The sequence below is a fragment of the Ensifer sp. 38_S197 genome (genome assembly GCF_056924495.1).
The window spans coordinates 2,847,911-2,903,293 of the sequence record NZ_JBXOVZ010000001.1 but is presented as its reverse complement, the minus strand read 5'-3'; the positions used below and the strand labels follow the sequence as shown (position 1 = coordinate 2,903,293).

General features: G+C 60.7%; 53 protein-coding genes and 4 pseudogenes (1 of these 57 running past the window's edge). 24 read left to right on the top strand and 33 right to left on the bottom strand.

Going from position 1 to position 55,383, the window contains the following annotated elements:
- Positions 1-65 precede the first annotated feature (65 nt).
- The gene (locus AC1Z3V_RS13320; protein ID WP_483499476.1) at positions 66-1,097 is read left to right on the top strand and encodes an ABC transporter substrate-binding protein; all 1,032 of its coding nucleotides are present in this window, start codon (positions 66-68) and stop codon (positions 1,095-1,097) included.
- A gap of 361 nt (positions 1,098-1,458) precedes the next feature.
- Here the strand turns inward: AC1Z3V_RS13320 and AC1Z3V_RS13315 are convergent, their stop codons facing one another.
- Genes AC1Z3V_RS13315 through AC1Z3V_RS13305 form a run of 3 tightly spaced genes read right to left on the bottom strand, consistent with a single transcriptional unit; the run spans position 1,459 to position 3,475 of the window.
- The gene (locus AC1Z3V_RS13315) at positions 1,459-2,175 is read right to left on the bottom strand and encodes a Bax inhibitor-1/YccA family protein (protein ID WP_483499475.1); all 717 of its coding nucleotides are present in this window, start codon (positions 2,173-2,175) and stop codon (positions 1,459-1,461) included.
- A 15-nt stretch (positions 2,176-2,190) separates the two neighbouring features.
- A complete protein-coding gene (locus AC1Z3V_RS13310) occupies positions 2,191-2,952 on the bottom strand; it encodes an anti-sigma factor family protein (protein WP_483499473.1) in 762 nt (253 codons plus the stop codon).
- Positions 2,945-3,475 (bottom strand): sigma-70 family RNA polymerase sigma factor, encoded by a 531-nt coding sequence (locus AC1Z3V_RS13305; protein ID WP_483499471.1) that lies wholly within the window; start codon positions 3,473-3,475, stop codon positions 2,945-2,947. The genes AC1Z3V_RS13310 and AC1Z3V_RS13305 overlap by 8 nt, the downstream gene beginning before the upstream one ends.
- Positions 3,476-3,661: 186 nt before the next feature.
- On the opposite strand from AC1Z3V_RS13305, the gene AC1Z3V_RS13300 reads away from it, so the two are divergent.
- Positions 3,662-3,868 carry a hypothetical protein gene (locus AC1Z3V_RS13300; RefSeq protein ID WP_483499469.1) on the top strand — a complete coding sequence of 69 codons (207 nt, stop codon included), beginning with the start codon at positions 3,662-3,664 and terminating at the stop codon, positions 3,866-3,868.
- 53 nt (positions 3,869-3,921) lie between these two features.
- On the opposite strand, the gene AC1Z3V_RS13295 is transcribed toward AC1Z3V_RS13300, so the two are convergent.
- Positions 3,922-4,974 (bottom strand): LacI family DNA-binding transcriptional regulator, encoded by a 1,053-nt coding sequence (locus tag AC1Z3V_RS13295; protein ID WP_483499668.1) that lies wholly within the window; start codon positions 4,972-4,974, stop codon positions 3,922-3,924.
- 133 nt (positions 4,975-5,107) lie between these two features.
- Between AC1Z3V_RS13295 and AC1Z3V_RS13290 the strand changes: the two genes are divergently transcribed.
- The 4 genes and pseudogenes from AC1Z3V_RS13290 (at position 5,108) to AC1Z3V_RS13275 (ending at position 9,999) form a co-directional block, all read left to right on the top strand.
- Complete coding sequence (locus AC1Z3V_RS13290; protein ID WP_483499468.1) at positions 5,108-6,634, top strand: sugar ABC transporter ATP-binding protein; 1,527 nt, start codon at positions 5,108-5,110, stop codon at positions 6,632-6,634.
- A gap of 76 nt (positions 6,635-6,710) precedes the next feature.
- Complete coding sequence (locus tag AC1Z3V_RS13285; RefSeq protein ID WP_334198779.1) at positions 6,711-7,721, top strand: ABC transporter permease; 1,011 nt, start codon at positions 6,711-6,713, stop codon at positions 7,719-7,721.
- 64 nt (positions 7,722-7,785) lie between these two features.
- A pseudogene (locus tag AC1Z3V_RS13280) lies at positions 7,786-8,740 on the top strand (substrate-binding domain-containing protein).
- Positions 8,741-8,946: 206 nt separating this feature from the next.
- The gene (locus AC1Z3V_RS13275) at positions 8,947-9,999 is read left to right on the top strand and encodes a sugar phosphate isomerase/epimerase family protein (protein ID WP_483499466.1); all 1,053 of its coding nucleotides are present in this window, start codon (positions 8,947-8,949) and stop codon (positions 9,997-9,999) included.
- Positions 10,000-10,160: 161 nt separating this feature from the next.
- On the opposite strand, the gene AC1Z3V_RS13270 is transcribed toward AC1Z3V_RS13275, so the two are convergent.
- The 10 genes from AC1Z3V_RS13270 to AC1Z3V_RS13225 form a co-directional block, all read right to left on the bottom strand.
- The gene (locus AC1Z3V_RS13270; protein WP_483499464.1) at positions 10,161-11,105 is read right to left on the bottom strand and encodes a carbohydrate kinase family protein; all 945 of its coding nucleotides are present in this window, start codon (positions 11,103-11,105) and stop codon (positions 10,161-10,163) included.
- Entirely contained in the window at positions 11,102-11,620 is a 519-nt protein-coding gene (locus AC1Z3V_RS13265) for an ureidoglycolate lyase (protein ID WP_483499462.1), read from the bottom strand. Before AC1Z3V_RS13265 ends, AC1Z3V_RS13270 begins: the two co-directional genes overlap by 4 nt.
- Entirely contained in the window at positions 11,617-12,357 is a 741-nt protein-coding gene (locus tag AC1Z3V_RS13260) for a BtpA/SgcQ family protein (RefSeq protein ID WP_483499460.1), read from the bottom strand. Before AC1Z3V_RS13260 ends, AC1Z3V_RS13265 begins: the two co-directional genes overlap by 4 nt.
- Positions 12,354-13,100 carry a GntR family transcriptional regulator gene (locus AC1Z3V_RS13255; protein ID WP_483499458.1) on the bottom strand — a complete coding sequence of 249 codons (747 nt, stop codon included), beginning with the start codon at positions 13,098-13,100 and terminating at the stop codon, positions 12,354-12,356. Before AC1Z3V_RS13255 ends, AC1Z3V_RS13260 begins: the two co-directional genes overlap by 4 nt.
- Positions 13,101-13,183: 83 nt before the next feature.
- Positions 13,184-14,044: an ABC transporter substrate-binding protein gene (locus tag AC1Z3V_RS13250; RefSeq protein ID WP_429817938.1), complete on the bottom strand. Its 861-nt coding sequence runs from the start codon at positions 14,042-14,044 to the stop codon at positions 13,184-13,186.
- Between the two features lie 31 nt (positions 14,045-14,075).
- Complete coding sequence (locus tag AC1Z3V_RS13245) at positions 14,076-14,840, bottom strand: amino acid ABC transporter ATP-binding protein (RefSeq protein WP_483499456.1); 765 nt, start codon at positions 14,838-14,840, stop codon at positions 14,076-14,078.
- On the bottom strand, positions 14,837-15,763 hold the full coding sequence (locus tag AC1Z3V_RS13240) for an amino acid ABC transporter permease (RefSeq protein ID WP_483499454.1): 927 nt from the start codon (positions 15,761-15,763) through the stop codon (positions 14,837-14,839). Before AC1Z3V_RS13240 ends, AC1Z3V_RS13245 begins: the two co-directional genes overlap by 4 nt.
- Before the next feature lie 583 nt (positions 15,764-16,346).
- Positions 16,347-17,678 carry an HlyD family type I secretion periplasmic adaptor subunit gene (locus AC1Z3V_RS13235; RefSeq protein WP_483499452.1) on the bottom strand — a complete coding sequence of 444 codons (1,332 nt, stop codon included), beginning with the start codon at positions 17,676-17,678 and terminating at the stop codon, positions 16,347-16,349.
- Positions 17,675-19,510, bottom strand: coding sequence for a type I secretion system permease/ATPase (locus AC1Z3V_RS13230; RefSeq protein ID WP_483499450.1), 1,836 nt, complete (start codon positions 19,508-19,510; stop codon positions 17,675-17,677). The genes AC1Z3V_RS13235 and AC1Z3V_RS13230 overlap by 4 nt, the downstream gene beginning before the upstream one ends.
- 101 nt (positions 19,511-19,611) lie before the next feature.
- Entirely contained in the window at positions 19,612-23,730 is a 4,119-nt protein-coding gene (locus tag AC1Z3V_RS13225) for a beta strand repeat-containing protein (RefSeq protein ID WP_483499448.1), read from the bottom strand.
- Positions 23,731-24,920: 1,190 nt separating this feature from the next.
- On the opposite strand from AC1Z3V_RS13225, the gene AC1Z3V_RS13220 reads away from it, so the two are divergent.
- Complete coding sequence (locus AC1Z3V_RS13220) at positions 24,921-25,355, top strand: hypothetical protein (protein WP_483499446.1); 435 nt, start codon at positions 24,921-24,923, stop codon at positions 25,353-25,355.
- A 49-nt stretch (positions 25,356-25,404) separates the two neighbouring features.
- Here the strand turns inward: AC1Z3V_RS13220 and AC1Z3V_RS13215 are convergent, their stop codons facing one another.
- Both AC1Z3V_RS13215 and AC1Z3V_RS13210 read right to left on the bottom strand, forming a co-directional pair.
- Positions 25,405-26,046, bottom strand: a complete 642-nt coding sequence (locus AC1Z3V_RS13215; protein ID WP_429817952.1) for a LuxR C-terminal-related transcriptional regulator — start codon at positions 26,044-26,046, stop codon at positions 25,405-25,407.
- A gap of 6 nt (positions 26,047-26,052) precedes the next feature.
- A complete protein-coding gene (locus AC1Z3V_RS13210) occupies positions 26,053-27,438 on the bottom strand; it encodes a sensor histidine kinase (RefSeq protein ID WP_483499444.1) in 1,386 nt (461 codons plus the stop codon).
- Positions 27,439-27,718: 280 nt separating this feature from the next.
- Here AC1Z3V_RS13210 and AC1Z3V_RS13205 point away from each other — a divergent pair, with 280 nt between their 5' ends.
- Both AC1Z3V_RS13205 and AC1Z3V_RS13200 read left to right on the top strand, forming a co-directional pair.
- Positions 27,719-28,447 carry a hypothetical protein gene (locus AC1Z3V_RS13205; protein ID WP_483499442.1) on the top strand — a complete coding sequence of 243 codons (729 nt, stop codon included), beginning with the start codon at positions 27,719-27,721 and terminating at the stop codon, positions 28,445-28,447.
- 65 nt (positions 28,448-28,512) lie between these two features.
- Positions 28,513-29,277, top strand: a complete 765-nt coding sequence (locus AC1Z3V_RS13200) for an EAL domain-containing protein (RefSeq protein ID WP_483499440.1) — start codon at positions 28,513-28,515, stop codon at positions 29,275-29,277.
- A gap of 246 nt (positions 29,278-29,523) precedes the next feature.
- Here the strand turns inward: AC1Z3V_RS13200 and AC1Z3V_RS13195 are convergent.
- The 5 genes and pseudogenes from AC1Z3V_RS13195 to AC1Z3V_RS13175 all read right to left on the bottom strand — a co-directional run.
- A pseudogene (locus AC1Z3V_RS13195) lies at positions 29,524-29,684 on the bottom strand (transposase domain-containing protein); the annotation flags it as partial.
- A pseudogene (locus AC1Z3V_RS13190) lies at positions 29,672-29,947 on the bottom strand (hypothetical protein); the annotation flags it as partial. The pseudogenes AC1Z3V_RS13195 and AC1Z3V_RS13190, both read right to left, overlap by 13 nt.
- 648 nt (positions 29,948-30,595) lie before the next feature.
- On the bottom strand, positions 30,596-31,843 hold the full coding sequence (locus AC1Z3V_RS13185; protein ID WP_483499438.1) for a type II toxin-antitoxin system HipA family toxin: 1,248 nt from the start codon (positions 31,841-31,843) through the stop codon (positions 30,596-30,598).
- On the bottom strand, positions 31,836-32,171 hold the full coding sequence (locus AC1Z3V_RS13180; RefSeq protein ID WP_483499436.1) for a helix-turn-helix domain-containing protein: 336 nt from the start codon (positions 32,169-32,171) through the stop codon (positions 31,836-31,838). The genes AC1Z3V_RS13185 and AC1Z3V_RS13180 overlap by 8 nt, the downstream gene beginning before the upstream one ends.
- A gap of 442 nt (positions 32,172-32,613) precedes the next feature.
- Entirely contained in the window at positions 32,614-32,751 is a 138-nt protein-coding gene (locus AC1Z3V_RS13175) for a hypothetical protein (RefSeq protein ID WP_483499434.1), read from the bottom strand.
- Positions 32,752-32,990: 239 nt separating this feature from the next.
- Here AC1Z3V_RS13175 and AC1Z3V_RS13170 point away from each other — a divergent pair, with 239 nt between their 5' ends.
- Positions 32,991-34,364 (top strand): ISNCY family transposase, encoded by a 1,374-nt coding sequence (locus AC1Z3V_RS13170; RefSeq protein WP_483499432.1) that lies wholly within the window; start codon positions 32,991-32,993, stop codon positions 34,362-34,364.
- A 6-nt stretch (positions 34,365-34,370) separates the two neighbouring features.
- On the opposite strand, the gene AC1Z3V_RS13165 is transcribed toward AC1Z3V_RS13170, so the two are convergent.
- Positions 34,371-35,108 carry a hypothetical protein gene (locus tag AC1Z3V_RS13165; protein ID WP_483499430.1) on the bottom strand — a complete coding sequence of 246 codons (738 nt, stop codon included), beginning with the start codon at positions 35,106-35,108 and terminating at the stop codon, positions 34,371-34,373.
- Positions 35,109-35,524: 416 nt separating this feature from the next.
- On the opposite strand from AC1Z3V_RS13165, the pseudogene AC1Z3V_RS13160 reads away from it, so the two are divergent.
- Positions 35,525-35,833 (top strand): annotated as a pseudogene (locus tag AC1Z3V_RS13160) (helix-turn-helix domain-containing protein); the annotation flags it as partial.
- A gap of 87 nt (positions 35,834-35,920) precedes the next feature.
- Here AC1Z3V_RS13160 and AC1Z3V_RS13155 read toward each other — a convergent pair.
- The 4 genes from AC1Z3V_RS13155 to AC1Z3V_RS13140 form a co-directional block, all read right to left on the bottom strand.
- Entirely contained in the window at positions 35,921-36,286 is a 366-nt protein-coding gene (locus tag AC1Z3V_RS13155) for an HVO_A0114 family putative DNA-binding protein (protein ID WP_429820720.1), read from the bottom strand.
- A complete protein-coding gene (locus tag AC1Z3V_RS13150) occupies positions 36,283-36,564 on the bottom strand; it encodes a toxin-antitoxin system TumE family protein (protein ID WP_429820722.1) in 282 nt (93 codons plus the stop codon). The genes AC1Z3V_RS13155 and AC1Z3V_RS13150 overlap by 4 nt, the downstream gene beginning before the upstream one ends.
- Before the next feature lie 377 nt (positions 36,565-36,941).
- Positions 36,942-37,379 (bottom strand): type II toxin-antitoxin system VapC family toxin, encoded by a 438-nt coding sequence (locus AC1Z3V_RS13145; RefSeq protein ID WP_429820724.1) that lies wholly within the window; start codon positions 37,377-37,379, stop codon positions 36,942-36,944.
- Positions 37,376-37,642, bottom strand: coding sequence for an antitoxin (locus AC1Z3V_RS13140; protein WP_429820726.1), 267 nt, complete (start codon positions 37,640-37,642; stop codon positions 37,376-37,378). The genes AC1Z3V_RS13145 and AC1Z3V_RS13140 overlap by 4 nt, the downstream gene beginning before the upstream one ends.
- Before the next feature lie 204 nt (positions 37,643-37,846).
- Here AC1Z3V_RS13140 and AC1Z3V_RS13135 point away from each other — a divergent pair, with 204 nt between their 5' ends.
- Positions 37,847-38,665, top strand: a complete 819-nt coding sequence (locus tag AC1Z3V_RS13135) for a DEAD/DEAH box helicase (RefSeq protein ID WP_483499427.1) — start codon at positions 37,847-37,849, stop codon at positions 38,663-38,665.
- 130 nt (positions 38,666-38,795) lie between these two features.
- On the opposite strand, the gene AC1Z3V_RS13130 is transcribed toward AC1Z3V_RS13135, so the two are convergent.
- Entirely contained in the window at positions 38,796-38,927 is a 132-nt protein-coding gene (locus tag AC1Z3V_RS13130; RefSeq protein ID WP_429820730.1) for a hypothetical protein, read from the bottom strand.
- Positions 38,928-38,974: 47 nt separating this feature from the next.
- Between AC1Z3V_RS13130 and AC1Z3V_RS13125 the strand changes: the two genes are divergently transcribed.
- The 3 genes from AC1Z3V_RS13125 (at position 38,975) to AC1Z3V_RS13115 (ending at position 42,191) form a co-directional block, all read left to right on the top strand.
- Complete coding sequence (locus AC1Z3V_RS13125) at positions 38,975-40,519, top strand: Fic family protein (RefSeq protein WP_429820732.1); 1,545 nt, start codon at positions 38,975-38,977, stop codon at positions 40,517-40,519.
- 607 nt (positions 40,520-41,126) lie between these two features.
- The gene (locus AC1Z3V_RS13120; RefSeq protein WP_483499425.1) at positions 41,127-41,375 is read left to right on the top strand and encodes a CopG family ribbon-helix-helix protein; all 249 of its coding nucleotides are present in this window, start codon (positions 41,127-41,129) and stop codon (positions 41,373-41,375) included.
- A gap of 510 nt (positions 41,376-41,885) precedes the next feature.
- Positions 41,886-42,191 (top strand): hypothetical protein, encoded by a 306-nt coding sequence (locus AC1Z3V_RS13115; RefSeq protein WP_429820736.1) that lies wholly within the window; start codon positions 41,886-41,888, stop codon positions 42,189-42,191.
- Between the two features lie 241 nt (positions 42,192-42,432).
- Here the strand turns inward: AC1Z3V_RS13115 and AC1Z3V_RS13110 are convergent, their stop codons facing one another.
- Positions 42,433-43,752, bottom strand: a complete 1,320-nt coding sequence (locus AC1Z3V_RS13110; RefSeq protein ID WP_429820738.1) for an epoxide hydrolase family protein — start codon at positions 43,750-43,752, stop codon at positions 42,433-42,435.
- 95 nt (positions 43,753-43,847) lie between these two features.
- Positions 43,848-44,288, bottom strand: coding sequence for a VOC family protein (locus AC1Z3V_RS13105; RefSeq protein WP_429820740.1), 441 nt, complete (start codon positions 44,286-44,288; stop codon positions 43,848-43,850).
- A 390-nt stretch (positions 44,289-44,678) separates the two neighbouring features.
- Between AC1Z3V_RS13105 and AC1Z3V_RS13100 the strand changes: the two genes are divergently transcribed.
- Positions 44,679-45,635 carry an alpha/beta fold hydrolase gene (locus tag AC1Z3V_RS13100; protein ID WP_429820742.1) on the top strand — a complete coding sequence of 319 codons (957 nt, stop codon included), beginning with the start codon at positions 44,679-44,681 and terminating at the stop codon, positions 45,633-45,635.
- Here AC1Z3V_RS13100 and AC1Z3V_RS13095 read toward each other — a convergent pair.
- Together AC1Z3V_RS13095 and AC1Z3V_RS13090 are read right to left on the bottom strand one after the other, a co-directional pair.
- Entirely contained in the window at positions 45,632-46,540 is a 909-nt protein-coding gene (locus AC1Z3V_RS13095; protein ID WP_429820744.1) for a LysR family transcriptional regulator, read from the bottom strand. The genes AC1Z3V_RS13100 and AC1Z3V_RS13095 overlap by 4 nt on opposite strands.
- Before the next feature lie 43 nt (positions 46,541-46,583).
- On the bottom strand, positions 46,584-47,222 hold the full coding sequence (locus tag AC1Z3V_RS13090; RefSeq protein WP_483499666.1) for a TetR/AcrR family transcriptional regulator: 639 nt from the start codon (positions 47,220-47,222) through the stop codon (positions 46,584-46,586).
- 264 nt (positions 47,223-47,486) lie between these two features.
- Here AC1Z3V_RS13090 and AC1Z3V_RS13085 point away from each other — a divergent pair, with 264 nt between their 5' ends.
- The 3 genes from AC1Z3V_RS13085 to msrA all read left to right on the top strand — a co-directional run bounded on the left by AC1Z3V_RS13085 (position 47,487) and on the right by msrA (position 48,713).
- The gene (locus tag AC1Z3V_RS13085) at positions 47,487-47,642 is read left to right on the top strand and encodes a DUF1127 domain-containing protein (protein WP_429820747.1); all 156 of its coding nucleotides are present in this window, start codon (positions 47,487-47,489) and stop codon (positions 47,640-47,642) included.
- 111 nt (positions 47,643-47,753) lie between these two features.
- Complete coding sequence (msrB, locus tag AC1Z3V_RS13080; RefSeq protein ID WP_429820748.1) at positions 47,754-48,197, top strand: peptide-methionine (R)-S-oxide reductase MsrB; 444 nt, start codon at positions 47,754-47,756, stop codon at positions 48,195-48,197.
- Positions 48,198-48,713, top strand: a complete 516-nt coding sequence (msrA, locus tag AC1Z3V_RS13075) for a peptide-methionine (S)-S-oxide reductase MsrA (protein ID WP_429820750.1) — start codon at positions 48,198-48,200, stop codon at positions 48,711-48,713.
- A gap of 195 nt (positions 48,714-48,908) precedes the next feature.
- On the opposite strand, the gene AC1Z3V_RS13070 is transcribed toward msrA, so the two are convergent.
- Positions 48,909-49,817: a LysR family transcriptional regulator gene (locus AC1Z3V_RS13070; RefSeq protein ID WP_429820752.1), complete on the bottom strand. Its 909-nt coding sequence runs from the start codon at positions 49,815-49,817 to the stop codon at positions 48,909-48,911.
- A gap of 143 nt (positions 49,818-49,960) precedes the next feature.
- On the opposite strand from AC1Z3V_RS13070, the gene AC1Z3V_RS13065 reads away from it, so the two are divergent.
- Entirely contained in the window at positions 49,961-50,932 is a 972-nt protein-coding gene (locus AC1Z3V_RS13065; protein WP_429820797.1) for an EamA/RhaT family transporter, read from the top strand.
- Positions 50,933-51,037: 105 nt separating this feature from the next.
- Here the strand turns inward: AC1Z3V_RS13065 and AC1Z3V_RS13060 are convergent, their stop codons facing one another.
- Positions 51,038-51,736, bottom strand: a complete 699-nt coding sequence (locus AC1Z3V_RS13060; protein WP_429820754.1) for a TetR/AcrR family transcriptional regulator — start codon at positions 51,734-51,736, stop codon at positions 51,038-51,040.
- 194 nt (positions 51,737-51,930) lie between these two features.
- Here AC1Z3V_RS13060 and AC1Z3V_RS13055 point away from each other — a divergent pair, with 194 nt between their 5' ends.
- The 4 genes from AC1Z3V_RS13055 to ppk2 form a co-directional block, all read left to right on the top strand.
- Positions 51,931-52,419 (top strand): RidA family protein, encoded by a 489-nt coding sequence (locus AC1Z3V_RS13055; RefSeq protein ID WP_483499420.1) that lies wholly within the window; start codon positions 51,931-51,933, stop codon positions 52,417-52,419.
- Positions 52,420-52,810: 391 nt separating this feature from the next.
- Positions 52,811-53,011 carry a hypothetical protein gene (locus tag AC1Z3V_RS13050; RefSeq protein WP_483499418.1) on the top strand — a complete coding sequence of 67 codons (201 nt, stop codon included), beginning with the start codon at positions 52,811-52,813 and terminating at the stop codon, positions 53,009-53,011.
- A 559-nt stretch (positions 53,012-53,570) separates the two neighbouring features.
- On the top strand, positions 53,571-55,367 hold the full coding sequence (locus tag AC1Z3V_RS13045) for a SulP family inorganic anion transporter (protein WP_483499417.1): 1,797 nt from the start codon (positions 53,571-53,573) through the stop codon (positions 55,365-55,367).
- A protein-coding gene (gene ppk2 / locus AC1Z3V_RS13040; RefSeq protein ID WP_429820762.1) for a polyphosphate kinase 2 crosses the window boundary here: on the top strand, positions 55,336-55,383 show its beginning. 804 nt of this gene lie beyond the right edge of the window; the window shows 48 of its 852 coding nt (coding positions 1-48); the start codon lies at positions 55,336-55,338; its stop codon lies beyond the right edge, outside the window. The genes AC1Z3V_RS13045 and ppk2 overlap by 32 nt, the downstream gene beginning before the upstream one ends.

The window sequence follows — 55,383 nt, the reverse complement described above, 5'->3', positions numbered from 1 at the left end:
CCCAGGACGTGCTTGATGTGGAATCGCCTCAGGCGAGGCACGCGAGGCGCGCGGCCGAGCACGCCGTGAAGCCACAGGAAACCTTCGGCAGTGGGGCAACACGCATCGCGCTCATCACCGCCCTGATGGCTCCGTCGGGCGAAACCGTGCGCGAACGCGATATCCGAGACGGCGCGTCGCTCGCCATCGATGAGGTCGGCGGCGGCCAGCTCTCATTGCTGGTCGAAAACACCGACGGTTCACCACAGCAGATCCAGGAGGCGGCAAAGCGGCTCGCCGGCCAAAAGGTCGCGCTCGTCGCGGTGTCGATCGCCGACGTGCCTGTCAGCGCCGTGCGCCAGGGGCTCGGCGCGTCTGGCGCGCCGCTGTTGGTCCTGCGCGGCAACGGCGCCGAGCGGCCGGGGGGCACTTTCGCTTTCGTGTCCGACCGCATCGACAGTGCCGTTGAGGGGGCCTCCTACGCGGTGGCGTCCGGCCGCAAGCGGCTCGTCGTGCTCTTGCCGGGCGATGTTTCCGCCGCCGAGCGACAAAGGCTCGATCGCGGGCTTGCCGGATATGGCATCAAACCGGCCCTCGTCGCTGTAACGGGCGCCACGGCATTTACCGGCGACGCGGCCTCCAAGGCCAAGCTCAAAGATACCGATGGCGTGCTCCTGATCGGTTCGGGCGAGCCAGATGTCGGCGCGCTGTCGCAGCTCAAGGCCAACGGCTATCTGAAACCGAACGCGATGGTCGTCGGCAGCTCCGGATGGGAGAATGCCGCTTACAAGCGCCCCGAACTTTCGGGAAGCCATCTCTGCCTGTTCGGTCCGGAAAACGGTTCACGCATGACGTCGCGCTATCTCGATCGGTACGAGCGCGCCGCCGGCGCCGATGCGGCCTACGGCTTCGATGTGATCGCGCTTGCCGCCGGCCTCGTGCGCAGCCAGGGCGAAGCCGCCATCACGCAGGAGAGCCTTCGGTCTCCAAATGGCTTCATCGGCGCGGCGGCAGCCTTCCGATTCGCGGGGAACGGCTCCGTTGAGCGAACCTGCGCGATTTACCAGGTTACCTCCGGGAATGTGAAGCTGCTGGATCCAGCGCCGCGTTCGTTCTGAAGCGCGAGCGCTGACCCATAGCTCTGCTCATCGGCTGCGGGGAGGTCGTGTCCGATGACATGTGGGTCTAGCTGATGGCGGTGCAGCTGTTGCGGGCGACCCGGGACAAATCTTAGACGCTCCGCGGTCATTCCGGACTGCGATGAGTATTGATCGTTGCCGATGCCGTAGCGTTGGCCTGATCACGCAACCGCTTACAGCGCCCTGAGCCTGACCTTGCCGGTGTTGCGGTCGTCCAGCGGGACGACCGCTTGGGATAGCCGCCGAAGCTCGCGCCTTCGCGCTGGTTCGGCGGATGTCCATGTCACCAAGAAATAGGGCCCGCCGGCGTGGAGCAACGGTCGGCCCATATCTACGACAATCACCTTTCGCGCTCGCCGGTGAAATTCAGCAGCAGCTGGAAGATGTTGACGAAGTTCAGATAGAGCGACAGGGCACCGAAAACCGCGAGCTTCTGTTGCGATTCCTGGTCGAAATTGTCGGCATACTGTTCCTTGATGTTCTGCGTGTCCCAGGCGGTCAGGCCGACGAAGACGACGATACCGATCACCGAAACGGCAAACTGAAGAGCGCTCGAGCCGAGGAAGATGTTGACGATCGAGGCGATCATCACGCCAATCAGGCCCATGATCAGGAACGAACCGAACTTCGCCAGGTCGCGTTTCGTCATATAGCCGTAGAGGCTCGTCGCGCCGAACATGGTGGCGGCGATGAAGAAGGTGCGGGCGATGCTGGCTCCGGTGAAGACGAGGAAGACAGAGGCGAGCGACAGCCCCATGACGGCGCAGAAAGCCCAGAAGATCATCTGCGCTGACGATGCCGACATCGAATGCATCTTGAAGGAAAAGAAGAAGACGAAGGCGAGCGGAGCCAGCATCACCACCCACTTCAGCGGGGTCGAGAAGATCGGCACATAGAGCGCCGGCGTGGTGCCGACGATGAACGCCACAAGGCCCGTTACGACGAGGCCGAGGCCCATATAGTTGTAGACGCGCAGCATATGCTGGCGAAGGCCCTCGTCGAGGGCAGCGACAGAAGCCTGGCTCATGCCGCCAAAGCGGTTCTGGTTCGAATACATGTAGGTTTCCTCAGTTCAGTATAGTGAGTTTTTAAGTAACTCGGCCTCATCGCTGAGGCCGATGCCAGGCGTACTTGAGACGACGGCATAGGCGACCTCGCCGACCTGCCACCACGCAGCCTCGGCACTGGAGAGATTGAGGTCCTTCACAGGCTCGAGCGCGAAGTACCCCGGCCTGCCGGCGAAGAGTGATATGACTGCGCCAGCATCGGTCTTGACGCTCGTCTCGACACTGGGACCGAAATCCGAGGGGAAGACCTGGACATCGACGACGTTCCAATCCTTCGGAAGCTCCGGCATGACGATGGCGGTCGCCGCACGAATGTCGTCCGGGTCGTAGGTCTGCGCTTCCGGCTGTGACGGCATTCCCGCTCTGACGAGCGCGGTCTGATGCGCGCGGATCGCATGCTCCACGAAAGCCGGCGGATGGGCCGAGGCATTGACTTCGCTCGGGCCGACGGACGAATGGGCAATCCACCCCACCGAGACCATCAACCCGACTGCGGCGACCTTTTGCATGGCGTTCCACACGCGCGCATTCGCCAGTCCCGACGAAAGGCGGCGGGCGGCCTCGCGCGTCTCGGGGCGTGCGGCAACGACATCCGACGTCATCGCCAGCTTGAGCGTGGTTCGCATGCCGAGGTCGGCCATGACACGCGCCGCCGCATCCGGATTCCTGGCGAGCCAGGTCTCAACCCGCAGCCGCCCCGCCGCATCGAGCTGGTTATCCACATAGGCATCGAGATCGGTATCGATTATCGCGTCCACGTCAGTCATGATCGCCTCCGACAAGCCTCAGGTGGTTGGGCCTTTTCGTTCCGCTCTCGAAATCTCTCAGGTTCGCTCTTGCCCGGGAGACGCGCGACATCAGAGTCCCGACGGGAATGTCGAGTATGTCGGCAGCCTCTTGATAGGAGAGGTCCTCGACCGCAACGAGATGCAGCGCTTCGCGCTGCTCTTCGGGAAGCATCATGAACGCTTCGCGGACCTGAGCGAGCCGCACGCTATGTTCCTGGTGGGCCGGGTAGGATGATGCAGCTTCCTGCGCCGTCTGGTCGTCGCGCTGGCCGCGAGAGATCGCGGAGCGCACGCGGTCGATATGCGTGTTGCGAACGATGGCGAAGAGCCAGTTTCTAAGGCTTGCCCCAGAGCGGAACGTCGAGCGTCGCTCATAGGCTCTCACCAGCGCATCGTGAACGAGATCCTCGGCGTCCGGCGAATTGCGCGCAAGCGAGCGCGCATAGCGCCTCAGCGCAGCCAACTGCCCAATAACATCAAAGGCGCCCTTCTTCGAATCCATACCCGCATATACGGAGTGGCGACGGCATCTCATCCATTGCGTTGAAAAAAAACTATAAAAAAACTGAGCGGCGCCTTCAGGTAGCCCATGAGACAGGGAGCGCCGACGCCGGCGAGGTTCGCGACAAAGTTGATGAGCGCGATGCCGACCGCCGTAGCCGAACCCAGCCCCAGAGCCGCGAGCAACATGACCGCACTGTACCTCTTGCTGCAGTCGGACCTGATTTTCGGCAGCCACTTTGCGGCTCTTCTCCCGCTTGTCGTCCGCCAGTCGCCGATCGAGTTCCCGCAGATGGTCTTCCACATGCTGTGGCACAACCGCTCGCATCACTCGCCGATGCATCGATGGCTACGTGATATCATCATGCTGACGCGCAACAGAATCGCGACCTAGATTTCCGGGTAGGTGGCCGCTCTCCGAGTAGCCTGGCACTCGCACCCAATCCTTCATCGCCGTGTCGGCGGTGGCCCAACAGAGTTGCGGACCACCAGGTCGGGCCTCAGCAGGATCTCCGTTTCGGAGGGGGTACGGTCCGAAAGCATTTCGAGAAGCAGTGCCATCGCGTGCTTGCCGATGGCGGTACGTGGCTGGCGGATCGTGGTCAGGGAAGGGGTCATGAAACTGGCTTGCGGGACGTCATCAAAGCCGGTGACTGAAAAGTGTTCCGGTATGTCGTAGCCGCGCGCCTTGAGGCCGAGAGCAACACCAAGGGCAGTCTGATCGTTGACGCACATGAAGGCAGTCGGAAGATCGTCGCGCATGAAAAGCTGTTCCAGCGCCAGCCTGCCACTTTCCACGGTTCCATCACCTTCGAGGATAAGGCGGCGGTTCGGGGGGATGCCGGCCGCAGCAAGCCCGGCCTCGTACCCTGACCGACGACGGCTATAGGCCAGGCGCGTATGTGAGTCTCCGATGAATGCGATCCGTCGATGCCCCTCGGATATGAGAAGATCAACGGCTTTGCGCGCGCCTTCGATGTCGTCGACACCGACATAGGGAACGCCTCCGTTAAACACGGGTTCGAAAACGCCGACGGTCGGCGGCAGGCGTGGCGTCACCTCCTGGTGGCCGAAAGGAAGAATTCCCGTGAACAGGATCAGGCCGGCCGCCTGGTTCGAATTGAAGAACTTCAGGTACTCCAATCCACGTTGGGCATCATTCTGGGTATGCCCGATGAGCACGCCGTAACCATGGGCGCGCGCTTCGTTTTCGAGGCCGACAAGAATGCTGGAGAAATTCGGGTCACCGATATCGGGCGCCACCACCAATATCATGTTCGACCGGCCGAGCCTCAGGCTGCGCGCCATCGCATTGGTGGTGTAGCCCGTCAGTGCGATGGCCTGATTGACCTTCAGCCGCGTGGACTTGGCAACCTTCTCCGGCATGTGAATGGCCCGCGAGACCGTCGCGATCGACACTTCGGCGATCCGTGCGACGTCTTCGATGGTTGCGGGGGGGAATCGGACACTCGGCTGGCCTCGGGCTTTGTTGCGAGACACTACACAGACTTGCCGGGCGGTCAAACGCGCAAGCCGAAAAAATTGTCGAACAAACATGATGTAAACCTTTACACTGGCCGATGTAAAGGTTTACATCATGGGAAAAGGCGGTGGAGGCCGCAGGGAGGGGAATATGACCACGGAGGTTATCGACGGGGCGCCCGTCGTGCTGTCTGCGCGCCGCATCAGCAAGTCCTTCAGCGGCGTGCAGGTGCTTTTCAGCGTCGATTTCGAGCTGCGCCAGGGCGAAATCCACGCGCTGATGGGCGAGAATGGCGCCGGCAAATCCACGCTCGTCAAGATATTGTCCGGCTTTGAGCAACCGACCTCGGGCGAGATCCTGCTTGACGGCAAGTCGGTGAAACTTCCGGCAAACGGCGCGGCCGAAGCACTCGGCATCGTCATCATCCATCAGGAATTCAATCTTGCCGAACATCTCACCGTCACCGAGAGCCTGTTTCTCGGCCGCGAGGTGACCAGGTTCGGCGTGCTCGATCGCAAGTTCATGCGCGCGGAAACACGCCGCGTTCTCGATCTCCTCGGTTCTCATGTCGACGAGAATGCGATGGTCGGCTCGCTGTCGATCGCCGAAAAACAGATGGTAGAGATCGCCAAGGCCATCAGCCGGGACGCGCGTGTCGTCTTCATGGACGAGCCGACCGCCGTGCTCTCTCGGGAGGAGACGAACTTCCTGTTCCGGCTGGTGCGCAAGCTGCGCGAGAAGGGAACGAGCTTCGTCTTCGTGTCGCACAAGCTAGATGAGGTCATGGAACTCACCGATCGCGTAACGGTGCTGCGCGACGGTCAATGGATCAAGACATCGCCGACCTCCATCCTCGATGGAGAGGCGATCGCCCAGTTGATGGTCGGCCGGGAACTGTCGAGCCTCTATCCCGCCAAGACCGAACCGGACATCGACGAGGAGGTCGTGCTGCGGGTCAACGGGCTTTCGACCGGATATGTTCGCGATGCGAGCTTCGAGGTCCGCCGGGGCGAAATCCTCGGCTTTTCCGGGATGATCGGCTCGGGGCGGACGGAATTGATGGAGGCGGTCGTCGGATTGCGTCCCCGCGTGGCCGGCGAAGTTTTCGTTCGTGGCCAGCCAGTTTCATCCGGGGACGTGCATGCGGTCAACAATGCCGGTCTCGCCTACATGACCAAGGACCGCAAGGCGAAGGGGCTGTTGCTCGATGCCGGCATGATGGCGAACCTGACGCTGCAATCGCTCGACCGGCACACCCGGCTCGGCTACCTCGATCCCGGAAGCGAAGAAGCGGCGCTCGTCAAGGCGCGCCGCCGTTTCGACATCCGCGTTCGGGATGACAGCGTCGTTGCCGGGCGCATGTCGGGTGGCAACCAGCAGAAGCTGCTGCTTGCCAAGGTCATGGAGACCGATCCAAGCATCATTATCATCGATGAGCCGACACGCGGCATCGACGTCGGCACCAAGCAGCAGATCTATCACTTCATCTCCGCGCTCGCCCGCGACGGTCGCTCGATCATCGTTGTTTCGTCTGAGATGCCTGAAGTCATCGGCCTCTGCAGTCGCGTGGTCGTCATGCGCGAGGGCCACATCGCCGGCATCCTCGAGGGCGACGAGATCTCCGAGCAGGAGATCATGCGCTACGCCGCAGGCTTGAAGAAGAAAGCGGCGGCCTGAGGTCGCGGCGGCGCATGCCGCGCAGATGCCGAGAACAATAAGATTCCCGACGGATGGGACGGAGGTTCAATTGGATATGAGCGTAAACGAGGAAGGCAGTCAGGGCGTAATTCGCCGCCGCAGCTGGCGTGACATCGATCTCAGGGCTGTGGCGCCATTCGTCGCGCTGGCGCTGCTTCTGTTGGTGGGGGCGCTGGTCAATCCCAATTTCATCAGCATCAACAACCTCGCCAACGTCGCCACCCGCAGCGCCTTCATCGCCATCATCGCGGTCGGCGCCACCTTCGTGATTTCGTCGGGCGATCTCGACCTGTCGGTCGGGGCGATGGTCGCCTTCATTGCCAGCCTGATGATCCTCTTCATGAACTCCGGCGTGATTGCCGATCCGGCGCTCATGCTTCTGGCGGCGGTCCTGTTCACCATCGTCGCCGGCGCGCTTTGCGGTCTCACCAACGGTCTGATCACCACAGTCGGCAAGATCGAGCCCTTCATCGCGACGCTCGGCACGATGGGCATCTATCGGGGACTGACGACCTGGCTGTCGCAAGGCGGCGCAATCACCCTCAAGGAACCGGAACTCCAGGAGATATATCGTCCCGCGTACTTCGGCACCATCTTCGGCGTTCCCGTTCCGATCGTCGTCATCCTCGCGGTCACTGCCGTGGCGGCCTTCATCCTCTATCGCACGCGCTACGGTAGGCACGTCGTCGCCGTCGGCTCCAATCGCGACGTTGCGCGCTATTCAGGCATTTCCGTCAACCGCGTCCGCACCGTCGCCTTCGTGATCCAGGGCCTGTGCGTGGCGGCCGCCGTCCTCCTTTATGTGCCGCGACTCGGCTCGACGTCGGCGACGACCGGCATCCTTTGGGAGTTGCAGGCGATCACCGCTGTCGTCGTCGGCGGCACGGCGCTCAAAGGCGGCGCCGGTCGTGTCTGGGGCACGATCTGTGGCGCGTTCATCCTCGAGCTGGTCGGCAACATCATGCTGCTTTCCAACTTCATCAGCGAATACCTGATCGGCGCCATCCAGGGCGCGATCATCATCATTGCGATGCTCGTCCAGCGCTCGCTGGTGCGCAAATCGTGAGACGGCCGGGTCCACAGGTCTCCCGGCCTGCAACAGGCTGACCTGATATTTTGGGAGGAACTTAATGCGTAATAAGCTATTCGGCCTGACCCTCGCGGCCATGACAGCACTTGCTGGCGTGTCGCACGCGCAGGAGGAAAAGAAGGTCACGATCGGTGTCTCGATTCCGGCAGCCGATCATGGTTGGACGGCCGGCGTGGTCTTCCATGCCGAGCGGGTCGCCAAGATCCTGATGGAGCGCAATCCGGGGCTCAACGTCATCGTCAAGACTTCGCCCGACCCGGCAAGCCAGGCCAACGCCGTGCAGGACCTCGAAGACACAGGGCATCGACGCTCTCGTGATCCTGCCCACCGATCCGGATCCGCTCGTCAATGCCATCAAGGAAGTGAAGGGCAAGGGGACCTTCGTCGCGCTCGTCGACCGTGCGCCGAGCGTCAACGACAACTCCGTGCGCGATCTCTATGTCGCGGGTAACAACCCGGCGCTTGGCCAGGTTGCTGGCGAATACATCAAGGCAACGACACCGGATGCTGAAGTCGTCGTCATCCGCGGCCTGCCGATCCCGATCGACCAGCAGCGCCAGGACGGCTTCGACAAGGGCATCGACGGATCGGACGTCAAGGTTCTCGACCGACAGTACGGCAACTGGAACCGCGACGATGCCTTCAAGGTCATGCAGGACTATCTGACCAAGTACCCGAAGATCGACGTCGTCTGGTGCCAGGACGACGACATGGCCGTCGGCGTGCTGCAGGCGATCGAGCAGGCAAAGCGTACCGATATCAAGTATGTCGTCGCCGGCGCCGGCTCGAAGGAGATGATCAAGAAGGTCATGGACGGCGACAAGATGATCCCGGTCGACGTGCTCTATCCGCCGGCGATGGTCGGTACCGCGCTCGAGATGACCGTCGCCAACTTCTACGGCCAGGTTCCGGTCCGCGGCGTCTACACGATCGACGCGACGCTCGTGACCAAAGACAATGCGAAGGACTTCTACTTCCCGGATTCGCCATTCTGATCCGGAGCTGAAGCAACGGGCGGCCCGCAATTGGCGCGGGCCGCCACCAATATGCATCGACTTCTATCTGCGCATGAGCGCAACAGGCCACCTGCGCTACCTGGCCGGCCCGTCTGGAAAACCAGAAATGCCGTCGCCTTGTGCCTCAGGGGGTTCTGGAGACGCCTTCCAATCGTCCGGCAAAACGTCCAACGAGGAGACGAGACATGAAGACCATCAAGGGGCCAGGGCTCTTTCTTGCGCAATTTGCCGGCGATGCGGCGCCGTTCAATTCCTGGGACGCGATCACCAAATGGGCAGCGGATTGCGGCTACAGGGGCGTGCAGGTGCCGAGCTGGGACGGGCGGCTGATCGACCTGAAGAAGGCGGCGAGCTCGAAGGCCTATTGCGACGAGTTCGCCGGCACGGCACGCGAAAACGGCGTCGAGGTGACCGAGCTGTCGACGCATCTGCAGGGCCAACTCGTGGCCGTGCACCCGGCCTATGACGAGGCCTTCGACGGCTTTGCCGCCGCGGAGGTGCGCGGCAATCCCAAGGCACGGCAGCAATGGGCGGTCGAGCAGGTGAAGCTGGCGCTGACGGCCTCGAAGCACCTCGGCTTGAATGCGATGGCAAGCTTTTCCGGCGCGCTCGCCTGGCCCTTCGTCTATCCCTGGCCGCAGCGGCCGGCCGGCCTCGTCGAGACCGCCTTCGACGAACTGGCGAAGCGCTGGACGCCGATCCTCGATCACGCCGAGGACTGTGGCGTCGACATCTGCTACGAGATCCATCCGGGCGAGGACCTGCACGACGGCATCACCTACGAGATGTTCCTGGAGCGCACCGGCAACCATGCGCGCGCCTGCATGCTCTACGACCCGTCGCACTACGTGCTGCAGTGCCTCGACTATCTCGACAACATCGACATTTACAAGGATCGCATCCGCATGTTCCACGTCAAGGATGCGGAGTTCAACCCGAGCGGACGGCAGGGCGTCTATGGCGGCTATCAGGGCTGGGTCAACCGGGCCGGCCGCTTCCGCTCGCTCGGCGACGGCCAGGTGGATTTCGGCGCGGTGTTCTCGAAGATGGCGGCCAACGACTTTGCCGGCTGGGCGGTGGTCGAATGGGAATGCGCGCTGAAGCATCCGGAGGATGGCGCGCGCGAGGGCGCCGACTTCGTCAGGCACCACATCATCCGCGTCACCGAGAAGGCCTTCGACGATTTCGCCGGCGCCGGCACCGACGAGGCGGCCAATCGGCGCATGCTCGGGATCTGAGGCTTTTCCTTGCGGCGGCGCTTGGGAGTACCCTTTCCGTCCTGCGCTTGAGGCCGCCCCTGCCCAGGGGCGGCAAGCACCGACGCTGTTTCGGCCGGCCGCGTGCACAAAGCGGAAAGGCCCGGGCGCAACTTAAGGACGATCCGCGCTGGTGCAGCGGTTCAGCGCATCCTTGTCTGCCGTTCCTCCTTAAGCCAGCGGTGGATCTCCTCGGAATTTGCCTTACCGGCCCGCGGGCCGTGGATGGTGACGGAGCGGGAGGCGGCGGCGACGGAGAAGTCCAGCGCCTCTTCGATGGTCTGACCTTGCGACAAGCACCAGGTCAATGTGCCTCCGAACGTGTCGCCGGCGCCGGTGACGTCGACAACGTCAACCGGAAAACCGGGTACGCGAAGGACCGTGTCACCGTTACTGGCCTCGGCGCCATCCGCGGCAAGGGTACGGACGACCCAATTGATATTGTGCTCCCGCATCCAGTCGCCGATCATCGTGACTTCGTCATGGCCGAAGGCAGCACGGAAACCGACCTGGTTAAAGATGACGACCGCGGCACCGGCGAGGTAAGGCATATCTTCCGGCACGCAGCCGCCGACATCGAGATCGAAGATGACGCGTCGGCCGTGTTGGCGCAGATCTGCAAGAAGGTCGGCTTGTTTGAGGACACCTTGATCCGTCCGCGCATGGAGACGGCGCACACGATAGAGTGTCGTGTATAGAAACCCTGGTAGGCGCAGCGCCCCGAGAGCGGCTGCGTCGAGCCACATCGGCTGCTCGCCCATCTCCACCGTCAGAACGACATGTTCGCCATCGACGAGAAAGATGAAGTTCCTCGATTCCGGAATGCCCGGATCGATCAGCATGTGGTCGACACCGACCCCGTTCTCCTTCAAATCGGCGATCAGTCGTTGCGATAGGGAGCTATCGTTGAGCAACGAGATGAACTGCGTCTCGCCGCCAAGTCCAGCATGTACGACGGCGGCATTGGCAATAGAGCCGCCGGCTTCGGCCGGTAACTCCTTGACCATGCCCTTGTCGGCCCGACCCGGCCAGCGCTCGGCGGTGTAGTATTCATCGAGGGCCACGTCGCCGATGAAGAAGCTTGTCATGCGATTGGTCCTTCGCCCGGGACGGCCTGCACCAGCTTCGAGCCGCCGGAAACTGGCACCCACGGACTCTCGCCGAGGCCGCAAACCGCCATCCAGTAATAGGGCGCAGGACCGGAAACACCCCGGCAGGCATCGTGCCAGACGTTACGGTTCATCACCACGACCTGCCCGGGCATGACCACGAAGGCCTCGATGTCATCGCGATGCGGCGCGGCGCTATCCGAGGCTGGTGCCACCGCGAGAATTACCGCTTGGGCGAGGCAGAAGATCGCCTCTTCGGTTTGTGGATGCCGCTCCATTGCGCTGCAGTGCCACGGCGCGCTGCCGCCGCGGGTGACGCCGAGATGGCCGCGACCGTCGATCAATGGTGTCTTCGTGAAGCCGTCATGCCAGCCGTCCCCAGCGGTCCAGATCACGTTGGGGTCTGCGTCGCCCGTCAGGTCATAGACCTTGCCGTATCGCGAAAAATTCGTGGCCGTGACTGGCTCGGCCAGGACGGTATCGGCGGCGGTCATACGGCGCTCCTAATCCCGCGCACGACACGCATCAGTCCAGCGACATGGGCGGCCGCGACACGGCCTGTGTCCTTGTGATCGTGCTTGAACCAGCTACCGACAACGGCGCCATCGGCCCTTGCCAATTGCTCCGCGGCATTGGCTTCAGTCAGACCGGCGCCGATCAGTAGCGGTGTCGCTCCGCCGGTCGCGGCGCGGAAGCGCTCCACCTTTTCCATGTCGGTTGGCTGGCCCGTGGCGTCGGAGGTCACCACCAGCCCGTCGCAGCGCGACGCGCCGATGCGCACGTCTTCCGATTCCGTCCGGCCGGACAGAACCGGCTGATATTTGAACCGCACACCACCGAGCAACAGTGCGGAAACGCCTTCGCGTCTTGCGGCAAGGCCGGCTGCGAAGGGTTCGTCTGCATCCGGCGGCAGGTGGCCCGCGACGGAATCGACCTGAATGAAGGAAACGGGGTACGTTCTGGCGAGCGCGAAAGCGCGCGCGTCGTCGCGCAGCACATTGACGCCGATGCGGGTCCCGAGGTCGAGGCCGAAAAGCCGCTCCAGCACCCGCTCAACATCCTCGGCATCGCCGAAGTAGTTTTCGACGACCAGTCCGTCGACACCTTCGCCTGCCATGATGCGGGCCTCTTCCTCCGCCTGGGCGAGCTTGGCGGCCGGGCCGTCGCCAGCAAGGTGCAGCATGCCGAGGATGGGTTTTGGGGTCGTGAAGGTGTCGCCGAAGCGGCTCATGTCTTGTTCTCCTGCGCGCTGTGTGCAGCAGTCTCGCGGCCCCAGCGCGTTGCGAATTTCATCTGGACCGCCGGCGAGTAGACGATCGACGTGCGCTCGACCAAACGGTCGTCGGCATCGAGCACATCCCCGCTGGCGCAAAGGTAGCCCGGCACGTCAGGCGCCGGGGCAAAGACCTCCTTGAGGCGTTCGGAGGCGGGCACGACGGTCAGCAGCAATTCCGAGCGCAAGGGATGGCGGTCATAGTCGCGGCGCAAGACCTCATAGAGCGATTGCGCCGCGAAATCGTAACGCTCGATACCCGGGTAGAGGGCGAGATCGAGCTCGGATGTGTCGACGTTCAGCCACGTCACGCTGTCGCCGTTGGCAAGGCCACGGGCGCGCACCAGCAAGAGTTCGCCGTTCTCCACCCGGTGTTCCAGCACCCGCGTCACCGGACGCTGGCCCTGTCTGCGGGCGAGCTCCGTAAAGCTGCCGAAGTTCCAGATGTTGTGGCTGATCGGCCGGTGCGACACGATCGTGCCGCGGCCCCGAACCTGTTGGACCAGCCCTTCCGACACCAGCAGCGCCATCGCGTTGCGCACGGTGGTTCGGGCAATCCCGAACTGGTCGCGCAACTGGTTCTCCGAGGGAATGGCTTCGCCTTCGGAGAAATCACCGCTGAGGATCGCAGCGCGCAGCGCCCGATAGAGCTGCCGGTAGAGCTGCTCGCTCGAATAGAGATCGAGGCGTAGCCTGGACACTCGGTCGTCCGGGCGTTCACCCGCTGCGGTTGAGGCGTCTGACATGGAAGGATGGGGCAAGGCAGGCTCCGGCGCGTTTCTCGTTACTTCGTGGCTCCGTTTATCTTGAACTCTTCGACCGCAGCCTGTTTCAAGCCATAGCGGTCGAGGATCTGTGCATAAGTGCCATCGGCCTTCATCGCGTCGAGCGCGCCCTTGACGGCATCGCGCAGTTGCCCGTTCGCCTTGGCGAACGCGATGCCGTAGTGGTTGACATCACCGACGTCGCCGATCTGGTAGAACTTGTCCGGCTCCTGCTTCATCAGGTCGAGCAATCCCTCGAGACCGATGACGGAGGCCTGGGCGCGCCCTTGGCGGATCTGCATGATGTGTTCGGCCTGGGTCGGGATCTGGATGACCGTGATCAGCTTGTCGGGCGCGCAATTGGCCTTTCCGACATCTTCCGCCCAGGTGACCCAGCTCGTGCCTGTCGCGACCGCGACCGTCTTGCCGCAGAGATCCGCTTCGGCCTTGATCTCGCCCTGGTGATCGGCGGTCGAATAAAAGACGTTGCCGGTCTTGAAGTAGTCGATGAAGTCGAGCTGCGTTTGGCGCTCCACCTTGTCGGAGAAGGCGGTCATAATCAGGTCCGAACGACCGGTGACGACCTGCGGGATCAGTTGCGGGAACTCGACGTTCTGGAACTCAGCCGTCAGCCCGAGCCGCTCGGCGATTGCCTTCGCAAGATCGATGTCGAAGCCCTTCAGTTCCGTCGAGCCGGCATCGCTATATTCCATCGGCGGATAGGCGAGGCTGATCGTGACATTCAGCTTGCCGGCATCGCGCACGGCATCCGGCAGCGCGGCAACCAACTTCTCGTCGGCGGCGCACGCAAAGCTCCCCGCGGCAAGGCTGATGAACGTCGCGGAGGCAAGCCCCAGAACCATCGGCAGCATTCGATTCATTTCCTGTTCTCCCTTTATTGAACTCTTTTCGTCAGGCCAGCACCCGGCTGAGGAAGCTCCGCACGCGCGGATCGCCGGGGTTGCTCAGAACTTGCTGGGGTGCGCCATTTTCGCGGATCTCGCCGTCGATCATCACGACGACGCGATCGGCGACCTCGCGCGCAAAACCGATCTCGTGGGTGACGACGATCATCGTCGTGCCGCCGCGCGCGAGATTGCGCATCACCTCCAGCACCTCGCCGACGAGTTCCGGATCGAGCGCGCTGGTCGGCTCGTCGAACAACATCACGCGCGGCTCCATGGCGAGCGCCCGGGCGATGGCCACTCGCTGCTTCTGGCCGCCCGAAAGCTGCGACGGATAACTTGATGCCTTGGCGGCCATGCCAACCTGCTCCAGCAAGCCCATGGCGCGGGTCTCGGCCTCGGTGCGGCTCAGGCCGCGCACCACCATCGGCCCTTCGATGACATTGCCGAGCACGGTGCGGTGCGCGAAAAGATTGAAATGCTGGAACACCATGCCGAGCTGGCTTTGCTGGGCGCGCAGCCGCTTGACCGGCAATTCCTGAAGCGCGCCGCGACTGAGCTCGTAACCCATGATCGCGCCGTCTACCCAGACATAGCCGCCATCCGGCGTCTCCAAGTGATTGATGCAGCGCAGGAACGTGCTCTTGCCGCTACCCGAGGGCCCGAGGATGCAGAGCACCTCGCCGTAGGTGACGTTCATATCGAGGCCCTTCAGCACTTCGTGGCTGCCAAAACTCTTGCGGATACCGACCGCCTTGACTGCGAGGCTCATGCTTCACCCGCCACGGCGGGACGCCGCGCCCATCGTTTGAACCAGCGGCGATCGCTGGTGGTCGCTGCGGCGTCGCGGCCGAAATGACGCTCGAGATAATACTGGCCTATCGAAAGAACGGTGGTTCCGGCCAGGTACCAGACGGCGCAGACGAACAGGAGCTCGATAACGGCACCGTTGATGAAGTAGATGCGCTGCGCCGCGTTCAGCATCTCGCCCATGGCGATGGTGGCGGCAAGCGAGGAGAACTTGAGCATGCCGATCGCACTGTTGCCGAGCACCGGCAGGATCAGCCGCAGGGTCTGAGGCAGAATGATGCGCCGCATTGTCTGCCCGGGTGTCATGCCGAGCGTATGGGCTGCTTCCTTCTGGCCTTTGTCGACCGAAGCGATGCCCCCGCGGACGACCTCCGTCAGATAGGATCCTTCGTTGACGCCGAGGCCGAGGACCGCGGCGACGAAGGGCGTCACCACATCGACCATGCGGGCATCGACGAGACCGGGAATGTAAAGCCTCGGAAAGACCAGCGCGATGTTGAACCAGATGAGAAGCTGCAGCAGCACCGGCGTGCCGCGGAACACCCAGACATAGAGCCATGCGGCAAAGCGCAGGATCGGATTTTCCGACAGCCGCATGATGCCGAAAGCGAAACCGAGCAAGACGCCGAGCACCAACGCGCAGGCGGAGATCAGGAGTGTCCAGCCAAACCCGGTGACGATGACGCCCGCCGTCAGGAACTCACCGACCACGGTCCACTGGATCTGTCCGACCGCGAAAGCGCGTCCGATCACGGCGAGCAGCAGGATGACGAGGCCGCCACTGATCCACCGTCCCGGGTGGCGCAAGCGGCGGATGGCGACGTCTGGACCAGGAAGGTCGGCGAGGGACAGCGCGGGCGCTGAGGGTGATTGAGAGTGATGCACGGCGTCCGCTTGTAGGGTTAGGCCTACAAGCTGATAGGGGCATACCTAGTGGGGTGTCAAGCGGAAGTCTGGAGAATATTTCTCGCTGCGCATATTCGAGCTGAGCGCGCGGCAGGATTGGAAGCCAACCGCTTCAAATGGCGGCCTTCTCGAAAAGCCCGTCATGGCCCGTCAGGCGGGAGGGACTTGCGCCTGAAGCAATTGATATCTCTGCAGAATCCCGCCGGGCGAAGCAGCCAGCACGACTCCCATGGCAGCACCGAAACCGCGTCATCAACGGCAGTGCGAATCGACAAGACTGGGGTGCTCTATAGGCGTTGCCATATTGCGCACTGGACGCGCCCACCATGAGCGAGACCTGAAAAGTCTCGCTATGCTGCCTGTGCTATGCCCAGCCAGCCTCGCGCGGATGGCAGCAGGGGGAGGGCGAGGGGATTATCTACCTTCCCTTCGCTCCGCCGGGTGTCGATCCGCGCCAGCGTTTGCCCGGTTACAAACGGCAGACGCGCCATCAAGGTCGTTTTTGATCGCGGAAAGCCGAACGTTCGCGTCGCTCTTCCATCGCACTGGGGTCTATTTTTGCCTATTTTTCCCGCAGCGCCCGACGGAAGTTCTGCGTGATCGGCTCGGCAAGGTAGGCAAGTACGGTGCGGGAACCTGTCCGGATCATCGCCTCGCTTGTCATGCCGGGCAACAGTTTGCGGCCCTCGAGCTTGGCGAGCTCGTGTCTGTCAATCAACACGGTCGCGGCGAAGTATGGCGCCCCGCTGCGTTCCTCCACCATGCGGTCCGCCGATACGATCTCCACGGTGCCGTCGAGCGGCGGCAGATTGTAACGGGCGAAGGCCGGGAAGCTGACGCGTGCCGGCTGACCGGGGGCGATCGTCTCGACATCCTCCGGCTTGACCATAGCCTCGATCACGAGTTGCTGGCCGAGCGGGACCACCGTCATCAACGTTTCGCCGGGCTTCACGACACCGCCGGCCGTGTGGACCTTCAGATCCATGACGATGCCGTCGACTGGTGCGACGACGTCGGTGCGGGCAAGCACGTCGTTGGCGGAACGCTCCTGCTGTTTGAGGTCGAACAACTCCGCCTCGACCTTGCTCAAATCCTCGACAGCCTCTTTCAGCCGCACGGTGTCGAGGTTCAGGATTTGCGCGTCAATCTCGGCCATGGCGCTTCTGGCACGAGCGATCGCCGCGATATTTGTGGCGCGCTCCCCCTCGATCTCCCGCTGTTGCCGCCTGAGCAACAGGTTCCGCTCGCGGGTGGTCAGAGCCTTCTTGAGCAGAGCCTCAAGATCCTTGGTTTCTCCCTCGAGAGCCTGGATCTGCCTGTCCTCGGTCGCAACGAGTGTCTCCAGTCCCGTTATCTCCTCCTCGGCCTGGTGGCGGCGCTGTCCGAGAATGAACCGCTCGTCGCTCAAATTGCGACGCTTGGCCGCGAACACGTCGCGCTGAGTGGCCACCGCGTCCTTAGCGGCGGTCGCAGTGTTGTCGAGCAGCGCCGGATCAAAAGCGATCTCGGCCTTGTCGTCGCGCTCCGCCCTGAGCCGGGCGACCAGGGCTTCACGCGTTGCGATCCGGTTCCGAACCAGGTCCAGTTGGGCCTTTGCCTGCGTGTCGTCGAGCCGGATGAGAACCTTGCCAGCCTTGACGATGTCACCGTTGGCGGCGTTCAACTCCGCGATGATGCCGCCCTCGAGATGCTGGATGAGCTTGCGGTCGCCGGCGACCTTGACAACCCCCGGTGCCACTGCCGCGCTGTCCAAGGGTGCCAGCGCCGCCCACCCTCCAGCCGCGCCGAAGAAGAGGAGCATGATTGTGAACCCGGCCCAGGTCACGCCCGCGAGACGCAAGGGGAGCGGCTGGGGTATCGACGGCGGCGGGGCGGGTAACGGCACAACGGTCATATCTGTTTCCGCTCCGATGGTTGTGCAGCGCCTGCATCCGTTCCTGAGACTCCTCCCACAACAAGGTTCCGGACCACGAATTGACGTGCCGGACCGGGGGCGCGATCCTGGTTCGCCGCTATGGTCGGGATCTGAACCACCTCGCGGCTGCGCCGGGCGAGTTCGTTGAAGACATAGTCACGCGGACCGAAGAGATCTTGCTGGCCCCGATTGAGAACGAGTACCCTGTCAACCTTTTCCATGATGCTCGGTCGGTGCGCGATCAGGATGATCGTCGTGCCTGCCGCCTTGAGCGTGCTGAGGGCCCTGGTCAATGCCTCCTCGCCTTCGCGATCGAGATTGGAATTTGGCTCGTCCAAGATAAGAAGTGCCGGGTCGCCGTAGAGTGCTCTCGCCAACCCGATGCGTTGACGTTGGCCACCTGAGAGTGCAGCACCGGACTCGCCGATCTCGGTAGAGTAGCCTTTCGGCAATCCCTTGATCAGTTCGTGAACTCCCGCCAACTGCGCGGCTTTGACCACATTGTTGAAGACCGCCGCGTCGAGCTTCGCGAAGCGGCAGATGTTCTCGGAGACAGTACCGGCGAAGAGTTCGATGTCCTGCGGCAAGTATCCGACATAGCGGCCACGGTCTTCCGCCGCCCATTGGGCGACGTCCATGCCATCCAGCAACGCGCGTCCGCCGGATGGGCGCCAGGCACCGGCCAGTATCCGCGCTAAGCTCGTCTTGCCGGCGGCACTTGGGCCGACCAACGCCATGACCTCACCCGGTTTGAGCTGGAAGCTGATCCCTTTCAGAATATGTTCGCCGCCGTGCCGGGCGAGCATGAGGTTCTCGGCCTCAAATCTACCCTTCGGTCGCGGGAGCGGCAGAACCGGCGTGGCCTCCAGGTGCTTACCGGCGACTGCGGCAAGCCGACGATAGGCGGCCCGCGCGCCGACCGTCGCCTTCCAGGTGCCGATCGCCTGCTCGACCGGGGACAATGCGCGCCCCATGAGGATCGAGGCCGAGATCATGATGCCGGGCGAGGCTTCGTTGCGAAGGACGAGATAGGCCCCAAGGCCCAGGATCGCCATTTGCAACGCCAAGCGGTGACACCGCGCAATGGCCGCGATGACGCCGCCACGGTTGGCGGCGAGAACCTGTCCCTGGTTCGCCTCATCCTGCTGTGCCTTCCACCCCTCCAGCAGCGGCTTTAGCATGCCCATCGCCTGCACGACCTCCGCATTGCGGATGGTCGCCTCGGCCTGCAAGTAGGCACGCGACTGGGCGCTTTGCGCCTCGGTCAACGGCTTGCGTGTGAGATATTCGTTGAGCAGTGCCAACCCGAACAGGACGATTCCTCCACCCAGCGCCAACCACCCGAGCCAGGGATGCATGAGGAATATCGCCCCGAAAAACAGCGGCGCCCAGGGTGCATCAAGGATCGGGAAGATGCTCGGGCTGGTGAAGAAATTCCGGACTTGATCCAGGTCGCGCAATGGACGGGCATTGACCTGGCCGGGCGCTGAAGCGGCATATTCCACCGCTGCCGTGAGGAGGACCGGCGCCAACCGCGCGTTCATCCAGGATCCGACTATGGCGAGCAGACGCCCACGCACGATTTCCAGCCCGGCCATGGTGACGAGCGCGCCTGCCGCCATCAGCGATAGCATCCCCAGCGTTTCCAGGCTGTGGCTGGACAACACGCGATGGTAGACCTGGAGCATATAGATCGCGCCGGTCAGCATCAGCACGTTGATGCCGGCACTGAACCAGATAAGTGACCGGATGGCGCGGCTGGCTTCTTTCATCACAACCTGCAGGGCAGGGCGCTGTTGGCTGGTTTTCATCATATGGATCTCTGACTATGTCCGTCCGGTAGAACCCACCCGGCATGACATTCGGTGCAACAGAACACGGGGGCAGGCTTGGCTGCCCCCGCGGAGACGTGTCAGGAGACGTCAACAAGTATGTGCTGCGTCGCTGTCTGGTCAGCGTCCGCGTCCACGACCTGGAATGCGAAGTCGAGGTTGGCGTCGATTGTCCCGCTGGTCTGCTGGACAAACCCGATGTCGACGATCTTCAGGACGTCGTTATCGGTCGGGTCGAAAGCGGTCAGGTTGGTGGTGGCATGGCTGCCGCCATTGTCCCCGGTCGCGCCGATGAGATTGATGGCGTTGCCCGTCAACCCGTTGGCGCTCTGCATGATCTGGATGCCCTGGATCTGGTAGGTCTCGCCGGCGACGGTGTAGTCGTTCTGTTCGATGATGAGCAGGGCATCGTTGTTATCCAGCGTGAACTCGGTGCTGTACGGGAAGGGGATATTGGCGTTCCCCTTGATCAGATCCGCGTTCTCCACGTTGACCGCTCTCGTCACCTCGTTGCCGTTGGCATCCTTCAGATCGAGGATCAGCACCAGGTCTTCACTGTTGCCGATGCCATCGAATTTGATGACGACGCCGCTGGCGCTCGCGGTCGGATCAAGTCGCTCAGTGCCACCGCCGGGGGAGTTCGGGCTTACATCCGACAGGATGTTCTCCTCGAAGAACCGCAGGGTCAGGAGTTCACCCTTCTGGATCGTGTCGCCGGCGACGCCATTTGTCGCCTGGGTCGCACTAACCCAGTCTTCGTTGGCATTGGTGACCATATCATGGGCACCCTGCGTGAACGCCGTATCTGTAGGCGGTCCATTCGGTGCTCCGTCACCGGTTGAGTTGAACCCGAACCCGATCTGCCGGGTAATCGAGTTCCCTGTGAACTGAACAAAGAACGGATCCGGATCGTTGTTGGCCGTTAGCTGCTCCGCCACGATCAGCGGATGGCCGGTGTTGCCCGTTGGCTGCTTAGCCAAGAGCTCATTGGTGTGCAGCACGTCGAAGCTGAACCCGTCGATCACGTCCGTCAAGGTGAAGGTATAGGTGTCGGCCGCCTTGTCGAAGACGAGCGTGCCGCCCGCCGTTGCGTCCTGCACGCCGGCCGTGATCGGATCCTTGTCGTAGTGGAATGAGAAATTGAACGACGCGGATGCCGCAGTCTCGGCCGTCAGCGTTGCGACCGCTTGGGTGATGTCCGGGTTCTGTGTGTTGTCGACAGTGCCGGTGAGCCCGATCTGGATGCCCGTCAAAGTACCGTTGACATCGACAAAGTCGCTGACGCCCGCCGCATACTCTGAGGCCGTGTGCTTGTCCGTCATGTCGTAGCCAAAGGCCCCGATCGCCGTAGCGTTGAGCGTGTTGGCCAGCGTCTCATGGGTTCCAGGGGCACCGGTCTGGTCACCGTCGAACGTCACCGTAATCGTCGGATCGGTGTCGTTGAAGGTGAGCGACAGACCCGAGCTCGTGCTTTGTTCAGACACGACGTCTTCGTCGCCGTCCGTCACCGTCACCGTCGCCACGACGTTGATCAGACCGCTGAGGTCGAGGGTGTTGTCCTCGCCGACGCCCTGTGGCGCGTTTGCATGCTCAAGGGCAACCGACGACGTCAGCGTCACCGTCGCGCCGGACAGCGTCACCGTGAACGCCGTCGCATCGAGGACGGTGTCCCCGTCGCTGTCATACTGGCCCGAGATCTGGTTGGCCGAGTCGAACACCAACGTGATCGCATGGTTGCCTTCGGTGGTCTGTAACCCGGTCGTTGTTGCGCCCGCCAGCGCCAGTGCGTAGCTCACATTCGCCGTCTTGCCGTCGACTGCGCTTGCGTTGAAAGTCGGGGGCGTGATTGTCACCTGGTTCTGCCCGCCAGCCCCGCTCGCTTCGCCCACGTCGGCAGCGCCGACCACCGGTGCGGCCGTGATCGAAAGCGTCGGATCGGTGTCGTCGATGATCAGCGACAGCGCTGAGCTGGTGCTTTGCTGCGATACGACGTCCTCGTCGCCGTCGGTCACCGTCACCGTTGCCACGACATTGATCAGGCCGTTGAGATCGAGTGTGTTGTCTTCGCCCGCACCTTGCGGTGCGTTTGAGTGCTCGAGGGCGACCGACGAGGTCAGCGTCACCGTCGTGCCGGACAGCGTCACCGTGAACGCCGTTGCATCGAGAGATCCGTTGCCATCGCTGTCGAACTTGCCCGAGATCTGGCTGGCCGAGTCGGCCACCAGCGTGATCGCGTGGTTGCCGTCCGTGGTCTGTAGCCCTGTCGCCGTTGCGCCCGCCAGGGCGAGTGCGTAGCTGACATTCGTCGTCTTGCCGTCGACCGCGCTTGCGTTGAAGGTCGGGGCGGTGATGGTTGCCTGGCTCTGTCCGCCAGCCCCGCTAGCCTCGACCACCTCGACTGCGCCGACCACGGGTATTGCCGTGATCAAAAGTGTCGGATCGGTGTCGTCGATCGTCAGTGACAGCGCCGAGCTGGTGCTTTGCTGTGACACGACGTCCTGGTCGCCGTCCGTCACTGTCACCGTCGCCACGACCTTGATCAGGCCGTTGAGGTCGAGCGTGTTGTCTTCGCCCGCACCTTGCGGTGCGTTTGAGTGCTCGAGGGCGACCGACGAGGTCAGCGTCACCGTCGTGCCGGACAGCGTCACCGTGAACGCTGTTGCATCGAGAGAGCCGTTACCATCGCTGTCGAACTTGCCCGAGATCTGGCTGGCCGAGTCGGCGACCAACATGATCGCATGGTTGCCATCCGTGGTCTGTAGCCCTGTCGCCGTTGCGCCCGCCAGGGTGAGTGCGTAGGTCACATTTGCCGTCTTGCCGTCGACCGCGCTTGCGTTGAAGGTCGGGGCGGTGATCGTTGCCTGGCTCTGCCCGCCGACCCCGCTCGCCTCGACCACCTCGGCGGCACCGACCACCGGTGCTGCCGTGATCGAAAGCGTTGGCCCGGAGTCGTCGAAGTTGATGAACGAGCCGACCTGTTCGACGTGGGCGTTGGGAGTTTGCGACGTGAAATGGAACTCTGTGATGTCGCAGCCTTCGTTCGCATCGACCCCCGTGACCGTCAGCCGGTCCATCTGGCTGGCGGTCGTGATATCGACGGTTGTGACGTTGTCCAGCCCGGTGATGGTGACGGCGTTTCCTGTGCCGCTAAGGCCCGTGATGGTAACGCTGCCGCTACCCGTGGCATAGGTGCCATCAGCGGTGATGGTGGTGGCAAACCCGGATTTGCCCGTTAGCTTGACGCTGACGATGTCCACGGCATTTGTCGTTGTTCCGTTGTAGAAGTCTGCCCCTTGCTCGTTGCCGGTATTGTCGAAGGCCTTGATAGTGATGTCCACCCGCAGGTTCGGATTGGATGGCGTGACCTGGTTGATCGTGAACCCAGCCTGCGTGACGTTGTTGAGATGGCTGCCGTACTGGATTTGCGAGCCACTACCCGCCGCGAGGTTGCCGCCGGTGACGAAATCGACCTGCAGCGTTTCGGTCGGATTGATGCTTTGGTTATTGACGCCGAATCCTTGCGTACTCACGTTGGCGGTGGCATTTGCTGAATTCACGAAACCCGTCACAAGCAACTGCTTGGAGGCGTCGGTGGGCGAATTGATCAGGTAAAAATCATGATTGCCGGGCGCGGCGTTCTGGCCTGTGAAACTAACCACCGTCGTCCCGGAGACCGATGCGAAGACCTTGTCAGTCAGATCGATCCGTTCATCGATTTGGTCCGGATCCGGATGGAACAACGGTACGTATTGAACCAGGTAGAGGTCGGCATTAGCATTGCTTGTCGGATCCAGCCCAAAGGCGAAGGCCAGCGGTCCGGTCTCATCGGGCTCAACGGCCGGGTCGGAGGTGCCAATGACGCCGATCACGACATTTGGATGCGTTGGATCCTGGAACAGCCAGACATAATTGCCATCGACCGTGCGAATGCCGCTGTTCACGCCGACGGTAGTGGAGAATGGCGTTCCCGAGTCATTCTGCGCCAGAATGACCGAGTTGATGGTTTCCCCGGCGCTCGCCGAGGCCTGCACGAAATTGGCTTGATAGGCGACCTCAGGTGAAGTCAGCCCGCCCGGATCGTCGAGGCTTAGGAGATACAGCAACGTGGTGTTGGTGCTGGCCGACGAGTCAATATCGTCGTCCGTAAGGCCGGTGCTTTCGTCGATGATGATGTCTTGAGTGAGAATATCCAATGCCATCGATCAATCTCCCAATAGAACGAATGGGTCAAAGAAAGAAACCCCAGCCACCTAAGCGACGGGGTCGTTTTCCACTTCGATAAGCAGATTTTGTCTGGTAAATATTTCCCCTCGTGCGTGTTATCGTCACGCCTTCTTATGCGCTCTACTAAGAGGCTCTTGATTTAGACTTGGACGCTACGCCCCTTTTATGAACCCTTCAAGTCATCCGTAATGACTAGCTAATATACCAGTGGCTGTACCACGCTTCGAAGCCAGATTAGCTCAACGGCATCGATAGTGTTGTGGCTGAACGGGTCGAGACGTCACAAATGTCGCGGAAGGGAACAGGATCACATGAGGGGCGATCGTTTTCAGCGCGAATGCAACCACCAGAAGCTTGATGCTGTGACCCAGAGTCGCCCGGAAAGGCGTCGCAAGCGACTCTGGAGCCACTTTTGCGACCTTGGCGGTGGATGACGCCAAGGTTGTATCAGGATATTCCGCGATCGAATTGCCCGGCAAGGAGAGTAGGACCTTTGCCGCCTTATATAGGACTTAGGTCCCATATGGTGGAACCTTGGACAACGAAGCCGGCAACTAATCTACTCCTCAACCGGCTGTACCAGCCCATCGTGGCACAGTCACGGATCGAAGCTTGAAGACCGGAGCACCGGAACGCGCGACAGCCGAACTAAGACTTTTGCCGCAAGGATTGAGACTGAAGTCCCATGGCGGACACTTTAGCTCCTCTCTACCTTTTGGAGACGCTCCATACACCGGAGCGGCAGTTTCCAGGCCCGCCCTACGGTAAGCCTACAACTGGGGTCAACCGGAAGCCTTCACAGATCGGCAATCCTGACACTTGGCCTCTTCGTTTACCTCAACGGCTCCTTAGGGAGAACTCCTCGGGGGGCCGTCTTTTTTGGCCGGACTGCGGCCGCACGCTCAACCCGACAATAGTCAGCAGAACAGGCTCAAGCGCGTCTGCCGATCTGATCTGCCGGATCTCGTCCACGGATCCCCGCCCGGTCTTCCGACCATAGTCTGGTTTGGATGGGACGAAGGTCCGGCCGGGCTGGGGGGAAAGGTCCGGTACAGGCAGGATCTTTGCCGGGGCGAGTTGACTGCGTGTCTCGGTCAGGGGCAAAGTCGGTTTGTTGCCCGCCGCGCCGAGTGCGCTTTGCGCACGAAAAGACCTTGGAGATATGATGATCACGCGTCGGATGATCCTGACAGCATTCTGGCCGGCAGTCTGCACCCTCGCCATCTCTTTACCTTATAGCGTCGAAACGTCGGGCGCCGGGCTTACGATCGTCAAGTCGGCAGCCTTCGCCAACAATGGCAATGGTGGCGGAGGCGGGGGCGGCAATGGCGGCGGGAACGGTGGAGGAAATGGCGGCGGGAACGGGGGCGGCAGTTCGAATGGCGGTGATCGCTCTAACTCCAACAGCGACCGCTCCAACAACTCCAATCGTGGCAACGCAAAGGCCAAGGGAGAGGATGTCGGCGTTCGCCACGAAGGCGGCATTACCGAAGAAATTGCGAATGGCCGCTACATCATGAAGGATGCCCGCGGACGCACGATCATCAACCGCCGCGCGACGGCGATCGATAGAAAACGAATCGATTCGTTCCTGCATTAGCCGGCGGCGGTCGCATAAAGCCGGTTATGTGGTTCTGGTTCGATGTGGATCAGACGTCGCGCGCATCGCGCAGCACCATCGCCGCTTCGGTGCGGTTGGCGGCCCCAAGCTTCGTCATGATCTGCGTCATGTGATGCTTTACGGTCTTTTCCTGGAGGTCAAGCTCGATTGCAACATGCTTGTTGCTCATGCCGGCTGCCACCAATTCCAGAACCTCCCGTTCACGAGGCGTTAGGTTGGCGACCAGACCAGACTTGCTGCCCGCCGCCGGCGCCCGGCTGGACAGGAGCTTGGCCGACAGGGTCGGCGCAACGTAGCGGTCCCCCGAAGCCACCGTGCGAATGACGTCGGCAAGTGCTCTTGCGCCAACGCCCTTCAGCACATAGCCGGTGGCCCCTCGATCCAGTGCAGTTGTCACGTCATCGCCGTCTTCGGAAACGGTGAGCATGATAATCTTCTGCGACGGGACGATATGCAGGACCGCCGGTATCGCCTCCAGCCCGCCGCCGGGCATGGAAATATCCATGAGCATGACATCCGGCCGAAGGTTCTCCGCGATCTGGGCGGCATCATCCTTCGAGCTGCCCTCAGCGACAATTTCGAAGCCCTCGATCTCCGACAGGCTGCGGATCACACCTTCCCGAAACAAGGGGTGATCGTCCACGACAGCAACGCGAATTGGAAACACCATAATTGTTCATAGCTCCCTGACGCTGGTCGTCATGCGAACGGTTGTCCCAGTCGCCGCTGTGACGACCTCGAACGTTCCTCCGAGACTTTCGATCCGTTCTCTGAGGCCGGCAAGACCAAGACTTGTGGGCAGAACTGTGTCCGGATCAAAACCGGGTCCATTGTCCACAACCTCGATCATGACGCGGTCGCCATCCATCCGCTGAGACACCCGTTGCCCAATACCGCCGCCGTGACGAAAGCCGTTGTTGAGCGTCTCTTGCACGAATCGGTAGATGCATATCTTCGCGGCCTGCGAGAGGCGTTCGGGAGGCTTCATCAACTGCAGTTCGACCGGCGCCCCCGTCCGCTGCTGATGCGCCTTTACGCACCGCTCGAGGATTTCAGTCAGACCCGCTGTCTCGATCTGCGGCAGGACCAGACCGCCGCAGATCGTGCGAATCTCCTGCATCGCTTCGTCCAAGCTCGCCTTTATCGCAGCGATTTCGCGATCTCGCGTGGCGATCGGCATTTTGCTGCGCTTCAAGGCTTCGCTGTCCAACCTCAGCGACGCATAGGCTACGAGTTGGGCAGGGCCATCGTGCAGGTCCGCCCCGATGCGTCTCAGATAGCTTTCGTTCAACGCGGTGGCGCGCTGCGACGCGCGCTGGAGGCGACCCCGCAAGATTTCGTTCTGGGCGAGCGATGCCGAGAGCTCATCGACCCTTTGCTTGAGGGCATGACGCTGGATCTCGATCGTCTTGCTGCCGCGAAGTACGATTGCCGACAGCACAACAAAGAAGGCGAGCGTGAAGGCTGCAACCGCCAGCCAGGTGTGCACACGCGCTTGGTTGAGACTTTGTTGAAACTCATTGGCAACTTCGTGGAACTCCGACACCGCAACCACCTGTCCGGACCAGGGCTGCAGCACGGGGTTGTAAATAACGAGCGCCGGCACGGCCGAACCTTTGTCAGCCGCTACTTCTCCTTCCGGATCGAAGCGTGCGGCCATCTTGCCGGAGAATGCGGTTTGCAATTCACCACTGAGCCCGACCTTCGTACCGACAGCGGCCCGGTCGCTCGAATAGAGGAGCGTACCGTCCGCGCGCCAAAGGCGAAAGGAGAGAAGCCGATCGCCCAATGCGCCCTGGCCAAGGGTCTCGTCCAGCGCGCGAGCCACGGTCTCGTCGAGGACTTCATTCTTCTGCATGTCGGGCAACAGCGGCGCGATCACGCTATCGACGTAGAGTGCTGTCGTCGCGGCCGAGTTTCGGGTGACGGCATCTTCGATCCTGTTCGAAACGAAGGCTCCGATCAGCACCATGGCGCATGCAGCAACCGCACCTCCGATCAGCAGGAACTGCGTGGCAAGCGATTGAGAATTCCAACGGGTGATGAGTTGATTTACGCGCACCAGGTCTCTCGGATCGGGCCGCCGGCTCGTACGGCGTGACGATTGTAGCAAGGCCACTCCAACCTAACCACTCTCAGGACGCGGTCAATGGCGTGGCAATCTCAGCAATTTTGATCGGACCTTTGATGTCCCCAGGCTCAGACCTAAGTCCCGGGCACGTAGGCAATGGTCGGGGGCCGGTGGCGCCGTTTCCGGCGCGCAGATATCGTCCTTGCATCAAACGCCGTCCGCTCGGTTCTGCGAGAGGACAGTAATAGCAAGTCGGAATAAGGAGTTTCACATGGCTACGACGACGAAACTAGTCGCACGAGGCATCATGGCATTGACGCTGGCAATCGCCCCCGTGGCTGGCGGCAGCTTGGCGCTGAGCGGGGTCGCCTATGCCAAGGGCGGTAACGGCGGCGATCATGGAGGCGGCCACGGCGGCGATCGTGGCGGCAATTCCGGCCACGGTAAATCCGACGAAGCGAAGAGCACCAAGGAGACGAAGGAGACGAAGGGAAGCAAGTCCGGCGAGAAGTCGCACCGAAAGTCGAACGTTTCGAAGAGCAAAGAAAATGCGTCTAAACCGGTGAAGGCCGAAAAGGTCGTCAAACCAGCGCCGGTGGTGATTGAGCCTGTTGTTGAGCCTGTCGTTGAGCCGGTGGTTGAACCTGTGACGCCGGGAGCAACACCGGGTTTCGCTTCGCTCAACCGCAACTATCACGCTTACCTCAATTCGAACGATCCGAAGATGGCCGGAATCTCGGCCTACGCGAAGGCCTATGCCGAGTTTGAGGCCGAAAATGGCGTGGATGCCGTCCCCGCGGATCCGGCCTTGAGCGACGAAGCGTTGCGCGATGCGCTCGCCGGCTTCACCAAGGACGGTGTCGTGACCGACGACATGGTCGATGAGGCCAAGGAGATCCTCGGTGTTGGCCCTGCGGTCGGAAAGATCGACGAAATCCGCGAAACTCTGCCGCCAGCGACAGTGGATGAGACGGATCCGGACGCGGAAATTGCCCAGTAAAACAAAGACAGGCAGCCGGCTCCGGCGACTGTTGTCGGGTCGGTTGCCAACCAGGCGGAGTTCGAATGTTTGATCGTGTTGCCGAGGCCTTCGACGAGGCAGTAAGAAACAGACGCGTTGGCTTTTCACTTCAACACATCAACTCAGCCGCCGATGTCGGCAGCGTCCTTTATTCAGAATGCCTGGGAAGGCTCGTCAAACCCGACGGCGAAATCATGGCAGCGAGCGAGTTCGTCGGCTATCTGGAGGCGGCTGGCCGCATCGCGGCACTCGACAGACATATGCTCGCCCTGGCTTTTGACTGGCTCGCATGCCAGCCGCACGGTGTCCTCGGCTGCAACATTTCGGTCGAGAGCATTTCCGACGAACGCAACAGAACGCTTCTCTACGATCTGCTGTCTACAAACACGCGGTTTGCACCGCGGCTTGTCCTCGAATTGACGGAAAGCCTGCCCATGTCGGGAATTCCGGCGGCCGGCCGGTTCCTCCAAAATCTGCAGGCGCTCGGCTACAGGATTGCCGTCGATGACTTCGGCACAGGGTTCTCGACGCCTGAGGCGCTCCTGTCGCTGCCGGTCGACATCGTGAAGATCGACGGATTTTTCCTGCGTCTGAATCGTAGTGACGCGGAGCGTTTTCTCTCGCACATGGTCGGTCTTGCATCCTGCGTCGCGCCGATCGTGGTCATCGAAGGCGTTGAAACCTATGCGCAGTTCGAAGCCGCGCAGGCCGCAGGGGCAACGCATGTTCAAGGGTTTCTGCTCTCCGAGCCTACCCTCACTCCGCTATTTGGCGGAGAATTCCACGCTCGCGCGACGATGGAGTGCTGAGGAGGTAGCCTGCGGCGGGAAGTCCGGTGCTCTTCTATGATCGAACGGCATCAAGGACTGCCTGTATCAGTCGGCCATCGGGTAGGCTCCTTCGGCCCTCAGACATCTCCTTCGCTAAAATAGTCCATCACTTTCCAGATCCACGAATCTATGTGCACAAGCCCTTATCTGACCGCCACCGCAGCAATGAAGCGAAGTGGACTGACTATGCCGACGATCAACGCGTAAACGGCAAGCCCAGGCCGTTCAGCGGGCGTAGTTCCACGGCATGAGCGCGTCGATTTCTGAGCTCGGCCAGCCGTTGGCAATGCGCTCGAGGGTCTGGGTGAGCGAAGCAAGCGGATTGATATTGTCATCTTCGCTGCCTGCAGCAGCGTCGCGATGGTTGCCCAGGTAGGACCAATTCCACACGTTCAGACTCTCTTATGATGCGGTCGCCGTCGAACAGTCGTGCAATCCGATTGGCAGTCTCAAATGCTTGTTCGGCTATTTCGGTGATTCCATCGAGAGAGAACTCGAGCCAAGTTTTCCCAGGTGCCGTATTCGCGAACTTCCTGCAGCAGCCGGTAACAATCGGCCTGGGGGGCACGAACATTGCGTTCCCTGCCCGAGTTCCTCCGATCCAGTTCTGGGACATGCGGAACTCACCAAGGCTGGGGAGCGCCGCGCGCATGGCGCGAGAAGAGGGGATCCCAGAGCATCTGGTCGCTTGGGGCTGGGGGTGCTCTGGGATCCCAAGCGCCATCGGTGCCGTTGGCGCTCACCAAGGAATGTCAGAGCAAATCGGATTCGGCAATGCAACTACGACCTTTGCCTGAGCGTGTCGGACCTAAGTCTTAGGTTGTACTGCGTCCCGAGTGAAGAACGGCGGCAGCAGGTAGGATGATTGTGCAGCACAGTCAGTCACGATGGGGGCACGGAGGATACCGCTGTTTCACGCTGCTTCACGCTGTTGAACCTATGCGGATTGGGGCATGTAGGGAAATTTCGCATATTTAGCGGGCTTTTGGGTAGGTAGTATGGATTGCAAACTGCGGGTCATAGCGCTGGCTCGTAGTCACCCCACTTGTCAGCCTACTGCAAGTCCACTCAACATGCCGACCGTGCGCTTCTGCTGGATGACGGCGCTAGGACTGGTCAACTGACGCGAAGCTGCGGTCTGTCTTAGGATGCCGATAGCCGCGTCCGCACCCCTGCGGCTCGGCATCGAAGGCGGACCGGATTCCAGCATTCTCGATGTCCGCAACGTCGAGGTTGACGGTTGGGCCGGTGAAGGGACCGGCCGATGGTGGGTCGAGGCTGTGAAGGAAGGTTCTCGTCATAGGGCCAGTGCACGCTTCAGGTCGTCATGCTCGAAGGCGCTTGCCATGCGGTTGATCTCGGCGCTGCGTGCACCGACCAGCTTCGCAGTGTCACGCCAGTTTGCGGTGACAGTGGCGACTTCCTTGATTATCGAGCGGGCCTGCGGCAGCGTCAGCGCGAAGAATTCAGACGCGGCTTCGAGTAGGTCGAGCGAACAGGTGCCTTCATCGAGATCGATGTTAGTGGTCAGAATCCGTGCCTTGAGATCGGTCGGAACGGGATTGAGATCGTAGGCAGGGGAGAGCGACCATCCCGCCTTTCCCAGCCACAGAAAGCCGTGGTTGCGCAGATGATCGTCGACATTGGAGATGAGCACGTTGAAGACGACGCGCCGGTAGAGCGCGTGGGCGTCCGTCTTTCCCTGTGCGCCATGTTGCGCAAGGGCGTCGACGATTTCGGGGTAGCTGCCGCGGTCGCCGTCCTTGGCGCCCGTCATGGCCATTGCGGAAAGAAAGGGGATGCGGATTGCGCCATCACGATCGAAGCGTCGCGACAGCATGACCGCTTTGCCGCCTACCTCGACGAGTTCGTGTTGTGGGGTGGCGATGCCTGCTTGACCGGCCAACCGCAGCGCGATCTCCTCCCAGGTTTCGATACTGTAGTCGTCGGTCTCCTTCGGAAACTTGGCGATGGAGAGATGGCCATGCTGGTCGATGACCGACGCCTTCGGCCGCGCACCGCCGAGGGAGGAGCCGGGCGCGAAGATGAGTTGAAGGTCTTCCTCCGTTTCCTCGTCCCGCAGGATCCGTTCGGTGATCTGAAGCAGACGGCCAAGCTCGATCAGGGCAGGGACGCCGGTACGGATCGGTGCTTGGAAGACCTCGTCGCCGACCCAGCGGAAGCGGAGCGCGCCAAGCCTGGTCTCGTCGGCCACGCCGAGCAGGTAGTCGCTTTCCGCAAGGGTACGAACGGCACGGCCTTCGCGTTCGGCGAGGCGGCGCTCAGCGCGCTGCATGAGGCGGCGGCCCCAAGTATCCGGCGCCGAGTCGCCGATGGAGCCGAAAGTCGCCAATCCGGCAGGGGGAGCGAAGGCACCACGCGTCAGTGCAAGTGCTGGCTCCAGCGAGAAGCGGTCCGGGTCCGCAAGCCATGCTCCATCGTACTCGAACAGGATGGTCTCCGCGCCTCGGCCGCGGTTTCTCCTCGCCAGTCCTATCGGGCGCGTACGGCCGTGCAGATCGATATGCACCTCAAAGTCAGCCATCGCGGGACGATCCGCTCGGCCGCTTGAGGTGGATGTGCTTGGGCAAATCTGCGCTGGCCAGCGCCTGCCCGACGCTGTCGTTGCTGATATCGGCAACCCGGCTTAGGCCGTCGAGCAGGCCGAGCGCCTGCAGGACGCTAGCATAAATGCCGATGCTGACGTTGGTGTCGCCGGCTTCAACTCTTTGCAATGTCGAACGAGACGTAAAGGCGCGCTCAGCTACGACTGCCATTGGCAGCCGTCGGCGTCGACGGGCATCGTGGATGTCCGCCCCAAGCTTGCGCAGCGCGCGCCGTACCGCCACAGGAGGATTATGGGGAGTGGGCATTTGGCACCTTCGCACTACAGATTTAGCGAATATGTAGCATGAAGATTACAAATTTTCTAGACTCTCAAGGGCGTTACCCTAACAGGGCGCGAAGACTTGATTTTACCGCCGCCGCTTAGCGTCGGCGACCGTCTGCTTAAGCCGCAACTCGCCATCGCCGATATTTTGGCAATCGGCCCGCCTGCCGGCACCAAGTCCGCGGCGCTGAACACGATCGTCGAGAAATTCGGGCGCACGACCGGCTACACCAGGGGCTACGTAGACAGCGTCAGCGGACCTCAAGGTACCCTACGACATCGGGACGATTCTGTTCCACGATCAGATCGCGATTAAATCGATCGATGCCCTTCCGTTCAGCGAGCAGGGCGATTCCGGGGCACTCATCCTTGAACAGACAACAGGCATGGCAATTGGACTGCTATTCGCGGGAACTTCAACCATTTCATTCGCGAACCACATCGCCGACGTGCTCGACTCGTTCGGCGTGGAGATTGACAGAGAACTCCAGCGACGGCTTCAGCACATCGCTCCAGATCGTGGCTCCGAAACGCGGAGCGCTGAAAGAACCGCCGATGACCATTCCGGGGAATCGTCAATTGACTGGTAATGGGGAGCAGCAGCCGAAACCGCACTGTATCAAAGAATTCACGGCGGCTCGAACAGCGGTTTAAGCGCAAAAAGCAACACGAGCCAAACCGCCTAGATGTTCCATAATGTATATTATGTGATCTTTGCGTGTAGCCGCAAAGTTGAAGTGTCCTGATCCTGCAAAGTTGGAATGTCACTCTCCCCGGGTTTTGATGACCTGGGAGATTGCGGATGGGATTGATTGCGATGAGCGAACGCGATCTGCAGCGGATTGAGGTTTTGTCGAAAGTGGTCGCCGGACGTATGTCGTTGGTTTCGGCGGCGCATGTGCTTGGCTTAAGCACCCGTCAGGTGCGTCGGCTGCTGGATCGGATCCGCACAGACGGCGCAGCGTCGATAAGGCACAAGGCGATTGGCCGGCCATCGAACAATCGGATTCGTGACGGCGTGCGCGATTATGCCATGGCGATCGTGCGCGAGCGCTATGCGGACTTTGGTCCGACGCTGGCGGCCGAGAAGCTTGCGGAGCGTGATGGTCTGACGGTGTCGCGCGAGACCTTGCGCCAATGGATGTCGGAGGCCGGCCTGTGGCTGTCGCGCAAGCAGCGACGGACGTTCCATCAGCCACGATTGCGGCGCGAGGCCTATGGCGAACTGGTGCAAATCGATGGATCCGAGCATCGTTGGTTCGAAGATCGCGGTGACCCCTGTTCATTGCTGGTGTTCATCGATGATGCGACTGGCAAGCTGATGCAGTTACGGTTTGTGCGCTCGGAAAGCGCGTTCAGCTATTTCGAGGCGCTCGAGCTCTATCTGAAGGCGCATGGTGCTCCCGTCGCCTTCTATTCCGACAAGCATTCGGTGTTCCGGGTTGCGAAGAAGGATGCCAGGGGCGGTCAGGGCATGACCCAGTTCGGGCGTGCGCTTTGCGAGCTAAACATCGAGATTCTTTGCGCAAACTCGAGCCAGGCCAAAGGCCGGGTCGAGCGAATGAACCGGACGCTACAGGACCGGTTGATCAAGGATCTGCGTCTGGAGGGCATCTGCGGCATGGATGATGGCAACGCTTTCCTGCCTCGGTTCATGGAGCGCTATAACCGCCAGTTTGCCATTACCCCTGCCCGAGCTGAGGATCTGCATCGGCCGCTGAACCTTGCCCCGGATCGGCTACGCGACGTTCTGTGCAAACGTGAGCAGCGTTATGTCGGTGCCCAGCTGACGTTTTCGTTCGAGCGCCAGCGGATCATGCTGGAAGAGAACGAGGTGACGCGCGGGCTGGTCGGTCGTTATGTCGAGACTTACGCGCTTGCCGACGGCAGGCTGGATGTGCGCTGGAAGGGGCATTCCCTGCCATACCGGGTGTTCGACAAGGACCAGCGGGTGACGCATGCGGCGATCACCGAGAACAAGCGGCTCGGTGAACTCCTGACCTACATCAAGGAGCGCCAGGACCAGGAGCAAAAGCCGGTTGTGAAGACGAACAGCGACAAGAACGGCTACAAACCGCGTGGCCGCAGGCCGGGCAAGCGGACGGATTTCATGAACGATCCGGCGGTGATTGCGCGACGAGAGAAAGCGTTGATGAGGCGGCCAGCGGCGGAATAAAGAGCGTCAATGCACGCCGATGTCGCTCTGCGTATCCGATTCCAACTGCAGGCAAGCTGGCCAAAGTGGCGTCTTGTGGAAGGCTCCATCCTGGAGGAGCGTGAGCCCCTCTCGTGCCTCATAGAGCACACCGAGCCAGCACAAGCGTCGAAAGACGCCATATTGGAGGTCGGATTTCAACTTCCAGGTTTCTATGGTCATTTCGGTGTCCGACAGAGGCGCCAAGTCTGGATAGAGGATCTTCACAACGTCTATTGGCGTGCACCCTTCTCTGGCTTTGATATTGAGAAGATTGAGGAACATGCGCCACCAGCGTAACCGCGCTCGGACCTCCTCCTCCCGCTCGGTGGTATGGACATACGAATAGAGATAATCCGTGGCGACCAGATCGAAGAAGGCTTGCGGGTTCACCAGGAACTCCCGGCCGCGTCTGGTTGGCAGCAGCACATCTTTTTTCCGGCGAAGAAGCTTCAGATGACGGGTCATGTCGCGCACGACCCAAAGCGGTGGCATGTCGCTTTCATTGAGCACCTTGTTCATGCTGTAGAGGTCTTCGGCTGTGAAGCCTGGCCAAAGGAAGTGCACAGCGGCCCAATGCACGAACTTGCGGTTCATGGCGCCGGTCGCCGTCAATCCTATGCCGCCCTCACCGTCAGCATAGGCAACCGAAAGAAGCATACCGCGCAGAAGTGGGGACAGTGCGGCGACATCGACGTCACCCTTCAGCTTGATTTCCGGAAGCATCGTGCGGCTGTGATCCCTACTCGCCCTATGCAGGTGCAAGCGAGTATCAACCGGCGACAAAACAATTGCTACTGAGAAAGCTAAAGCCGAAGGGGAGCGTCACCACCCGCCCCCTCCCTGCCCTTGCAACCCGGTCCAGCCGGTCCGGTCGGGGGCTTGCCTCTGTCCCAGTGGAGATGTCGCGTGTCGCATGTCTAAATGGCTGAAGACGTGTCCAAAGTGACATTTTAACTTTGCGCAGCGGCGGACAGTTCAACCTTGCCGCCACATTGCGTGTAGCGGCATTTTAGAGATGCGACATATAGGCCAGTTAGAGATGCGACACTCTCGCCTCTCGACGCGCTGGTCAATGTCAACGTTGGGAGCAAGGATGACGACCTTCCGCCTGGTGGAGACCATGAGCGTTCGGAGTCGTGATGTCCTGCTTGATCACCATGTCGCAGAAAGAATTGCATCGCCTCGAAGTCATTCAGAAGATCAATGATCGACGCCTAAGCGTTGTCCTGGCAGCCGAACTGCTCGGGCTCAGCCGAAGTCAGATGCACCGGCTGCTGCAGGCTTATGACCGGTCCGGTGCGGCCGGTCTGGTTTCAAAGAAGCGATCGCGGCCAAGCAATCGGCGCCACAGCGAAGATTTTCGCAATGCGCCGCTGGATCTGATCCGCGAGCGCTATCTGGATTTCGGTCCGACGCTGGCGCGCGAGCTGAACGAACTGCATCACGTGGGCTCCTCTCATTCCGGCCGCGGCGTTCGATCCGCCGTGGGCGGAGCTGGCGCCGATCTGCGGAAGGGCCATGCGGTGACGGCGCGATCAAGCCGCCTTTTCGGCGGTCACATCGAATTCGAAATGGATGCCGTCGTACGGAAACTCGACACCATTCTCATGCCGATCGATGACACCCGCATTGATAAGTGTTGTCACGTCGCGATGAACGGCCTGCACATCACGGTCCACGCGCCGGGCAACCTCGCGGATGGGAAGCGGGCCTTGTCCGGCCAGAGCCTTAATGATGGCGAGACGCAAGGGGGCTAGAATACGGTGCAAGTCATCATAGCTCGAAAACTCGACGGACGGTCTCGCTTCGACGGCTTTGCCGGACAGTGCGAGCTTGCCTGCCGCAACAAACCGGGCTTTGATGTCGTCGATCGTGCCCAAACGTACAGTCAGCGTCGTCATCCCAGTATCCTTTCCATATCCGCCTGAAAGGCATCGAAGAGAGCTTCGAGGGTGGTAAATCCTATCGCTTCCTCGCGAGCACCGATGTGCCGATGATCGCCTTTGCCGCGCTCGTTGTCATACCGGAGCACGCATTCTCCATTCACGACGAGCGCAAGCCTGTATTTGAACGGATGTGCGCTGCCCGGTACCGGTTCCGGCAAATGCCACAACACGACCTCAAAAAAGGCCGCGTCGTTGATGACCTTTCGGGATTTCTCGATCAGCACGGCTTTCATGTTGTTATCCATAACAACACGCCGCTCTGTTGTCAATGAGAACAGCAACCAAGCGATCTTTTTTAGTGACCAGTCGCGGCGGAGACGACCGCGACCGGTTAGGGGCTGATCACTCAGCTACTTCACGGAAGGCCTCGATTTCGGTTTCTTCCGCGATGGGGTCGATTACCGTCCCGTCGAACTGGTTCACCCGCCCCCTCCCTTCCCTTGCAACCCGGCCCAGCCGGTCCGGTCGGGGGCTTGCCTCAGCGCAAGCGGAGATGTCGGGTGTCGTATTTCTAAATGGCTGAAGACGTATCCAAGTGACATTTTAACTTTGCGCAACGGCGGACAGTTCAACCTGGCCGCCACATTGTGTGTCTTGTGTGGTACGAACGTCAGCGGGCCGCGCCTTTTGATTGCCTTGAAGTCAACTCCAGCCAGTTTTCAACGTGGAGGTTGGGAATGCGCATGAACTCCCCGGCATTGGCCGTAACGAGGACTGCTCCGGCGGCACAGGCGTGAGCAGCGATCAATAGGTCATTTGGGCCGATTGGTTTGCCCATGCCTTCCAAGCCGGCCCGGATGTCGCCGTACTTTGTATCGGCAGGCACGTCTAGTGCGAGCACCAAAATGCTTCCGAGAATGGCTTCGATCTGGGTCAGCAGCTTCGGGGATCCCTTCTTGGCGCATCCATAACGTAGCTCTGCCGCCGTTATGATGCTGACGCAGATTGCCTCCGATCCGACCTCAGCAATGCGTTCAGCGACCTGCCCTCTCGGGTTCCGGGCCAGCTCGGACACAATATTGGTGTCCAGCATGAAAAGGCTGCTCAAAGGTCGATCTCCTTGGCGGGCAACAAAGTCTCGTCAATATCGGGGAACTGATCTTCAGGCCCAAGGGGATCCAGACCCGCCAGGACTTCCAGCAGGTTCTTGCGGCGCACCGGCTCTATGATAAGCCGATCCCCGTCGCGGTGGATCATCACTCGATCGCCAGGAAGCTCAAAGTCAGCCGGGATACGGACAGCCTGGCTCCTGTTATTCCGGAAGAGCTTAGCTTCCCTTGCAGGAGGTTCGTTGTGTCTGATCTGCGGCATGAAATTCTCCTCTTCTGCATATACATCTGCATATACAAGCCGGCGAGAGAGATTTCAAGCGAGAGCCTGACCTACTCCGTGAGGTCCAGTTTCGTGCAAACGACGATCCGTTGCCATAGGCGTCGATTAGAGGGATCTCGGCGTTGCCCATATTCTTCCAAGCAGCCTTTCGCCCACTTCCCTGCCCTTAAACACGAGTTGCCTTTGCTCTATGTTGCTCCTGGGGACGTTGCCGACATTGTCGCCGACTATGGCCATTTGATTGTCGACGAATGCCATCATCTATCAGCGGCCAGCTTTGAGCTTGTCGCTCGCCGGACCAAGGCACGATACGTGGTGGGTCTATCCGCGACCGTCGCTCGGAAGGACGGGCATCATCCCATCATCTTCATGCAATGCGGCCCCGTTCGTCATCGGGTCGACGCAAGAGTTCAAGCTGCCGAACGTGGCATCCGCCATCGCGCTCGCGATCGTGCGACGAAGTTTGAATTGCCGCCGTCCCTGACTTCGGTCGAACGCCCTTCCATACCTGCAATCTATGCCGCTTTGGCGCAGGACAGCGGGCGGAACAATCTCATTTTCGATGATGTGCTGAAATCGCTCGAGGCGAAGCGTTCGCCGATCGTCCTGACAGAGCGAAAGGACCACCTCGATTATCTTCACGAGAGGTTCTCGCCATTCGTGAGAAATCTCGTGGTACTGTGCGGCGGCATGTCCGCAAAGGACCGTAAGCAAGCCAACATGGCATTGAATGTCCCTGGGGACGCCGAGCGCCTGATCCTTGCAACGGGCCGCTATATCGGTGAAGGCTTCGATGATGCGCGGCTCGACACATTGTTCTTGACGATGCCGATCGCCTGGAAGGGGACCCTGGCACAGTATGTCGGCCGGCTCCATCGCCAGCATGATGAAAAGAAAGACGTCTTGGTCGTTGATTATGTCGACAACGCCGTCCCGGTTCTGGTCCGGATGGCTGCGAAGCGACGTGCGGGTTATCGGGCGCTGGGCTACATGATCGAGTAGCCGCCCGCTCTCTGCGGGAAGCGGAGTGCACTTGGCAGATGGGGCTTATTCTCAGAACGACTCCCGGGCTGTGTTGTCGTAAGCACAATCGCCTAGGATCCAGACCGAAGGCCGCTACGCCGCAGTGACTTTAGGCGAAGCCCCAGCCGGCTCCCCCATACTCTTCGTTCTGCTTCGATATGCCTACGACGCTCGTATGATTGAGCTTCAGAAGTAGCGTCCGTTCCGCACATAGCCGCGCTTGCATGTTATCAGTTTTCATGAAACTCTTTCCTAGGGGTTGATTTTCACGTACGGATATCAAAATTCATGAATGCGTCGCAGCGGAAGCCATATTCAGACGCAGTAAGCGTTTTTCACGGACGCTGGTTGCCAGAGAAAGCGACCCCTGCGGGATATGCTGCTCTAATCGACGCATATGAGTTGCCAGTCCCACTGCCACGGAGGCTGGCGGCCATTGGTCCACGCCACAAAGTCTATCAGGCTGACGACTGGAATATCTATACGCCGCGGCACACGCCTGATGCCGATCTTATCGGCCATCTGACTTTTGCCCTGCGCTATGAGGGCTTGGATTTAGCAGCCCTTAAAGCGCTGTTTCGCGCCACTGGCCCCGATGCGATAAGCAACATCGTGCGGGCGTCTCCGACGGGCTCATATGCGCGGCGGCTGTGGTTCCTTTACGAATGGCTACTTGATACCCGGCTAGATCTTCCTGATGCGACCCAAGGCACCTACGCCCTTGTGGTCGATCCTGACCAGCAGTGGGCGACGGGGGGTGCAACATCCACTCGCCATCGCGTGAAAAACAATCTGCCGGGAACGCCGGCCTTCTGTCCTATGGTCTTTCGGACGGCGGCGCTCGACACGTTTGTGGCGCGTAATCTGGCCGACGAGGCTCGGCGCCTGATTGCAGAAGTGCCGGCTGATCTACTGGCGCGAACGGCAGCGTTCCTGCTCTTGAAAGATTCCAGGTCGAGCTTTCAGATCGAAGGCGAGGACCCGCCTCAAGACCGCATCCAGCGCTGGGGCCAGGCAATCGCGGAGGCAGGCCGTCGTCCGATCGACCGCGCGGAGTTGGAGCGCCTCCAGCGCATAGTCATCGGCGATGCGCGCTTTGTGCACCTGGGATTGCGCGCCGAGGGAGGCTTCGTCGGCGAGCACGACCGCCATACCGGAGCCCCCATACCTGACCATGTCAGCGCACGACATGAGGATCTGCCGGAACTCATCAACGGGTTGACCGCCTTCGACAGGGGAGCGGCCCGAGAGCTCAACCCGGTGCTTGCTGCCGCCGTCCTAGCCTTCGGCTTCGTCTATATCCATCCTTTCGAAGATGGGAACGGCCGTCTCCACCGCTATCTCATTCATCATGTTCTGGCTGAGCGCGGCTTCAATCCGCCCGGCTTGGTTTTTCCTGTTTCCGCCGCCATCCTGGATCAGATCGACGACTATCGTAAGGTGCTGGAAAGCTATTCACGCCGCGTGCTGCCACAGATTCATTGGAGGTCGAATGATCGCGGCAATGTCGAGGTATTGAACGAGACGGTCGATTTCTACCGCTTTTTCGACGCGACGCCGCATGCAGAATTCCTGTTTGCCTGCGTGGCGCACACGGTCGAAATCGACTTGCCGGCTGAGACCGCGTTCCTAAGAGCATACGATATGTTCAAAGACAGGGTTCAGGGGATTGTCGACATGCCGGACCGGCTACTCGATCTCCTGTTCCGGTTCCTGCGACAGAATAGCGGCAGGCTATCGAAGCGTGCCCGCGAACGGGAGTTTGCAGGTCTGGCTGACGAGGAGGCCGTTCAGATCGAGGCCATATTCGCAGACCTTCGTCCAAATCTTTGAAACCTCATCGACGAGAGAGCGAGGCTTGCGTGCTTCCTTGCGGAAACTCGTCCCTTGTACCGGTGGGCCTTAGAGCCGCTTATCAACCTGTGGCGCGACGAGCCCAGTTGACTATCATTGCCTCTTGGGAGGCCGGTCAAACGTCAATGTTTGGCAGCAAGACTGGTGAAGCGTGGCTGTGCTCACGAGTGCACCAACCGGAGTGTCGATCCAATTCAGATCATTCCCCAGGAGCGCGACGATTGAAACCCTCAAAGCTAAGACCGAAGGTCCCCCACCCGCCCCCTCCCTTCCCTTGCAACCCGGCCCAACCGGTCCGGTCGGAGGCTTGCCGCAGCGCAAGTGGACATGCCGAGTGTCGTATTTCTAAATGGCTGAAGACGTATCTTTGCTCAGCGGCGGACATTTCAACCTGGCCGCCACATTGTGTGTAGTAAGTATTTTAGGGATGCGACACTCTCGCCTCTCGACACGCTGGCCAATGTCAACGTTGGGCGGTCGGAGCCGTCGTCTCCTGTTTACTCGTTGTGTAGACAACTGGCCGCGTCGTCCTTGGCGAAACAACATCGTTCACCAATATTAACTATGAACCAATGAGGTTAAGACAATGACCGCCGCTTTCACTGTGCGCGTGCAAGACGAAATTGCTGAAAAGCTTGACAGGATAGCCGCGCTTTCTGATCACTCTCGTGCCTATTTAACCGCCCGGGCCATTGAAGACTTTGTGGCAAGAGAGGAATGGCAATTGGCCGAGATACAAGCTGGTATAGATGAGGCTGATCGCGGCGAGTTTGCCGGTGTGAACGAGTTGGCCAGTGTGGTGGCAAAGTACTTAAAGGCCGCTAGCAAAGCATGAGCAGCTACGCTGTCCGAAGGCTCGACCAAATCGGCAAAACGATCCCGAGGCTGCCGCGCGCGTCGTAGCACGCATCGTTTCGGCTGCGGACAATCTAGCGAGTCAGCCGGCCATGGGTCGCGTCGGACCTATCAAGGGTACCCGCGGGTACGCCTTTGCAGAGCAGCAAGCCCTTGCGCAGTTGAAAGCGGCAGGGTGGACCCAAAGCGAGAGTCTATTTGCAAGCTGGGGTCGTCCGCCGCAGACCCGGCCGCGCAACACTGAACAGTTCCACCCGAACCGCGAATTGCATCCGTGTATTACGCAAAATTATTCCGCTTGAAACAACAACAATAAACGACGTTTCTAATTTTACCACTTTGCGTCATCTTCAAATATGCAGCCGAAAAGTTGAAGAATCCTGTTTCCACAATATAGGAATGTCACCCTCCCCAGGCGGGCAGTATGGGTTGACCGCTTTCGGTAGCAAGGCCACACTTGCAACCTGCAGCAAGACAGGAGGAAAAAATAATGGCCGAGCCAGACCAATGGCGCCACATGGCAAGCGCGCCGAAGAATGGCAGTCGGATCCTCGTCACGATCCGTCCGTCCGAACAGGGGGCGGCAGAAGTTGACCTCGCATATTGGTCGAATGGCGATCAGTTCGGCGCAGAAGGTTGGCGCGCCTCTGATTCCTCGCCCGGCCGCATCATCGAGTACGCCGAGCCGGAATTGAAGTGCTGGATGCCGATGCCCTCGGCCAACCTCACTCGCAGCGCGATGCCTTCCCCCTGGGAAGGCGACGACGACCAAGAACTCGACGGGTCAGGAATTTGAGCACTCGCGCCGGCACGGCGAGGAACAGGATCCAATCGAGCTATCCCAACCGGAGTACCGTTCGCAATTCTAGATTGATCTCCTTGGGGCATGTGCTTGCAGCCGGTGGAACGCCTCTCGGCGCCCACCCGGCGAATGGGCAATAATATGGCGTCAGTATGCGATTCATAGAGCATAGATCGAGGAAGCTCCGTGGCACGCTTGCCGATACGCCACCGGCTCGCCATTCTGGGTTCGAAGTCTAATTCCGAACACGCATGGCCTTGAAACCTGCCCTGACCTCTTCGGCAAAGAGTTCCGGTTCCTCCCAGGCAGCAAAGTGTCCACCTCTCGGCGCGCGATTGTAGTACACGAGCTTCGGATAAGCTTTTGACAGCCAATTTCGCGGCGGCCGATAGACCTCTCCTGGAAACACGGTCACGGCGACAGGAATTTTAGCAGCAGTGAGCTTCGCTCCTGCCTTGAGGTTTTCCCAATAGATACGTCCGCTCGACGGGCCGGTATTCGTCAGCCAGTACAAAGTGATGTTGTCCAGAATATCGTCTCGGCTCAAAGCCTGATCCGGATTGCCGCGTGTGAACACCCAATCCGCGATCTTGTCGTAGAGCCAGGCCGCTAGCCCCACCGGAGAATCCGCAAGCCCGTACCCGACCGTCTCCGGACGCGTGCTGAGGATCGAAGCGTAGCCAAAACCGTTGTTGAGGAAGTCACGCGCCTCGTCGAAAACCTTCCTCTCGTCGGCTGACAAGCTGTCGGGAGCCGGCCCTCCACTCTTCAGCGCTTGCGCGGCGTCGACTGGAAACGTTGTCGCGCGCTCAATCCTGTTGACGTGGATACCGAGCAGCCCTTCCGGTGCCTGACGCGCGAGGGCGTCGCTGATGATGGCGCCCCAGTCGCCCCCTTGCGAGACATAGCGGTTGTAGCCGAGTCGTTTCATCAGTCGGTCCCAGGTCATGGCAATCCGCTGCGCGTCCCAACCCGTAGAGGTTGGTTTCTGCGAAAAGCCGAATCCGGGGATCGAAGGGATGACAAGATGGAAAGCATCTTCGACCTTGCCGCCATGGGCGGTGGGGTCGGTTAGTGGGGCGATCACGTCCAGCAGCTCAAAGATCGAACCGGGCCAGCCGTGAGTCATGATCAATGGAAGTGCGCCCTCATGGCGTGAGCGCGCGTGGATGAAATGAATGTCCAGCCCATCGACGTTCGTCAGGAATTGAGGAAACGCGTTAAGCTTTCGCTCCGCTCCGCGCCAATCATAGGCGGACTGCCAGTAGGCCACGAGTTCCTGGAGCATCCGCTGCTCGACGCCCTGGGAGCGGTCTTTGACGGTCGCGCTGTCCGGCCAGCGCGTTGCCGCGAGACGGCGCCTGAGATCCGCGAGAGCCGTCTCGGGAATGGCGGCCCTGAACGGACGGATATCGTCGCTTTTGATCGACGTATTCATGTTGGCGGTCGCGCCGGACGCAGGGTGCACCGCTGCCGCAACACCGATCGCAGCGCCCGAGAGCAGGAACGAGCGCCGCGTGACCTGGCTCTTTCGAGCCTTGTTTTCCAGGTCCATTTGAGAGTTTCCTTTACAAACGCGCACAATCGACTGGGTTTGGACTCGGCGCTGGGCCTCGCCAGTGGCGGCGAGGTCCCGGGCTGCGGTGATCGTCAGACCTCGTCGGGACCTGTACGGTAGACGAGGAACTTGTTTCCTTCCGGATCGCGAAAATAGGCGCAGTAGGGGTCACCGCCATCAGGGCCTCTCGGACCGGGAGCTCCCTCGTCCGAGCCGCCTGCTTCCAGGGCCGTCGCATGGGCGAGATCCACCTGCGCTCGCGAGCGGGCCTCGAAGGCAGTCATCGTACCATTGCCGGCAATGGCCGTCTCGCCATTGAACGGCTTGAGCACGCCGAACTCGAGGGCGCGATGCCCATAGTAGACGGCACGTCCCGGCTGAACGAGCACACGACCGATACCGAAGACGGCGAGCAATTTGTCGTAGTAGTCGGCAGCGGCATCGAGATCGTTGGTACCGACGGTCGAGTGGCCGGGGAGCGCTCTGGCTTGTTCTTGGATCGCATGTAGCGAAGCGGATGTTGTATCGTTCATTCTGATCTTCCTTTTTGATGCCAGCGATTTTCGTCTCGCTGTTTCGCTTGGGATCGCTGTCGAAATCGGACGATCCGCGAATGACCGGAGATCTAAGAACGCGGCCGGGCGGCCGGCACCCAGCGGAATTGAGAGCCATCCTCTCACGCGGACACCTGGTTCGATCGGGACGGCTGTAGCGAAGAGCCGGACGCTGGAAGAAGGGCCAACGCCAAGACGAGATTTCTCATCTGCGTTTGATGGAGACCTCTCGCATGGGAATGGGCGGCCTGCGACCGCGGGGCATTTGCTCAATTCAAGAGGGTTCCTCTCACAAATGCCATCTGCCAGCGACCCGTTGCATATCGGATCTTCGCATCAGATTTGGATTTGACCAGAAGGACGCCTGACATGGTTATCCCATCCCTGAAGAACTTCGCGACCGCCGCTTCCGTGGCAATTGCATCGGCAGCGTCAGTCCAGGCTGGCGCAGCCATCCCTGCGATGAAGCCGAAGATCGACTTCATCAAGATCGACGGGACCGTTACGCTGCGGCGTTTGGTTGCCCGTCCGGCCTCCCCCAAGGGCACGGTTCTCTTCCTGCACGGCTTCCCCGAAACGCTGGCCGTCTGGAAAGAGATCGCGACGACACTGAGCACGGACTACGAGGTCCACGCTTTCGACTGGCCCGGATATGGCCAGTCGTCGCGCCCCTCGCCGTCACAGTTCTCCTATTCGCCGAGAGACTACGCCAAGATTCTCAAGGCCTACATTGAGAAGACGGGCATCGACCGATCGAATCTGGTCATCTACGCCTCGGATATCGGCGGCCTGCCCGCACTATTGCTGGCGCTCGACGAACCAACCGTGGCGATGACGATCATCGTTGGCGACTTCGCGCCGCTGAACCGGCCGCAGTACATGTATGAGAGCCTGCAAAACCTCAAGACAGAGCCGACGGCGACGCCGACGCGTGCCTATATGAACAAGACCAGCGGCGAAATCTTAGCAAACGTCCATCGTCGCGGCCTTGCATCCGATGCCCAGTACGAACTGCCGCCCGAGATACAAGCGGATATGAAGGATTCCTGGCTGCGAGATGGCATAACGAGCGCCGACGCTTTCGCCTTTTACTATTCCCATTTCACGCGCGACGAGGACCATCTCGAAGCCAACCTCGGCAGGCTCGCGACTCCGGTCAAAGTGATCTGGGGCGAAAACGATATCTACATCAGGCCAGAGATGGGAAGGGAGTTCGCGAAGCGAACCAATTCGCAGTTCGACATACTGACAGGTATAGGCCATTTCCCGCATCTGCAGGATCCGGCGACTACTGTCCAAAAGGTTAGGGCTGCCTTTGCCAATTAGGCCTGCGACGCCTCGCCTCTTCTGCAGGCCGCACGTAGGCGAGGCAGCGCCCAGTCGACGAAGGACCGCACCTTCAGCGTCAACTGACCCTGTCCAGAATAAACGATGTGGATCGGTTGGGGCGCCTGGTCGAAAGCCTCCAAAACCGGCACGAGGGCGCCTGAAGCGAGCTCGTCCGGGATTTGATAATCGAACAAGCGGGCGATGCCGGCTCCGCCAACCGCCGCAGCCACGCAATTGGCCGCGGTGTTAACCTCGAGACGGTTGCGTGGAACCGCCTCCACCTCGTGGCGGTCGACGTCGAAGGTCCAGAAGAATGTCCTCTTGTTGAAGAGTACTCCCTCGTGGTCTGCGAGATCGCTCGGATGCTTCGGCACGCCCCGGCGCTGCAAATATGCCGGACTGGCGCAGGTCAGCAGGCGAAACTCACAGGCCTTGACCGCGTAGAGAGAGCTATCGGCCAGGTCGCCCAACCGGATGGCTATATCGACCTGCTCCTCCACGAGATGCACTGTGCGGTCGAGCGAGAGCAGGTTGAGCGACACCTCCGGATATTTTTCCATATAGCTGAGGGCGATCGGCATCACGTAGCGCGCGCCGAACTCGACCGGCATGGTGATCGTCAGGGTGCCGCGAGGCGTCTGGTACTCGCCGGATGCCCGACGTTCGGCTTCCTCGAGATCCGCCATGATCCTGCGGACTGCCTCGACATATTCCCTGCCCGCATCGGTGAGTTGAAGATTGCGGCTGGTGCGCACGAGCAGGCTCGCGCCCAAGTGCCGTTCGAGTTCGGCCACCTTGCGGCTGACGCTGGGCAGTGGCGCATTCAGCTTCCTGCTTCCCGCCGAGATGCTGCCGGCGTCGACGACTGCCAGCAACATCTTCATTGCTTCGAGACGATCCATCGCACCCCCCGGCGCATCTGACGTTGCTTACGACGTTATGATCTCATGCTCTGCCCGCGTTCGAAGTCTTTGCATGCGGTACCGTACCCGCGCTCCTTCCCTGCGGTTCCGAAGGAGCGCGCACCTCCTGCGCAAGCAAGCACTCCGCCATGCGTTTGCTCTGCCGGACCGGCTCGCCCGTCCGTGTCATTTGCGCAACGGCGGTCGCTCCCTCGTGCAGGAGGTTGATCGCGTCTGCGACGCGTTTCGGTTCCACGAAACGGGCGGCATGGGCGAGTTCCTCGAAATAGGCGAGAACGAGCCGCTTGTGCATCAAGGCGGCGCGGAACACCGGATCGACAGCTTCCTTGTGTTCCCCGGCAGCGCTCATGAAAATGCAGCCGCGGAACTGCTTGTCCCGAACCGAGGCCTCCAGAAAATCGAAGGTTGCCAGAAGACGCTCATAGGGATCGTCCACACGCTGCTCGACAAAGATCCGCATTTCAGCGCGGGATTCCTCATCACGCCGCTCAAGAGCAGCGAGGATAAGCTCCTCTTTGGTTTCAAAGTGACGATACAGCGTCGTCTTGGCCACCCCTGCCTCGGCGATGAGGAGATCGATGCCGGTCGCTTGGTAGCCGTGCAGGTTGAACAGCCGCAAGGCGGTATCGAGCAGATGGCCGCGGATCTCTGAACGGCGCATGTCATTCTCCAAAACAAAACAGCTTTGTGTCATTTTATCGCGCTGCCCGAGAAACGCAAGCACCGGGCTGCCAAGGCGCCCTGCTCTATGCTCAGCGCCGCTCGAACCGGCATCGCTCAGTAGCGCAGCTACACATTCCCGTGGGCAGGATTGCCAAACGATACAGATCGGTATATTTAAGCATCTATCGATAAAGAACTGTATCGTTTGGAGGCCAATCGGGACAATTGCCCGACGCCGCCAAGCAGGAGAAAGCAACGCCTCATGATCATGCACTATCTTATCTCGAGGATCCGCGCACATCAGCGCTACCGCCACACCGCTCGGGAACTCGGGCGCTACAACGACCACCAGTTGGACGACATCGGCATCTACCGCTTCGAAATCGACGATATCGCTCGCCGACAGTTCAACCAGTGACGGAGCCTGGGCGCGGGGGCCGGCGCAACGATGTATCGCGCAAAAGAAGCCGAGCACCCGCGTCGCAGCTTCACGGCTGGTTCCAAGCAGCACACCTATTGGAGACAAGGAATGACCTACAGAAAGACAGACGAAGCGATCCAAAAGCTGACGCCCGAGCAGTTTCGCGTAACGCAGCAGAGCGGGACCGAGCGTCCCTTCACGGGCGAGTACAATGACAACAAGAGGCCGGGGATCTATGTCGATATCGTTTCCGGCGAGCCGCTGTTCGCCTCGGCCGACAAGTTCGATTCCGGTTGTGGCTGGCCGAGCTTTACCAAGCCGATCGTGCCTGCCAATGTCGAGGAACTACAGGACCGTTCCCATGGTATGATCCGCACCGAGGTGCGCTCGAAACATGGTGACAGTCACCTTGGCCATGTTTTTCCTGACGGGCCTCGGGATCGAGGCGGCTTGCGTTACTGCATCAATTCCGCCGCCCTGCGCTTCATTCCCCGCGAGGAGATGGAGGTGGAGGGTTACGGCGGGTTCATCAATCAGGTGGAGGATATCTGAATGACCGATAGAGCTGAAAGAGCTGTTTTGGCCGGTGGCTGCTTCTGGGGGATGCAGGATTTGATCCGCAAGCTTCCCGGGGTCATCGCGACGCGGGTGGGCTATACCGGCGGCGATGTGGCCAATGCCACCTACCGCAACCACGGCACCCATGCCGAGGGTATCGAGATCGTTTTCGATCCGGGGACGATCAGCTACAGGCGGATACTGGAGGTCTTCTTCCAGATCCACGATCCGACCACCAAGAACCGGCAGGGCAACGACATCGGCATGTCCTATCGCTCGGCAATCTACTACGTCGACGACGAGCAGAAGCGGGTAGCGGAGGAGACGATTGCTGACGTCAACGCCTCAGGCCTGTGGCCGGGCAAGGTCGTGACCGAAGTGGAGCCCGTGGGAGATTTCTGGGAAGCCGAGCCGGAACACCAGGATTACCTGGAGCGCTATCCCAACGGTTACACCTGCCACTTCCCGCGCCAGAACTGGATTCTGCCGCAGCGCTCAGCCGCTGAATAACCGGGGTCCGATGTCGGCGTGAATTCGGGCAGGCAGCTTGCCCGAATTTTCGTTAATCTGAGGCGACACCAAGGGCGTCTTTGCGACCACGTTCATCGCGCAGCCCTCGATATTGTCCGCAAACAGGGAGTGTACGGCCTTCCAAAAGATGTAGAGGCACCAGCCCTGCAACATTTAGGCTTCGCGTTTTGCGCCTTAATGTTCGTTAGGGATACCCCCCGAAAGCGCCCGCTGTCCCTGCTTCACGATGGTCTCGAGAAACTCGCAGACGACGCGGATGCGTTTCGCGCCGCGAACCCCCTCATGGACGATGAGCCAGATAGGATCTTCCTGCCGGCAAAGGTCCGGCTTGACCCGGACTAGCCCTTCCTCCTTGTCCGCGAGAATGCACGGCAGCACGCCCATGCCGTTGCCCGCCTTCATCGCTAACAACTGCGCTTGCATGGAATCGACCGTCAAATTGGCGACACCGCTATCGACCCATGAGCGCAACGTCTTGGGAAGGGAGAGAAACGACAGGGGGTCTCCCCAGGTGATAAGCCGATGGCCGGTGATGGGCAGCTGATCTTCCCGAACAGGATAGCGCTTCAGATAATCGCTCGACGCATAGAGGCCGAATGCGATCATACCGATCCGACGTACCACGTAATTGCCCTGTTCGGGACGGCAGAGCCGCAGGCCGATATCCGTTTCCCTTTGCGGAAGTTGGGCGAAGGATGCGGCGTTGACCACAACTCCCAACGAGAGGTCGGGATAGGCCTCCTGCAGCGCCGGCAGGCTTGGCATCAGGAGACGATGGGCAAGCGCATCGACGGTGATAATTCTCACCGTTCCCGAGACGCTACCATCATGCCCGCAAAAACTGCCCTCCAGCTCGTGCATTGCGGTTTCAATCGCCGTCGCCTTTTCAACCATGGCGCGGCCTGCATCCGTCAGCTCGTAGCCTTCTGGTCTGCGTTCGAACAAGCGCGTTTTCAATGCGAATTCAAGGGTCTCTATTCGTCGCGCGACCGTCGAAGCACTGGCCTTCACCTCACGCGCAGCGGCGGTGAGGCCGCCCTGGCGTGTCACTGCGAGGAAGTAGCGGACATCGTTCCAGTTCATGTTTCTATTTTTCGAAAACCCTCTTGCGAACTTAGGCGTCGAACGGGCCGAAGGGAAGGTCTATCCCTTTAAGCATCGTGGAAACGGAGCTTGGCCGTGAAAAATCGGCAAAGCTCATTCAGACGCTCGAGGCGGTGCTCATGATGAACAGGCAATTTTCGGTCGGCGTATTCGCAGCGCTCTTTGCGGCGTTTGCCTTCTCCCTCAATTTCATCGTGCCATTCATTATCGGTGACTACTCCACCTTCGATTTCGCCCTGGTCCGGCACGTCGTCTCGGCGTTGGTTGGTCTAGTCATTTTGTTTTCGGGACGAGAGACGGCTCTACGCCACCTGACGTTCCGCAACGCCATGGCGGCAACGGGATTGGCCTTCATCGGCTACGTCGGCTACTTTCTGACGGTGACGGGAGCTGCAATCTTCAGTGGACCGGTCATTGCGCCGGCCTTCCTTGGCCTGGTGCCGATCGTACTCGCGATCATTGGAAACCGGCGTCAGCAGTCGCTCCACTGGCGCTTCTTGATGACGCCACTCGTACTTGTGGTGATCGGTCTCATTCTGGTCAACGGCTCGGCATTCACGACTGACAGCCTCATTTCCGTTCGGTCGCTTTGGATTGGTATCCCGCTTGCTCTTGCGGCGGTTGGGCTATGGGTGTGGTTTGCCATCGCCAATCAGGCGGCGCTCGCAATCCGCCCTGACATGCCCTCCGATACGTGGTCTGCGCTCATCCTTATCAGCGGTGGTGTCCAGATGCTCGCATTTTACCCGGTTGGTACAGCGATGAGCCTCGTTCAGCTTCCGGAACTCGGTTTCGGCTGGGAAGCGGCCGGCTCCCTCTATTTGTGGGGGACCTCGCTCGCCCTGATGGCGACGGTGTGCGGGGTGTGGGCGTGGAATGTCGCTTCGCGTACCCTGCCCGTCGCGCTCGCGGCGCAATTGATCGTCTCGGAAACTGCCTTCGGCGTGATCGGTGGCCTCGTTGTCCATGCGCGATGGCCGACAATGATCGAGGCCACCGGCGTTGTGGTGCTGATCGCCGGCGTCGTTCTAGCCATCCGTGTGTTCTATGGCCAACAGGTCGATATAAACGAGGCTATTCCGGAGCCATCCTGAGGTTCGCAGCGATCGATTGGCGATGGCTGCCCGCAGCGCGGGTGAGAAGTATCGGCGAAAAATCTCAGCTACGCTCGGCAACACCGTGTCGCAAGACTTCGACGGTCACTGTTTCGGCGTCAGACCATCCAGCAGGAAATCGAGGCCCTTCCTGAAGGTGCCGTCCCAGTCGTTTTCCAGCAAGAGACGGGAGCGTCCAATTGTCGGGTAGCGTTCACTAAGGTGCGTAAGGCGCTGCTGGGCTGCTTCCTTGTCCTCATCCGACAGGTCGAAGCTTGCCCGTGTGACGGTGGCGCCCAGGACGTGATTCCAAAGTGACCAGATCGCAACGTTGAGATCCGCGTCGGCGACACCGGCGCGGGACAAGATGCTGCCGAGCAGTTCCAAGCGATGCAGCATGTTGGCGCCGAGCGCCCGGCTCGGCAACAGCGAAGCCGACCAAGGATGACGCAGCATGCAGGCGCGCCAGTCTTCGAGCATATGGACGACTTCTGCGCGCCACCCTCCGGGTTCACCCGTTTGCGAAAAGCCGCGGTATTCGAGCACCGCGTCGAGCGCGAGATCAAAAACATCCTCTTTGGTGTCGATGTGCCAATAGAGGCTCATTACTCCTGAGCCGAGACGATCAGCCAGCCGTCGCATCGTCAACCCGTCTACACCTTGAGCGTCCAGCAGTTCGATAGCGGTCGCTATGATACGTTCGAGGGAGAGCGAACCGTCGCCGCGCTGTTCCTGGCCTGATTGGCGACTCCCATTTTCCCGTTGTAATCGTTTCGTCCGGGCGCCGCTGCTTTTGGCCGCCATTGCATCTTCCTCTTCATTCGCTCCCGCGTATTTGGCCGGAAACACAGTGGATGTCGACCCTTACCCATTGACTCGTACAGTGTACGATGTAAGGAAGATCGTACAATGTACGAGTCAATCGTCAATGATTGGGCTCAGGGTTCAAATTATGCCGGCGCGAGACCCGTGCTTATGGCATTCGGGCGAGAAAAATCATGTCACGCACAATCAAGCATGTGCTTATCGGAGGGCTAGTCATCATGAACATTGGAGTTCTGAGTGCGGCAACAGCGAATGAGGGCAATCTCAAGCTGACTATTGTCAATCCCAAGACTCTCTACGACCCGACGCCGAATGGTTACAGCACCGCGGTGGTCACGCCCGCTGGTGCACGGGTGGCCTACATCTCCGGACAGGCGGGCCAAGACAGTACGGGAGCGTTGTCGCCCGACTTCGCCGTTCAGGTTAAGCAGGCCTATGCGAATTTGCGCGCTGCCCTCGACTCACTCGGCGCCCGGCCAGACCAGGTTGCCAAGCTCACAATCTTCGTGGTCGACCACGATATGTCCAAGCTTGGGGTGTTGACCGAGAACGTCAAGGAAATGTTTGGGACCGCGCTGCCGGCACAAACGTTGGTTCCCGTTCCGAAGCTCGCAATCGACCCCATGCTGTTCGAGGTCGAAGCCGTTGTCGTTCTGCAATAGTATTGCTCGGGCCAGCCCGCGCGAGGGTGTCGATAGAGGGTCGGCGGCGGTAGGGCGCAAGATGCAAGCCGCCACCCGCCGCCTTTCTGCGCCCTGCCCTTCGCGGTCACGACGAAGCCGCCGCTCTCAACTTGCCACGCGCGCAATTAGCCAGGCGCTGGCGGACCTTGCTGCTTCGTCCTGACGAAATCAGCGGCTGCCGACCGACAGAACCGGGTCTGTTGATGGAACGCCGACATCGTGGAGACCTGATCGAGCGGCCTGCGACTATCGACCGGCGCATCACCTTTCGCTCGACTCCTAATCCCATTTGCGCACCCGTCTAATCCTTGACGGATGCGTGCATTGTGAGACGCTATTTCTTTAAGGTTGTAGTGCGTAGGGGCATCCAATGAAGCTCTCAAAGACCAAGAGAAAACATCCTGGAAAAATGCACAAGGCAGTTGGGATCGTCGGCCGCTATGACGACGGGCTCGTTGGCGCCGGACGTGCCACCCCCGGCTTTTCCTACCGGGGAAGATGGCTGAGCGAAGGATGCCCGGGCACCTTCGAGACCTGGCTCGTCACCAAAGGTGTCATGCCCAAGGTATAACAAGGCGCTCCGGCCGGCATTTCAGTGGACCGCGCCGTGCAGCGCGGTGCTCTTTCTCACGCCGAGAGCGGTCGTTCGCCTGCGCTCGCGTACCGCCACGGGACTCGGTATCGCATCGCCATTCGGCCACAAGCTTCGGTGCCGAGCGCCTCGTGACGGACCTGGCCTTTCCGGCACCTCTCGGACCAAGACGGGAACTTGCCTTGGATCGTCCAGATATCCGGCTTCGAACTCCCCATCTGACAGGGCGACAGGCAGCGAGGCGGTGAGGCAGCGACGGACGCGCTTGGATCGCCGTCCACAGTAAACACGCTGCACAGTGATGACTTGCCGCCACGGGATTTTTCGCGTCCGGCATTCTGGCGCGGCCTGCAGGAAGGGCACACGTTGCAGGAACCTGCGTCAAGCGCCCGATGCAACTTTCGCGAATTACGCAGGATCAGCCAAAACGAAAAGTTTTGCATCTCTAATATTGCCAGTGTTATGGTCCATCCGTTTGACCCTCCCATCGGTACGAATCCGTTCCCGGTTGGAGGAGGCATAATCCGGGGGCACGAGCATGCCGTTTCATCTGCCTCGCCTGCCGTTACTCGCGAACCTGGATGGTTATCGGGTGGGTTGGCTGCGCAGCGATATTTCGGCCGGACTTGCAATTGCCGCCGTCGGCCTGCCAAGCGCCATCGCCTATCCCGCTATAGCCGGACTGCCCGCCGAAACGGGTCTCTATGCCAGCATAACACCGCTCATCGCCTATGCGCTCTTCGGCCCATCGCGCCAGCTCATCGTTGGACCGGATGCTGCGACGATGACCGTGCTGGCAGCGGTTCTGACAACTGTATTCGCGGCGCCCGGCGCGACGGTTGACCGCGTGACGGCGGCCGCGCTGCTCGCATTGGTCGTCGGCATCCTGTGTCTGCTTGCGCGCCTGGTACGGCTCGGAGTGCTCGCGACCTTTCTGTCACGCCCGATCCTGACCGGCTTCTTCGCCGGTATCTCGTTGTCGATCCTGGTCGGGCAGATCAAGCGCTTTACCGGCGTCGATATCGAGTCCGAAGGACTCATATCGCCCGTGCTCGAACTCCTGCGACAAGCCGGTTCGATCCATTGGCCGACCTTGGCCTTCGCTCTGGCCTGTTTTGCCCTTCTGCAAGTGGCCCGCATCTATCGCTCGCCCATACCGGGCCCGGTAATCGTCGTTTTCGTGGCCGTGCTACTTTCCTTTCTCTTCGACTTCGAAGGGCGCGGCATGGCGATCGTCGGCGACATACCGCAGGGGCTGCCATCGCTCGTTCTGCCGCGCATCGGCAACCTGCCAATCGACGCCTTGCTTACCGGCGGGGCGGCGATTTTCCTTGTCAGTTTCGGCTCCGGTGTCATCGCCGCCCGCAGCTTCGCAACGATCGGCGGCTACCGTGTCGACCCGAACCGCGAACTGACCGGTTTCGGCGCGGCAAACTTCGCCGCCGGGCTGTTCGGAACGTTTCCGGTGACGGCCTCGGATTCGCGCACCGCCGTGAACTTCGCCGTCGGCGGTCGTTCACAAATCGCCAGCCTCGTCGCAGCCGCAACCCTCATGGCGGTGCTCCTGTTCCTCGGCAACGTTCTGCGCATCCTGCCGGTCGCCGCTCTGGGTGCGATACTCGCGGCAACGGCCCTCAGCCTGATCGATATCGAGGGCCTTAGACGGATATGGCGCATCAACCGGATCGAATTCGTTTTTGCTCTGATCGCCTTGTGGGGGCCCATCGGTCTCGGCGTGCTGAGTGGCGTGGTCATCGCCATTGCCGCCACCCTGATCTATCTCTTGCTGCAGACCATGTATCCGCACGACGCCCTGCTCGGCAGAATTCCGGGTCGGGACGGCTTCTACAAGCTGCATCGCGCGCCGGATGCACGGCCTGTGCCGGGCTTCGGCGCCTGCATGATCCAGGACAGCCTGCTTTTCTACAACGCGGACTATGTGCGAGCGCGCCTCACGGCCATTGCCGAAGAACTGCCGCCGCCGGCCCATTGGCTCGTCATCGACGCCAGTGCGATCCCCCAGATCGACAGCACCGCCGCCGAGATGCTCGGGGAACTCGCTGACGAGTTGAAGGCCGGGGGCATCGCGCTAGGTCTGGCGGAGCTGCATACGGATGCGCGCGCCCTGCTCGACCGGGCCGGCATCATCGAAAGAATCGGGCCGAACATGATCTTCGAGGGTATGGAGGATGCGCTCGACGCTTACGAGGCCCGGTATGGCGAAAGCCAGGAACCGGAAGGGGAAATCGCTGCGAACTCGAACGCCGTGGGAACCGCACAGAGCTTCGAAACGGGAGAGAAAGATGGGAAAACACGAAGGCAAGAAAAAGAATAAGGACAAGAACGACGCC

Coding starts and splice junctions, on each gene's coding strand:
- AC1Z3V_RS13230 (WP_483499450.1), bottom strand. CDS start 19,510: ATGAAAACCAGCCAACAGCGCCCTGCCCTGCAGGTTGTGATGAAAGAA.
- AC1Z3V_RS13070 (WP_429820752.1), bottom strand. CDS start 49,817: ATGAACTGGAACGATGTCCGCTACTTCCTCGCAGTGACACGCCAGGGC.
- AC1Z3V_RS13300 (WP_483499469.1), top strand. CDS start 3,662: ATGACCGCACTGTACCTCTTGCTGCAGTCGGACCTGATTTTCGGCAGC.
- AC1Z3V_RS13245 (WP_483499456.1), bottom strand. CDS start 14,840: ATGAGCCTCGCAGTCAAGGCGGTCGGTATCCGCAAGAGTTTTGGCAGC.
- AC1Z3V_RS13165 (WP_483499430.1), bottom strand. CDS start 35,108: ATGCTTCCGGAAATCAAGCTGAAGGGTGACGTCGATGTCGCCGCACTG.
- AC1Z3V_RS13250 (WP_429817938.1), bottom strand. CDS start 14,044: ATGAATCGAATGCTGCCGATGGTTCTGGGGCTTGCCTCCGCGACGTTC.
- AC1Z3V_RS13270 (WP_483499464.1), bottom strand. CDS start 11,105: ATGACAAGCTTCTTCATCGGCGACGTGGCCCTCGATGAATACTACACC.
- AC1Z3V_RS13065 (WP_429820797.1), top strand. CDS start 49,961: ATGAACAGGCAATTTTCGGTCGGCGTATTCGCAGCGCTCTTTGCGGCG.
- AC1Z3V_RS13180 (WP_483499436.1), bottom strand. CDS start 32,171: ATGCCCACTCCCCATAATCCTCCTGTGGCGGTACGGCGCGCGCTGCGC.
- AC1Z3V_RS13155 (WP_429820720.1), bottom strand. CDS start 36,286: ATGACGACGCTGACTGTACGTTTGGGCACGATCGACGACATCAAAGCC.
- AC1Z3V_RS13050 (WP_483499418.1), top strand. CDS start 52,811: ATGAAGCTCTCAAAGACCAAGAGAAAACATCCTGGAAAAATGCACAAG.
- AC1Z3V_RS13265 (WP_483499462.1), bottom strand. CDS start 11,620: ATGACCGCCGCCGATACCGTCCTGGCCGAGCCAGTCACGGCCACGAAT.
- AC1Z3V_RS13275 (WP_483499466.1), top strand. CDS start 8,947: ATGAAGACCATCAAGGGGCCAGGGCTCTTTCTTGCGCAATTTGCCGGC.
- AC1Z3V_RS13060 (WP_429820754.1), bottom strand. CDS start 51,736: ATGGCGGCCAAAAGCAGCGGCGCCCGGACGAAACGATTACAACGGGAA.
- AC1Z3V_RS13225 (WP_483499448.1), bottom strand. CDS start 23,730: ATGGCATTGGATATTCTCACTCAAGACATCATCATCGACGAAAGCACC.
- AC1Z3V_RS13310 (WP_483499473.1), bottom strand. CDS start 2,952: ATGACTGACGTGGACGCGATAATCGATACCGATCTCGATGCCTATGTG.
- AC1Z3V_RS13130 (WP_429820730.1), bottom strand. CDS start 38,927: ATGAAAACTGATAACATGCAAGCGCGGCTATGTGCGGAACGGACGCTA.
- AC1Z3V_RS13315 (WP_483499475.1), bottom strand. CDS start 2,175: ATGTATTCGAACCAGAACCGCTTTGGCGGCATGAGCCAGGCTTCTGTC.
- AC1Z3V_RS13100 (WP_429820742.1), top strand. CDS start 44,679: ATGGTTATCCCATCCCTGAAGAACTTCGCGACCGCCGCTTCCGTGGCA.
- AC1Z3V_RS13110 (WP_429820738.1), bottom strand. CDS start 43,752: ATGGACCTGGAAAACAAGGCTCGAAAGAGCCAGGTCACGCGGCGCTCG.
- AC1Z3V_RS13055 (WP_483499420.1), top strand. CDS start 51,931: ATGTCACGCACAATCAAGCATGTGCTTATCGGAGGGCTAGTCATCATG.
- AC1Z3V_RS13085 (WP_429820747.1), top strand. CDS start 47,487: ATGATCATGCACTATCTTATCTCGAGGATCCGCGCACATCAGCGCTAC.
- msrA (WP_429820750.1), top strand. CDS start 48,198: ATGACCGATAGAGCTGAAAGAGCTGTTTTGGCCGGTGGCTGCTTCTGG.
- AC1Z3V_RS13045 (WP_483499417.1), top strand. CDS start 53,571: ATGCCGTTTCATCTGCCTCGCCTGCCGTTACTCGCGAACCTGGATGGT.
- AC1Z3V_RS13125 (WP_429820732.1), top strand. CDS start 38,975: ATGAATGCGTCGCAGCGGAAGCCATATTCAGACGCAGTAAGCGTTTTT.
- AC1Z3V_RS13220 (WP_483499446.1), top strand. CDS start 24,921: ATGATCACGCGTCGGATGATCCTGACAGCATTCTGGCCGGCAGTCTGC.
- AC1Z3V_RS13115 (WP_429820736.1), top strand. CDS start 41,886: ATGGCCGAGCCAGACCAATGGCGCCACATGGCAAGCGCGCCGAAGAAT.
- AC1Z3V_RS13185 (WP_483499438.1), bottom strand. CDS start 31,843: ATGGCTGACTTTGAGGTGCATATCGATCTGCACGGCCGTACGCGCCCG.
- AC1Z3V_RS13090 (WP_483499666.1), bottom strand. CDS start 47,222: ATGCGCCGTTCAGAGATCCGCGGCCATCTGCTCGATACCGCCTTGCGG.
- AC1Z3V_RS13260 (WP_483499460.1), bottom strand. CDS start 12,357: ATGAGCCGCTTCGGCGACACCTTCACGACCCCAAAACCCATCCTCGGC.
- AC1Z3V_RS13150 (WP_429820722.1), bottom strand. CDS start 36,564: ATGAAAGCCGTGCTGATCGAGAAATCCCGAAAGGTCATCAACGACGCG.
- msrB (WP_429820748.1), top strand. CDS start 47,754: ATGACCTACAGAAAGACAGACGAAGCGATCCAAAAGCTGACGCCCGAG.
- AC1Z3V_RS13285 (WP_334198779.1), top strand. CDS start 6,711: ATGAGCGTAAACGAGGAAGGCAGTCAGGGCGTAATTCGCCGCCGCAGC.
- AC1Z3V_RS13175 (WP_483499434.1), bottom strand. CDS start 32,751: ATGGTCATCGGCGGTTCTTTCAGCGCTCCGCGTTTCGGAGCCACGATC.
- AC1Z3V_RS13290 (WP_483499468.1), top strand. CDS start 5,108: ATGACCACGGAGGTTATCGACGGGGCGCCCGTCGTGCTGTCTGCGCGC.
- AC1Z3V_RS13215 (WP_429817952.1), bottom strand. CDS start 26,046: ATGGTGTTTCCAATTCGCGTTGCTGTCGTGGACGATCACCCCTTGTTT.
- AC1Z3V_RS13205 (WP_483499442.1), top strand. CDS start 27,719: ATGGCTACGACGACGAAACTAGTCGCACGAGGCATCATGGCATTGACG.
- AC1Z3V_RS13105 (WP_429820740.1), bottom strand. CDS start 44,288: ATGAACGATACAACATCCGCTTCGCTACATGCGATCCAAGAACAAGCC.
- AC1Z3V_RS13305 (WP_483499471.1), bottom strand. CDS start 3,475: ATGGATTCGAAGAAGGGCGCCTTTGATGTTATTGGGCAGTTGGCTGCG.
- AC1Z3V_RS13120 (WP_483499425.1), top strand. CDS start 41,127: ATGACCGCCGCTTTCACTGTGCGCGTGCAAGACGAAATTGCTGAAAAG.
- AC1Z3V_RS13235 (WP_483499452.1), bottom strand. CDS start 17,678: ATGACCGTTGTGCCGTTACCCGCCCCGCCGCCGTCGATACCCCAGCCG.
- AC1Z3V_RS13140 (WP_429820726.1), bottom strand. CDS start 37,642: ATGCCGCAGATCAGACACAACGAACCTCCTGCAAGGGAAGCTAAGCTC.
- AC1Z3V_RS13200 (WP_483499440.1), top strand. CDS start 28,513: ATGTTTGATCGTGTTGCCGAGGCCTTCGACGAGGCAGTAAGAAACAGA.
- AC1Z3V_RS13170 (WP_483499432.1), top strand. CDS start 32,991: ATGGGATTGATTGCGATGAGCGAACGCGATCTGCAGCGGATTGAGGTT.
- AC1Z3V_RS13095 (WP_429820744.1), bottom strand. CDS start 46,540: ATGGATCGTCTCGAAGCAATGAAGATGTTGCTGGCAGTCGTCGACGCC.